The organism is Halomonas sp. IOP_14 (assembly GCF_021021315.1).
GTDB lineage: Bacteria > Pseudomonadota > Gammaproteobacteria > Pseudomonadales > Halomonadaceae > Vreelandella > Vreelandella titanicae.
In genome coordinates this window covers 1-56,878 of sequence record NZ_JAINWD010000042.1, presented here as the reverse complement: position 1 = coordinate 56,878, position 56,878 = coordinate 1, and the positions used below count along the sequence as shown (strand labels likewise).

The 56,878-nt window shown below is 54.0% G+C and carries 54 protein-coding genes (1 of these 54 cut by a window edge); 42 read left to right on the top strand and 12 right to left on the bottom strand.

What is annotated here, in order from left to right; genetic code table 11:
• Together K7H09_RS20510 and hrpB are read left to right on the top strand one after the other, a co-directional pair.
• A protein-coding gene (locus K7H09_RS20510) for a TetR family transcriptional regulator C-terminal domain-containing protein (RefSeq protein ID WP_022523285.1) crosses the window boundary here: on the top strand, positions 1-122 show its final stretch. It extends 568 nt beyond the left edge of the window; only the last 122 of its 690 coding nucleotides appear in the window; its start codon lies off the left edge, out of view; the stop codon is at positions 120-122.
• 7 nt (positions 123-129) lie between these two features.
• On the top strand, positions 130-2,568 hold the full coding sequence (hrpB, locus tag K7H09_RS20505) for an ATP-dependent helicase HrpB (protein ID WP_230805781.1): 2,439 nt from the start codon (positions 130-132) through the stop codon (positions 2,566-2,568).
• A 27-nt stretch (positions 2,569-2,595) separates the two neighbouring features.
• Here hrpB and K7H09_RS20500 read toward each other — a convergent pair whose 3' ends face one another.
• Positions 2,596-2,808 carry a hypothetical protein gene (locus tag K7H09_RS20500; protein WP_022523287.1) on the bottom strand — a complete coding sequence of 71 codons (213 nt, stop codon included), beginning with the start codon at positions 2,806-2,808 and terminating at the stop codon, positions 2,596-2,598.
• Between the two features lie 169 nt (positions 2,809-2,977).
• Between K7H09_RS20500 and K7H09_RS20495 the strand changes: the two genes are divergently transcribed.
• From K7H09_RS20495 to K7H09_RS20475, 5 genes are all read left to right on the top strand, one after another.
• Entirely contained in the window at positions 2,978-3,151 is a 174-nt protein-coding gene (locus K7H09_RS20495; protein WP_081742603.1) for a DUF2970 domain-containing protein, read from the top strand.
• Between the two features lie 127 nt (positions 3,152-3,278).
• On the top strand, positions 3,279-4,391 hold the full coding sequence (coxB, locus tag K7H09_RS20490) for a cytochrome c oxidase subunit II (RefSeq protein ID WP_230805779.1): 1,113 nt from the start codon (positions 3,279-3,281) through the stop codon (positions 4,389-4,391).
• A gap of 45 nt (positions 4,392-4,436) precedes the next feature.
• On the top strand, positions 4,437-6,071 hold the full coding sequence (gene ctaD, locus K7H09_RS20485) for a cytochrome c oxidase subunit I (protein WP_009287788.1): 1,635 nt from the start codon (positions 4,437-4,439) through the stop codon (positions 6,069-6,071).
• Between the two features lie 41 nt (positions 6,072-6,112).
• Positions 6,113-6,772: a cytochrome c oxidase assembly protein gene (locus tag K7H09_RS20480; RefSeq protein ID WP_022523290.1), complete on the top strand. Its 660-nt coding sequence runs from the start codon at positions 6,113-6,115 to the stop codon at positions 6,770-6,772.
• On the top strand, positions 6,769-7,629 hold the full coding sequence (locus tag K7H09_RS20475) for a cytochrome c oxidase subunit 3 (RefSeq protein ID WP_022523291.1): 861 nt from the start codon (positions 6,769-6,771) through the stop codon (positions 7,627-7,629). Before K7H09_RS20480 ends, K7H09_RS20475 begins: the two co-directional genes overlap by 4 nt.
• 5 nt (positions 7,630-7,634) lie before the next feature.
• Here K7H09_RS20475 and K7H09_RS20470 read toward each other — a convergent pair whose 3' ends face one another.
• The gene (locus K7H09_RS20470) at positions 7,635-7,826 is read right to left on the bottom strand and encodes a DUF2909 family protein (protein WP_022523292.1); all 192 of its coding nucleotides are present in this window, start codon (positions 7,824-7,826) and stop codon (positions 7,635-7,637) included.
• On the opposite strand from K7H09_RS20470, the gene K7H09_RS20465 reads away from it, so the two are divergent.
• The 13 genes from K7H09_RS20465 to K7H09_RS20405 all read left to right on the top strand — a co-directional run bounded on the left by K7H09_RS20465 (position 7,825) and on the right by K7H09_RS20405 (position 20,277).
• Positions 7,825-8,544 (top strand): SURF1 family protein, encoded by a 720-nt coding sequence (locus K7H09_RS20465; protein ID WP_041159466.1) that lies wholly within the window; start codon positions 7,825-7,827, stop codon positions 8,542-8,544. The genes K7H09_RS20470 and K7H09_RS20465 overlap by 2 nt on opposite strands.
• 5 nt (positions 8,545-8,549) lie before the next feature.
• Complete coding sequence (locus K7H09_RS20460) at positions 8,550-9,059, top strand: hypothetical protein (RefSeq protein ID WP_230805777.1); 510 nt, start codon at positions 8,550-8,552, stop codon at positions 9,057-9,059.
• 32 nt (positions 9,060-9,091) lie between these two features.
• Entirely contained in the window at positions 9,092-10,144 is a 1,053-nt protein-coding gene (locus K7H09_RS20455; RefSeq protein ID WP_009287793.1) for a COX15/CtaA family protein, read from the top strand.
• Positions 10,145-10,158: 14 nt separating this feature from the next.
• Positions 10,159-11,076, top strand: a complete 918-nt coding sequence (cyoE, locus tag K7H09_RS20450; protein ID WP_022523295.1) for a heme o synthase — start codon at positions 10,159-10,161, stop codon at positions 11,074-11,076.
• A gap of 123 nt (positions 11,077-11,199) precedes the next feature.
• The gene (locus K7H09_RS20445) at positions 11,200-11,667 is read left to right on the top strand and encodes a DUF2489 domain-containing protein (protein WP_230805775.1); all 468 of its coding nucleotides are present in this window, start codon (positions 11,200-11,202) and stop codon (positions 11,665-11,667) included.
• 334 nt (positions 11,668-12,001) lie between these two features.
• Positions 12,002-12,871 carry an OmpA family protein gene (locus K7H09_RS20440; protein WP_022523297.1) on the top strand — a complete coding sequence of 290 codons (870 nt, stop codon included), beginning with the start codon at positions 12,002-12,004 and terminating at the stop codon, positions 12,869-12,871.
• A gap of 221 nt (positions 12,872-13,092) precedes the next feature.
• Complete coding sequence (gene thrS, locus K7H09_RS20435; RefSeq protein ID WP_009287796.1) at positions 13,093-15,015, top strand: threonine--tRNA ligase; 1,923 nt, start codon at positions 13,093-13,095, stop codon at positions 15,013-15,015.
• 60 nt (positions 15,016-15,075) lie between these two features.
• Complete coding sequence (gene infC, locus K7H09_RS20430; protein ID WP_009287797.1) at positions 15,076-15,567, top strand: translation initiation factor IF-3; 492 nt, start codon at positions 15,076-15,078, stop codon at positions 15,565-15,567.
• A gap of 82 nt (positions 15,568-15,649) precedes the next feature.
• On the top strand, positions 15,650-15,844 hold the full coding sequence (gene rpmI / locus K7H09_RS20425) for a 50S ribosomal protein L35 (protein WP_027959586.1): 195 nt from the start codon (positions 15,650-15,652) through the stop codon (positions 15,842-15,844).
• A 64-nt stretch (positions 15,845-15,908) separates the two neighbouring features.
• Positions 15,909-16,262, top strand: a complete 354-nt coding sequence (rplT, locus tag K7H09_RS20420; RefSeq protein WP_007114344.1) for a 50S ribosomal protein L20 — start codon at positions 15,909-15,911, stop codon at positions 16,260-16,262.
• 159 nt (positions 16,263-16,421) lie between these two features.
• Entirely contained in the window at positions 16,422-17,441 is a 1,020-nt protein-coding gene (pheS, locus tag K7H09_RS20415) for a phenylalanine--tRNA ligase subunit alpha (RefSeq protein WP_230805773.1), read from the top strand.
• Between the two features lie 26 nt (positions 17,442-17,467).
• Positions 17,468-19,849 carry a phenylalanine--tRNA ligase subunit beta gene (pheT, locus tag K7H09_RS20410; protein WP_039859814.1) on the top strand — a complete coding sequence of 794 codons (2,382 nt, stop codon included), beginning with the start codon at positions 17,468-17,470 and terminating at the stop codon, positions 19,847-19,849.
• A 128-nt stretch (positions 19,850-19,977) separates the two neighbouring features.
• Positions 19,978-20,277 carry an integration host factor subunit alpha gene (locus tag K7H09_RS20405; protein ID WP_022523301.1) on the top strand — a complete coding sequence of 100 codons (300 nt, stop codon included), beginning with the start codon at positions 19,978-19,980 and terminating at the stop codon, positions 20,275-20,277.
• Between the two features lie 169 nt (positions 20,278-20,446).
• Here K7H09_RS20405 and K7H09_RS20400 read toward each other — a convergent pair whose 3' ends face one another.
• Entirely contained in the window at positions 20,447-20,659 is a 213-nt protein-coding gene (locus K7H09_RS20400; protein ID WP_022523302.1) for a DUF2788 domain-containing protein, read from the bottom strand.
• A 142-nt stretch (positions 20,660-20,801) separates the two neighbouring features.
• Here K7H09_RS20400 and K7H09_RS20395 point away from each other — a divergent pair, with 142 nt between their 5' ends.
• The 8 genes from K7H09_RS20395 (at position 20,802) to K7H09_RS20360 (ending at position 30,417) form a co-directional block, all read left to right on the top strand.
• On the top strand, positions 20,802-21,266 hold the full coding sequence (locus tag K7H09_RS20395) for a flavodoxin (RefSeq protein WP_022523303.1): 465 nt from the start codon (positions 20,802-20,804) through the stop codon (positions 21,264-21,266).
• Positions 21,267-21,269: 3 nt separating this feature from the next.
• Positions 21,270-21,647 carry a hypothetical protein gene (locus K7H09_RS20390; RefSeq protein ID WP_022523304.1) on the top strand — a complete coding sequence of 126 codons (378 nt, stop codon included), beginning with the start codon at positions 21,270-21,272 and terminating at the stop codon, positions 21,645-21,647.
• A 260-nt stretch (positions 21,648-21,907) separates the two neighbouring features.
• Positions 21,908-23,260, top strand: coding sequence for a trigger factor (gene tig / locus K7H09_RS20385; protein ID WP_022523305.1), 1,353 nt, complete (start codon positions 21,908-21,910; stop codon positions 23,258-23,260).
• A 69-nt stretch (positions 23,261-23,329) separates the two neighbouring features.
• Positions 23,330-23,947 (top strand): ATP-dependent Clp endopeptidase proteolytic subunit ClpP, encoded by a 618-nt coding sequence (gene clpP, locus K7H09_RS20380; protein WP_009287800.1) that lies wholly within the window; start codon positions 23,330-23,332, stop codon positions 23,945-23,947.
• A 74-nt stretch (positions 23,948-24,021) separates the two neighbouring features.
• Complete coding sequence (clpX, locus tag K7H09_RS20375; protein ID WP_022523306.1) at positions 24,022-25,302, top strand: ATP-dependent Clp protease ATP-binding subunit ClpX; 1,281 nt, start codon at positions 24,022-24,024, stop codon at positions 25,300-25,302.
• Between the two features lie 289 nt (positions 25,303-25,591).
• Positions 25,592-28,003, top strand: a complete 2,412-nt coding sequence (gene lon, locus K7H09_RS20370; protein WP_027959583.1) for an endopeptidase La — start codon at positions 25,592-25,594, stop codon at positions 28,001-28,003.
• A 194-nt stretch (positions 28,004-28,197) separates the two neighbouring features.
• Positions 28,198-28,470: an HU family DNA-binding protein gene (locus tag K7H09_RS20365; protein WP_007114333.1), complete on the top strand. Its 273-nt coding sequence runs from the start codon at positions 28,198-28,200 to the stop codon at positions 28,468-28,470.
• A 126-nt stretch (positions 28,471-28,596) separates the two neighbouring features.
• Complete coding sequence (locus K7H09_RS20360) at positions 28,597-30,417, top strand: SurA N-terminal domain-containing protein (RefSeq protein ID WP_230805771.1); 1,821 nt, start codon at positions 28,597-28,599, stop codon at positions 30,415-30,417.
• An 82-nt stretch (positions 30,418-30,499) separates the two neighbouring features.
• On the opposite strand, the gene K7H09_RS20355 is transcribed toward K7H09_RS20360, so the two are convergent.
• Together K7H09_RS20355 and K7H09_RS20350 are read right to left on the bottom strand one after the other, a co-directional pair.
• Positions 30,500-31,273, bottom strand: a complete 774-nt coding sequence (locus K7H09_RS20355) for a UDP-2,3-diacylglucosamine diphosphatase (protein WP_230805769.1) — start codon at positions 31,271-31,273, stop codon at positions 30,500-30,502.
• A gap of 13 nt (positions 31,274-31,286) precedes the next feature.
• Positions 31,287-31,787, bottom strand: coding sequence for a peptidylprolyl isomerase (locus K7H09_RS20350; RefSeq protein WP_022523310.1), 501 nt, complete (start codon positions 31,785-31,787; stop codon positions 31,287-31,289).
• Positions 31,788-31,942: 155 nt separating this feature from the next.
• Here K7H09_RS20350 and K7H09_RS20345 point away from each other — a divergent pair, with 155 nt between their 5' ends.
• From K7H09_RS20345 to K7H09_RS20300, 10 genes are all read left to right on the top strand, one after another.
• Positions 31,943-33,622: a glutamine--tRNA ligase/YqeY domain fusion protein gene (locus K7H09_RS20345; protein ID WP_230805767.1), complete on the top strand. Its 1,680-nt coding sequence runs from the start codon at positions 31,943-31,945 to the stop codon at positions 33,620-33,622.
• 19 nt (positions 33,623-33,641) lie between these two features.
• On the top strand, positions 33,642-35,036 hold the full coding sequence (gene cysS, locus K7H09_RS20340) for a cysteine--tRNA ligase (RefSeq protein WP_022523312.1): 1,395 nt from the start codon (positions 33,642-33,644) through the stop codon (positions 35,034-35,036).
• A gap of 115 nt (positions 35,037-35,151) precedes the next feature.
• Complete coding sequence (gene osmF, locus K7H09_RS20335) at positions 35,152-36,078, top strand: glycine betaine ABC transporter substrate-binding protein OsmF (protein ID WP_009287804.1); 927 nt, start codon at positions 35,152-35,154, stop codon at positions 36,076-36,078.
• A gap of 48 nt (positions 36,079-36,126) precedes the next feature.
• Positions 36,127-37,326, top strand: coding sequence for an ABC transporter permease (locus K7H09_RS20330; protein WP_039859820.1), 1,200 nt, complete (start codon positions 36,127-36,129; stop codon positions 37,324-37,326).
• A complete protein-coding gene (locus tag K7H09_RS20325; RefSeq protein ID WP_022523315.1) occupies positions 37,323-38,285 on the top strand; it encodes an ABC transporter ATP-binding protein in 963 nt (320 codons plus the stop codon). Before K7H09_RS20330 ends, K7H09_RS20325 begins: the two co-directional genes overlap by 4 nt.
• A complete protein-coding gene (locus K7H09_RS20320) occupies positions 38,266-39,051 on the top strand; it encodes an ABC transporter permease (RefSeq protein WP_041159461.1) in 786 nt (261 codons plus the stop codon). The genes K7H09_RS20325 and K7H09_RS20320 overlap by 20 nt, the downstream gene beginning before the upstream one ends.
• Before the next feature lie 182 nt (positions 39,052-39,233).
• Entirely contained in the window at positions 39,234-40,436 is a 1,203-nt protein-coding gene (locus K7H09_RS20315) for a thiamine pyrophosphate-dependent dehydrogenase E1 component subunit alpha (RefSeq protein ID WP_027959577.1), read from the top strand.
• A 1-nt stretch (position 40,437) separates the two neighbouring features.
• Complete coding sequence (locus K7H09_RS20310) at positions 40,438-41,415, top strand: alpha-ketoacid dehydrogenase subunit beta (RefSeq protein ID WP_009287805.1); 978 nt, start codon at positions 40,438-40,440, stop codon at positions 41,413-41,415.
• Positions 41,416-41,453: 38 nt separating this feature from the next.
• Positions 41,454-42,722: a 2-oxo acid dehydrogenase subunit E2 gene (locus K7H09_RS20305; protein ID WP_230805765.1), complete on the top strand. Its 1,269-nt coding sequence runs from the start codon at positions 41,454-41,456 to the stop codon at positions 42,720-42,722.
• A gap of 11 nt (positions 42,723-42,733) precedes the next feature.
• Positions 42,734-44,581 carry a protein kinase domain-containing protein gene (locus tag K7H09_RS20300; protein ID WP_230805763.1) on the top strand — a complete coding sequence of 616 codons (1,848 nt, stop codon included), beginning with the start codon at positions 42,734-42,736 and terminating at the stop codon, positions 44,579-44,581.
• Positions 44,582-44,620: 39 nt separating this feature from the next.
• Here the strand turns inward: K7H09_RS20300 and K7H09_RS20295 are convergent, their stop codons facing one another.
• The 7 genes from K7H09_RS20295 to K7H09_RS20265 all read right to left on the bottom strand — a co-directional run bounded on the left by K7H09_RS20295 (position 44,621) and on the right by K7H09_RS20265 (position 51,913).
• Positions 44,621-45,238 (bottom strand): ABC-type transport auxiliary lipoprotein family protein, encoded by a 618-nt coding sequence (locus tag K7H09_RS20295; protein ID WP_230805760.1) that lies wholly within the window; start codon positions 45,236-45,238, stop codon positions 44,621-44,623.
• Positions 45,235-46,176, bottom strand: coding sequence for an MlaD family protein (locus K7H09_RS20290; protein WP_230805758.1), 942 nt, complete (start codon positions 46,174-46,176; stop codon positions 45,235-45,237). The genes K7H09_RS20295 and K7H09_RS20290 overlap by 4 nt, the downstream gene beginning before the upstream one ends.
• Positions 46,177-46,182: 6 nt before the next feature.
• Positions 46,183-47,007 carry an ABC transporter ATP-binding protein gene (locus K7H09_RS20285; protein ID WP_230805791.1) on the bottom strand — a complete coding sequence of 275 codons (825 nt, stop codon included), beginning with the start codon at positions 47,005-47,007 and terminating at the stop codon, positions 46,183-46,185.
• Positions 47,007-48,137: an MlaE family ABC transporter permease gene (locus tag K7H09_RS20280; protein ID WP_230805756.1), complete on the bottom strand. Its 1,131-nt coding sequence runs from the start codon at positions 48,135-48,137 to the stop codon at positions 47,007-47,009. Before K7H09_RS20280 ends, K7H09_RS20285 begins: the two co-directional genes overlap by 1 nt.
• A gap of 93 nt (positions 48,138-48,230) precedes the next feature.
• Complete coding sequence (locus K7H09_RS20275; RefSeq protein WP_230805754.1) at positions 48,231-49,052, bottom strand: IclR family transcriptional regulator; 822 nt, start codon at positions 49,050-49,052, stop codon at positions 48,231-48,233.
• A 102-nt stretch (positions 49,053-49,154) separates the two neighbouring features.
• A complete protein-coding gene (locus K7H09_RS20270; protein ID WP_230805752.1) occupies positions 49,155-50,363 on the bottom strand; it encodes a 3-oxoadipyl-CoA thiolase in 1,209 nt (402 codons plus the stop codon).
• A gap of 26 nt (positions 50,364-50,389) precedes the next feature.
• A complete protein-coding gene (locus K7H09_RS20265; protein ID WP_230805750.1) occupies positions 50,390-51,913 on the bottom strand; it encodes a 3-hydroxyacyl-CoA dehydrogenase in 1,524 nt (507 codons plus the stop codon).
• 218 nt (positions 51,914-52,131) lie between these two features.
• On the opposite strand from K7H09_RS20265, the gene K7H09_RS20260 reads away from it, so the two are divergent.
• Genes K7H09_RS20260 through K7H09_RS20245 form a run of 4 tightly spaced genes read left to right on the top strand, consistent with a single transcriptional unit; the run spans position 52,132 to position 56,715 of the window.
• Positions 52,132-53,283: an acyl-CoA dehydrogenase family protein gene (locus K7H09_RS20260; protein WP_230805748.1), complete on the top strand. Its 1,152-nt coding sequence runs from the start codon at positions 52,132-52,134 to the stop codon at positions 53,281-53,283.
• The gene (locus tag K7H09_RS20255) at positions 53,283-54,884 is read left to right on the top strand and encodes a class I adenylate-forming enzyme family protein (RefSeq protein ID WP_230805746.1); all 1,602 of its coding nucleotides are present in this window, start codon (positions 53,283-53,285) and stop codon (positions 54,882-54,884) included. Before K7H09_RS20260 ends, K7H09_RS20255 begins: the two co-directional genes overlap by 1 nt.
• Positions 54,881-55,330, top strand: coding sequence for a PaaI family thioesterase (locus K7H09_RS20250; protein ID WP_027959569.1), 450 nt, complete (start codon positions 54,881-54,883; stop codon positions 55,328-55,330). The genes K7H09_RS20255 and K7H09_RS20250 overlap by 4 nt, the downstream gene beginning before the upstream one ends.
• On the top strand, positions 55,327-56,715 hold the full coding sequence (locus K7H09_RS20245) for a hypothetical protein (RefSeq protein WP_159176833.1): 1,389 nt from the start codon (positions 55,327-55,329) through the stop codon (positions 56,713-56,715). Before K7H09_RS20250 ends, K7H09_RS20245 begins: the two co-directional genes overlap by 4 nt.
• Positions 56,716-56,878 lie beyond the last annotated feature (163 nt).

Genomic DNA, 56,878 nt, shown 5'->3' with positions numbered 1-56,878 from the left:
ACCTTGAATCCATCTCCAGCTTTCTTGAGCACGTTATTCTAAAAGGCTGCGGCGTCACTTCACCCGCGCCCAATAATTCTGCACCTAAAAGCAGTGCAGATGCTCACAGTGTGGAAAAGTGACCTTCACATGAGCGCTTTGCCTATTGATCAGTATCTTGATCCGCTTAAAACCATCTTGACTACCCATAATCGGCTGATGCTGATTGCCCAGCCGGGGGCGGGTAAAACCACCCGCGTGCCGCTCTGTTTACTTGAAGAAGAGTGGGTCAAAGGGCAAAAACTACTGTTACTTGAGCCTCGTCGTGTAGCTGCGCGTTTGGCAGCCAGCTTTATGGCCCGGCAATTGGGTGAAGACGTTGGCCAAACGGTGGGGTATCGCATGCGCGGTGATAGCTGTGTGAGCGCGCAAACCCGCTTGGAAGTAGTCACCCAGGGCGTACTCACTCGCATGCTGCAAGATGACCCGCTGTTAGAAGGCGTTGCCGGGATCATTTTTGATGAGTTCCATGAACGCAGTTTAGAAGCTGATGTGGGATTGGCGCTAACGCTGGATGTGCAGACCAGTATTCGCGATGATTTGCGCCTACTGGTGATGTCGGCAACCTTGGATGTCGAAGCGCTCAAGCGGGTGTTGGGCGAGCAAGTACCTGTTATTGAGTGCCATGGGCGTCAGTATCCTGTGGCGACGGCTTATCGTCCTTCCCTGAGTGGTGAGGAGAGCATTAGCCACGCACTTCGGGTGGTTGAGGAAGCGCTATCACTGCCTGGTACTCAAGGCATACTGGTAATCTTGCCCGGTGTCGCCGAAATTAATCGCTTGGTTCAGGCGCTGGAAAAAACGCTGCCCCATCTGGCGATTCGGCCGCTGCACGGCAGAATGAGCATTGCTGAACAGCAGGCAGCCTTGGCGGCGAATACATCGAAACAGCGCATCATCGTCTCCACCGCCATCACCGAATCGAGCATTACTGTGGATGGTGTGAATGTGGTGATTGACGGTGGCCTGGAGCGGGCGCCACTTTTTCAGCCGCGTACCGGGCTAACCCGTTTAACGACCCGGCGGATCAATCGCGCCAGTGCCGATCAGCGTCGGGGGCGTGCAGGGCGTCAGCGGGAAGGCCGTTGTTTTCGGCTCTGGGCCCAGGAGCAGCCGTTGGCGCCTTATGGTGAGCCTGAAATTCAGCAAGCGGATCTCTCATCGCTAGTGCTCGAACTGGCGTGCTGGGGCGTCGCATCACCCCAAGCGCTAAGCTGGGTAACATCGCCGCCGGAGGGTGCCTGGCGCAGTGGCCAATCGCTGCTCGAGCAATTAGGCGTGTTAGATCACGAACGCAGGCTTACCCCTCTAGGTAGCCGCTGTGCCAAATGGCCAGTTGAACCGAGAGTTGCCGTGATGCTGGAGCGGGCTTCAGAGTTTAATACTGTACCACTAGCCTGTGGAATAGCGGCACTCCTTGAAGAGCGCGACAGCAACGAGCGATCCCTGCATGATGCGTTAGCACTGCGTCTTCGTCAGCCTAAACGCTTCCCCAGTTGGCATCGCGAAGCGCTTAGGCTGGCTAAGCGAGCAGGAGTGGCACTTAATGACGCCGTGCTAGTACCGCTTGGGCCACTCTTAGCGTTGGCGTACCCTGAGCGCCTTGGCCAGTCAATTGAGCCGGGTAAGTTTCGGCTTGCCAATGGCAAAACCGCTACGCTGCCGTTAAACGATACGTTGGCGCATCAAGACTACGTTGTCGCTGTCGCATTAAACAGTGCGGCTGGCGACCAGGCGCGGATCATCTCAGGCGAACCGTTATCACTTGAGTCGCTGCTTTCGCTATATCCTGGTATTCGCCAATGGCAGCCACGAGTGGCGTGGTCGCAAGAACAGGGCCGTTTAATTGGTGAAGAGGTGCAAGCTCACGGCAGCCTCGTCATTGCCAAACGACCTCTAGCACACTTACCCGAGGAGGCGGTGAAAGAGGCGCTATTGAATGCACTACGCCAGCGGCCCGAGCAGTTATTTGGCGATAATTTACAGCAGTTGCGCGGGCGAATGGCGCTACTTCGCGAGTACCAGGGGGACGAGTGGCCCGACTGGTCCGAGCCAGCGCTATTAGCCTCATTAGAGAACTGGCTAGCCCCTTACCTAATCGGTATTAAACGGTTGAGTCAAATTGAGAAATTGCCGCTAGAGCGCTATTTGCTCAATTCACTGAGCTGGGAAGCACAACGTGAATTCGAGCAGTTAACCCCATTAGCGCTTGAGGTTCCTAGCGGCAAACAGGTTGGCTTAGACTACCTGCCGTGCCTTTCCCAGCGGCCACCTGTGTTAGCGTTGAAACTGCAAGAGGCCTTTGGCTGGCGGGTAACGCCCACCGTTGTCGATGGTGCCGTTGCCGTAATGATTCACCTGCTTTCTCCCGCGCGTCGGCCGTTGCAAGTCACCCAGGACTTGGTTAGCTTTTGGCAGAAGGGTTATCCTGAAGTACGCAAAGAGATGCGCGGTCGCTATCCAAAGCATCCCTGGCCTGAAGACCCACTGACAGCACCCGCCACTGCGCATACCAAGCGAAAGGCGTGACCGGTTTCGCTGCTTCGACTCCGATAATTACTCGCTGCGCTTTTCCGGGATTTCATCGGGAATGCGATAGCGCACGCCATCTACGCGTTCTTCCTCATAGCGTTGATTCTCTTCTTCAGGCACTACGCCGATGACGGTTTCCTTAGACCCATCCGGCCAAGTGTAAGTCGTGCAGCCTGCCAGCAGCAGTGGAATGATCAAAAACAGTGTGATGGGTAAGGCGAGGTGGCGCTTGAGCATAAGGCACTCCATTGGGTGGCGCTGATCCTGAGAATTGGCTGAGTATCTCACATTGAGAAACTATAGGTGGTCATTTACGTGGCTGTAAATGCTTATGTAGGTCTATGATAATAGTGGCTAACCCTTCAGCCTTAGACTGATACGAGAGCCAAAGAAAACCGGAGGTGGTATGTGGTCTGTAGTCAAGTCAGTGTTAGCAGCCCTACTAGGCGTTCAAAGTAATCAAAAGCGGGAAGAGGACTTTAGCAGTGGCAGGCCCGCAGCCTACCTCGTTACGGGGGTGGTGATCACGCTACTGTTCGTTTTGATGCTTGTTTTTTTGGCCATGTTTGCGGCCCGCTGAAAAGCGTTGATAGCGTTAAATAAGCAAAGCGTGACGAATCGCACATATTTTCTATACTGCTAATATCTAATTTCATCCTACCCTAATCTAACGATAAGAAATAACAACAATAAAACTGGAGGTCTCTATGCGTTCACGGTGGTGGCTAATGGCCGTATCCCTTGCTGCAAGTGGATCGCAGGCTCAAACGAACGGTTGGAACATGCCTGTCGGCGTTACCGATGTGAGTAGCGATATTTACGGCCTGCACATGACCATATTCTGGATATGTGTCGTGATTGGATTGGTGGTATTTGGGGCAATGTTCTACTCCCTGTTTCGCTATCGCCATTCCAAAGGTGCAAAGGCCGCCCACTTTCATGAGCACACTAGTGTGGAAGTGTTATGGACAGCTATCCCTATCTTGATCCTGGTCGGTATGGCGGTGCCCGCCACCGCAACTTTAAAAAACATGTATGACTCATCAGACGCCGAGTTGGATGTAATGATTACCGGTCAGCAGTGGCGTTGGCGCTATGAATACCTGGGTGAAGATGTGGCATTCACCTCCAATATGAGTACGCCGAGAACGCAAATCAACGGAGAAGAAACTCGCGGAGAGCACTACCTATTAGAGGTTGATGAGCCGCTGGTGCTGCCGATAAATCGTAAAGTGCGCTTTCTAATGACCTCAGATGACGTTATTCACTCTTGGTGGGTGCCGGATTTAGCGGTTAAGCAGGATACGATTCCCGGCTTTATCAATGAGAATTGGGTGAAGATCAACGAGCCGGGTATTTACCGCGGGCAGTGCGCTGAGCTGTGCGGTATCGACCACGGCTTTATGCCTGTGGTGGTGCACGCTGTGGAGGAGGAGGAGTTTGATGGCTGGCTGGCTGAGCGTAAAGAGGCTGCTGAGCAAGAAGCCATGGGGGTTGACCGTGAATGGGCAATGGATGAGCTAGTTGAGCGTGGCGAATCGGTGTATCAATCGATCTGCTCCTCTTGTCATCAGGCCGAAGGCCAAGGTTCTCCACCCGCCTTTCCCGCGTTGGCAAATAACGAACAGCTGATCAATGATGTGGATTGGCATCTGGATAGGGTCGTCAACGGTGTATCGGGTGCTGCTATGCCTGCTTTCCGTAGCACCTTGAACCCTGTTGAGATAGCGGCTGTGGTCACCTATACGCGTAACGCCTGGGGTAATGATACGGGTGATGTCGTGCAGCCCTCTGCAGTAGCTGAGTTAATTGCCCAGTGATGTTGGTTTGCCACTCAATTAGACAACAATATTTCGGAGAGACACATGGCGCCCAAACTACCTCCTCAGCCACCGCTGCAACATAGCACCACGGCCGTCGCCGATGGGCAGTCCCATGGTCATGCTGCGCCGCCGAAAGGCATTTTTCGCTGGCTACTGACCACCAATCATAAAGAGATTGGCTCCCTTTATTTGATTTTTTCGCTGACGATGTTTTTCATCGGGGGGATATTCGCCCTCGTGGTTAGGGCGGAGCTTTTCCAGCCCGGCCTGCAGCTGGTCGAGCCTGAATTTTTCAATCAGATGACCACCATGCATGGCTTGATCATGGTGTTTGGTGCGGTAATGCCTGCTTTTACCGGCTTAGCCAACTGGATGATACCGCTACAGATTGGCGCGCCAGATATGGCGTTACCTCGGTTGAATAACTTCAGTTTTTGGCTTCTTCCTGTGTCATTCACACTGCTACTTTCAACGCTACTCATGCCCGGCGGCGGCCCTAATTTTGGTTGGACGTTTTATGCACCGCTGTCGACGAATTTTGCTCCACCTTCGACAACTTTCTTTATTCTTGCGCTACATATTGCCGGTATTAGTTCTATTCTCGGTGCCATCAACATCATCGCGACCATTTTAAATATGCGTGCGCCGGGTATGCGTTTAATGGATATGCCGCTATTCGTATGGACATGGCTGATTACCGCTTTCCTATTAATTGCGGTAATGCCGGTGCTAGCGGGTGTCATCACGATGATGTTGATGGATATCAACTTTGGCACCAGCTTCTTTGATGCGGCAGGTGGTGGGGATCCGGTGTTGTTCCAGCATCTATTCTGGTTCTTTGGGCATCCCGAAGTATACATTATGATTCTGCCAGCTTTTGGTATTGTCTCAGCGATTATCCCCACCTTCGCGCGTAAGCCTTTGTTTGGTTACGCTTCCATGGTGTACGCCACTGCGGCCATTGCACTGCTGTCATTTTTAGTCTGGGCCCACCATATGTTTATAGTGGGTCTACCTTTGGTGGCAGAGTTGTTCTTTATGTATTCCACCATGCTGATCGCCGTGCCAACCGGCGTGAAGGTATTTAACTGGGTAACCACACTGTTTCGCGGCTCGATTAGTTTTGAATCGCCGATGCTGTTTGCTCTGGCTTTCGTGGTGCTGTTTACCATTGGTGGTTTTTCAGGGCTTATGCTGGCGATTGCACCGGCGGATTTTCAGTATCACGATACCTACTTCGTCGTTGCCCACTTTCACTATGTGCTAGTCCCGGGGGCAATCTTTGCGATTATGGCGGGGGTCTATTACTGGCTGCCTAAATGGACCGGGCATTACCCCAATGAGAAGCTGGCCCAGTGGCACTTCTGGTTCTCGATTATTGGTGTCAATCTAACCTTCTTCCCCATGCACTTCGCAGGCTTGGCGGGAATGCCGCGGCGGATCCCTGACTACGCCCTTCAGTTTGCGGACTTTAATTTACTCTCAAGCATCGGTGCCTTCTTCTTTGGCGCATCTCAACTGCTCTTTGTATTGGGCGTCATACTGTGCGTGCGCGGTGGCAAAAAAGCGCCAGCAAAAGCCTGGGAGGGGGCCGAGGATTTAGAATGGACGGTGCCTAGTCCAGCACCACTGCATACGTTTGAAACGCCGCCAGTGTTTCATCGTACGTCCCACTAGCAATGACATAAAGCACATGGGTCACTGGCCTAAGAGGTGTTATGGATAGCCAAGAGCAGGCAAAGGTAGGTGTGCGCCGCACGGTTATTAGAACAATCGCCGTATTGATAGGCATGTTTGGCTTTGCCTTTGCACTAGTGCCGCTTTATGACGTTTTTTGTAGCATTACTGGTATTAACGGCAAGGTGGACGCCACTGCGAAGAGCGTCGTGCACGAAGAAGTCGATGAGTCGCGCTATATAAATGTGCAATTTATCACGCGTGGTAGCCCGGGCCTGCCGTGGCAAATGAGCGTTGAAATGCGCCAGATGAGTGTGCACCCCGGGCAAATGGCGGAAGTCGATTTTACCTTCACCAATAATAGCAGTAGCGAAAGCTGGGGGAGAGCAGTGCCCAGTGTGTCTCCCTCTACTGCCACGACGCATCTACGTAAAATCAGCTGTTTCTGCTTTCAGGAGCAGCAGTTGCAGGGTAATGAGCGGTTAACCATACCGTTGGTATTCCAGCTAGCGCGTGATCTGCCCGACGATATTAATACTATTACACTGGTGTATACCCTCTACCCGATAGAGCATGTGATTCAAAATGCTGCATTGGATAATACGCTTAAGAGCAGCGCTAACAACGAGCTTGTAAACGACCCTATAAACAATCTCAGTAACACGCCTAAAAATAATAAAGCGGCGGGAGAAGCGATATGAGCAGTGGTAGCTATTATGTTCCGGCGAGTAGCCGATGGCCTGTTCTCGGCTCGGTTGCCCTAGGCGCCATGATGGTCGGCACGGGCATTAAACTCGTTTATGACACCGGGTTACCGCTGGTGTTAATCGGTGTGGTAGGCATTCTTGCGGTGATGGGGCTCTGGTTCCGTGACGTCATTAGTGAGTCTCGGGGAGGGCTTTATGATGAGCAGATGGATCGCTCATTTCGTTGGGGGATGGGCTGGTTCATTTTTTCGGAAGTAATGTTTTTTGCCGCCTTTTTTGGCGCGCTGTTTTACGTACGCATGTTTGCTATTCCATGGTTAGGGGGAGAGGGGGCAAAAGGTGTTTCCGCATTACTATGGCCTGACTTTGTCGCCACTTGGCCGTTGTTGAATCCACCGGACTCATCCATTGCCGGCCCTGAACAAGTCTTTAGCCCGTGGCAACTGCCTCTCGTCAACACGCTGATTTTGATAACTTCCAGCATCACGCTCACCGTTGCTCACGAAGCTTTAAAAGTGGGTGACCGGAAGACTTGCCGCAACTGGCTAACGGGAACGGTGCTATTGGGTTGCTGCTTTATCATGATCCAGGGTGTCGAATACTACGAGGCCTACGCCCATTATGGCATTACCTTGGAAGCCGGAATTTTCGGGGCAACATTCTTTATTTTGACCGGCTTTCATGGTGTGCACGTGATTATCGGCACGCTGATTTTAGCCACCATGCTGGTACGCATTATCAAGGGCCACTTTGGCGACGAAAACCATTTTGGTTTTGAAGCCTCTTGCTGGTACTGGCACTTTGTTGATGTGGTGTGGGTTGGGCTGTTTATTTTTGTCTACGTCTTATAACCGCATTAGCCTAACTGGCCCGACCAATAGCCGAAAATAATGAGGGCCATGAGCAGACAGGCTAATCCAATTCTCCATTTGAGAGAGAGTAGTAGGCGGCGGGAAGAGACGTTATCTCTAATCAGGAAAATGGCGCCTACGGCCAAGCTGATAACCATCGCAATAAACACGGCGGCAATGAGTAGTTGTAACCACATGATGAATCCCTCTCGGCAATGGCGTTTTTATAGTTGGTATCTGTTTTGGAGTTTGCTGGTGGCGTTAGGTATTAGTTTAGGACTATGGCAGTGGGAACGGGCAGATGACAAGCGGTTGGCCATCGCCGTTCGCGATGCAGCCCCTACCTTAGTGCAGCCTACCGAGCAGCCAGCGCAAGGCGCCCAGGTAACGTTGCGTGGGCAGTATTTGGCGGAGCAAACGCTCTATTTGGATAATCGCGTTGTAGACGGAAGAGTGGGGGTGGCCGTACTAACCCCGCTGCGTGATAGTTTCGGGCAGCTTTGGCTGGTACAGCGTGGCTTTTTAGCCACCGGGCCGCGTCGCGAAACGCCGCAGACAACCACACCCAGCGGTACGGTCGAAGTGATTGGCGAGTGGCAGGAGGTACAGTCTGGCGGGCCGCTATATGGGGAAAATAGAGAAGGGGCAAGGCTGCAGCAGCTTAGCCTTGAACCCTGGCACGCTTCGCTAGGCGCGTTTAGTTACCCAGGCTGGTTGCACGCCAGCGAAGGCGATGGGGTCTTAATCCCATGGTGGGAAGCCAATGTGATGCCGCCCAGTCGGCATATGGGCTATGCCTTTCAATGGTGGGGGCTGGCACTGGCGGCCTTGATGGTGATGTTTATTGGCGGATATAAACTGCGTCGCGATGGCGCTGATAAAAAAGCTTTAGTTAATAAAAATAAACAGAGGTGAAAAGTATGCAGGACGCCAGACATATTCGCCGTCAGCGGCTCAAGTTAATCCTTATTTTTGTCGTTTTTGCGGCGCCCATGGTCGCTGCTTGGGGAATGGTCGAGTTACGCATCGGTATTCCCGATCGCCATACTGCTCACGGAAATGTGGAGCTGGAATTGCCCATGCTTGACGAGTGGCCTTTAACAATAGCTGCGGTCAATAGCCAAGAGGAGTGGGTCTTGGCCTTTGACTGCTCTCAGCAGTGTGAGCAGCGTAAGGATGAGTTTTGGCGTTTACACCGTGCTTTAGGGCGCGAAGCGCAGAGGTTAACTCGCTTACGGATTGGTGGGGATCCCGAATCGCTGCCAGGAGAAATGACCAGCGAATGGCAGCACTTACCTCCGTGGCGTCAAGCCAACTCGGCTTGGCTGCTTGATCCAATGGGGCGACCAGCACTGGCCTTTGAGGCCAACGTAGCCACTGAGGATGTGCTCGAGGATATCCAGCATCTACTTAAAGTGAATCCTCAATAAAGCGCGCTAGCCTCTGCTGTTAAGGAAACGCCATGCACGATTCATTTGAGCGCCGCTTGCGCTGGTTAGTGCGATTAACCCTGGTAGGTACTCTATTTACTGCCGTAGTGATGCTGGTAGGCGCCTGGACGCGTTTAGTCGATGCTGGTTTAGGCTGCCCTGACTGGCCGGGTTGCTACGGCAAGCTATTAGTTCCTGATAATGATCTTGCCACGCTTCATCATCCCGATGTCCCGTTGGAGCCCTTTAAAGCGTGGGTAGAAATGGTACATCGCTATATCGCGACGCTGCTGGGATTGGTGATCGTTAGCGTTGTAGCCTTGGGCTGGCCGTTGCGTCATCGTCGCGATTACCCATGGCACCTAAGCTTGATGCTGCTGGTGGTTATTTTGCTCCAGGGCGCCTTTGGTGCCTTCACCGTTACGCTCAAGTTATGGCCTCAAGTCGTTACCCTTCACCTCCTGGGCGGGTTGAGTGTGCTGCTGCTGCTCTTTTGGCTGCATCTTCGCTTACGCCTCGCTGTGGCGCCAAAGCCAACAAGTGAGCCGCGGCGAGTGAATGCGTGGTGGGGTATTGCGGCATGTTTGCTGGTAGTGCAATTGGCTCTAGGTGGGTGGGTGTCCAGCAATTATGCCGGTATTGCCTGCCAAGGTTTTCCTACTTGTAATGGCCAGTGGATGCCCGCGATGGATATCAGCGAGGGCTTCCATCTTACCCAGACCGTGGGGCCCAATTACCTACATGGGCATTTACATGCCGATGCACGTACCGCGATTCAAGTGGTACATCGCCTGGGGGCATTGTTGCTTGGTGTCGGGCTAATAGTGCTCTGGTGGCGTTATCGACAGTGGCAGAATGTGGTAAGGCCGCTAGCGATTGTCGTCGGTTTGTATGTGCTGCAGGCTGCATTGGGGGTGGCCAATGTGGTGCTTTGGTTGCCGCTTTGGCTGGCGCTACTGCACACAGCGGGCGCCATTGCGTTGGCCGTTGGGCTCGTTTGGGCCTGGTGGCGTTGGCGCTATCATGAGGCTGGCGTTTACTCAACGACGACTCATTCACCTTATAACAACGTTATCGTTCAATAAAAGGGAAGCATGCCATGCGAAATATAACAATGACGCTACCCACGGCAGTGCCTTCTATGGTGTGGGGCTGGAAAGAGCTCCTTGGTCTGTGCAAGATGAAAGTTGTTGCCGTTATGTTGGTGTGTGCTGCCGTAGGAATGGCATTAGCCACCCCGGGCCTACCACCATTGACGAACGTAGTCCTTGGGCTAGCCGGTATCGGCTTGGCCTCTTGCGGTGCGGCGGCTTTTAACCATGTCATCGACCGCCACTTGGACGCGGTAATGACACGAACGTCTCGTCGTCCTTTGGCAAGTAAACGTCTACCCGTGGCAATCGCTCTAGGTTGGGCGTGCTTGCTTTCAGTCGCAGGTGTTGCGCTATTGGTGTGGCAGGTTAACCATTTAACGGCTGCGCTAACCTTTGCCTCCCTAATTGGTTATGCGCTGATTTATACCGCTTTTTTAAAGCGGGCGACACCGCAAAATATCGTCATTGGAGGCGTTGCTGGCGCTGCGCCGCCACTGCTGGGGTGGGTCGCTATTACTGGGCAAATTACCCCCGAGCCTTTGCTTTTAATGCTGATTATTTTTGCCTGGACGCCGCCCCATTTTTGGGCGCTGGCCATTCACAAGCGCGATGATTATGCCCGGGCTGGTATCCCTATGCTGCCCGTTACCCACGGCATTCCTTTTACGCGGCTGCAAATTTGGCTGTATGGGTGGTTAACGGTGTTAGCCACCTTACTGCCGGTGATGATAGGCATGAGCGGCGCGCTCTACCTAGTGGTCGTGCTGTGCCTGAATGCGCGCTTCATGGTGTGGAATTGGCGAGTGTGGCGTGGTCAGGATCCTGCTGCTCCTATCGGCGCATTCTGGTTCTCAATTCGCTATTTATTAGGTGTTTTTGGGGCGCTATTACTTGATCACTACGCTGCGGCGCTTGCTTGGTGATCCAAACAAGAGTTGGACCGCTATGCAGTCAGAAGAGAAGCAAGCCTAGATGCTATTGGCAGAATAGTGGTATAAGGGTGTACAATTTTCGTCAAGCAATTTATCCGCTGAATGAGGAGTTTCATGAGCTCAACGGTAGCGCTGGTATTACTCGCCGTGGCGATTGCAGTCATTGTAGGGTTGTGTTTCTACGCATGGTCGTTACGCAAAGAGGTGAGTCGTCGAGAAGCTTATCGTCGCGATGAAGACGCTCGCGCCCAACAAAATAGCTTAGAAAACCTCGATTATGTAGCAAGCGCACTGGTTCAGGAGCAGGTCGATATTACCGAAGGCGCCTGGCGGTGCAAGGTGTTACTGGAAATCATTGATCCTAGTTTAACGGAACGAACTGAATTTAAGGCATTTGCCGAGCACTACAGCCGCACTCAACACCTGAATACCCATACCGCTCTTCAACAGTTGTCCCCCCGAGAGCGTATGCAGGAAGACAAAGAGCGGCTGATGGTAGAAAATGATATGCGCGATGCCGTATTGGAGGCAGCTCGGGCAGTGCTGAAATGGCGTGCCCAAGGCAGAAAAGCGCTGCATTAATGACAGGTTTTGAGCGGTTTAAACCGCCCAAAAGCATAGCAAGCTAATTTTTAGTGCCCATTGCGGCAATTTTGCTATGCTGAAGGATGTCGGTATTGGCAAGAAGTTGATATCTTGGCATTGTTGCCTTCCTGCGCTTAAGCGTGAATGATAGGCACATCGCTCTATATCGACTGGGTGTTGAGTAATTAGTACGTGATTATTGGTACTGGGAGCTTGATACTATCAACAGCGATATGGAGCAGGCGAAAAATGGATGCTCTCGCAATAAGAAGCATTGGATAGATTTGGTCACTTATGGCCATTTCAGCATTGGATCAAGAAGGAGTCTTGCATGAAAAAATCAACGACTGGCTTGCTCATCGGTTCCGCACTGGTAGTAGGTCTATCTGGCTGTGCCAGCTCGGCCTCACAGTCTTCCGGCCAAGCAAGCGCTAGCAGCGACCGCAGCTGGTACCAGCACCCTGCGGTATGTGGTCTGGCAGGCGGCGTTATCGGTGGCAGCATTGGCTACGCCACCAGTAGTAGTTCTGATGAAGAGAGCGGTGCTGCTACTGGTGCCGCAGCTGGTGCTGCTATCGGCGGTCTGCTATGTGCTGATCGTACGCCTGAGCCGGTTGCACCTCAGTGCCCGAGCTATGGCGAAGTGCCTGCTGGTGTCGCAGTTGACGCCGAGGGATGCCCGTTAGATTCTGACGGTGATGGCGTGCCGGACTACCGCGATCAGTGCCCAGGCACTCCCGCTGGCGTTGAAGTTAATGCCAACGGTTGCCCGCTTGACTCCGATAACGACGGTGTGCCCGATTACCGTGATCAGTGCCCGAACACTCCTGCTGGTGTAGAAGTGAACGCCCTGGGTTGCCCGGATAGCGTAGTTCTGGAAGATGTTAACTTCGAGTTTGATTCTGCTCAGTTAACCTCTAACGCTCAGAGCGTGCTTAACGGTGTTGCAGAGCGCTTGGTCAGCAACCCTGATGTTCGCGTAAGCATCGAAGGCCACACTGATTCACGCGGTTCTGACGAGTACAACAAAAACTTGTCACAAGAGCGTGCTCAATCTGTTGCTAACTACTTGGCGAGCCGTGGCGTAGAAGCTAACCGCATGCGTGCGGTAGGTTACGGTGAAGAGCGTCCGGTCGCCTCTAACGAGACTGAAGAAGGTCGCTTCCAGAACCGTCGCGTTGAACTGGATGAGTGGAACTAAGTTCACTTATCATCTGAGGTTTGCGGTTTGGTTATAAAGTGCTAGCGGCAATCCACAGGTAAAGAAACGGGAGGCTTATGCCTCCCGTTTTTATTTTAAGCGGTCGGCAAGTCTGCTAGTCTTGCTGCTGTTTTATGTTGGTACATTTACACCTCTCCCAAGACCATTGATAGCGATATGTGATCCTTGGTATGGATCACCACTGCGCTCAAGGAATCTGAATGCCTATTGTTACTCTGCCTGACGGCAGTCAAAAGACGTTTGAAGCACCGCTAACCATTATGCAGCTCGCAGAATCCATTGGCCCTGGTTTGGCTAAGGCCTGTATCGCTGGAAAGATCGATGGTGTGCTGGTAGATGCCGCTGACCTGATCGAGCAAGACGCAACGGTGGCGATAATTACTGCCCGTGACGCTGAAGGGCTGGAAATTATTCGCCACTCCTGCGCTCACCTCATTGGTCATGCGGTTAAGCAGATGTACCCCGAGGCCAAAATGGCCATCGGGCCAGTTATTGAAGATGGTTTCTACTACGATATTGAGTTTGGTCAATCTGTCACACCGGAAGACCTGGAAGCCATCGAAGCGCGTATGCAGTCACTGATAGAGCGTGAGTACGATGTGGTACGCGAGTATGTTGATCGTGACCAGGCAATGCTGACTTTTTTACACCGCGATGAACCTTATAAGCAGGAAATTGTTCGCGATATTCCCGATGACGCGACCATCCGGCTTTATCATCACGAAGAATACACCGATATGTGCCGCGGGCCTCATGTGCCAAATACCCGCCACTTAAAAGCCTTTAAGTTGACCAAGTTGGCCGGTGCTTATTGGCGCGGTGACGCTGCAAATACTATGTTGACGCGTATCTACGGCACCGCGTGGGGTGATAAAAAACAGCTGAAGGCTTACGTCAAACGTCTCGAAGAGGCGGAGAAACGCGATCACCGTAAGTTGGCGCGTCGGTTGGATCTCTTCCACATGCAGGAAGAGGCGCCGGGGATGATATTCTGGCATCCAAACGGCTGGGCGCTATGGCAGCAGATCGAACAATATATGCGGGGCGTCTATAAAGAGGGTGGTTATCAAGAAATACGCTGTCCTCAGATTATGGACGTATCGCTTTGGAAAAAATCAGGGCACTGGGATAACTACGCGGACGGCATGTTCTTTACTGAATCCGAAAAGCGTGAGTATGCTCTTAAGCCGATGAACTGCCCTGGACATGTTCAGGTGTTTAATTCTGGTTTGCGTAGCTATCGCGAATTGCCCGTTCGTTTTGGTGAGTTTGGTGGATGCCACCGTAACGAGCCTTCAGGTGCTTTACACGGCATTATGCGTGTGCGGGCATTTACGCAAGATGATGGCCATGTTTTCTGTACTGAAGCTCAAGTTGAGCCTGAAGTGACTGATTTCCATCGCCAAGCGCTAAAGGTGTATAGTGATTTTGGCTTTGAAGATATAGCTATTAAAATTGCTCTTCGCCCGGAAAAGCGCATTGGAAGTGATGAGGTTTGGGATCGGGCAGAAGATGCGCTGCGTAGCGCATTGAAAACTTGTGGCGTCGAGTGGCAGGAACTTCCTGGCGAAGGCGCGTTCTACGGCCCCAAGATTGAATATCATATGAAAGACTGTCTGGGGCGTGAATGGCAGGTCGGCACTATGCAGGTCGATTTTATGATGCCAGAGCGGCTTGGGGCTCAGTATGTGACTGAAGAAGGTCAGCGTAAGTCGCCGGTAATGCTGCATCGTGCTATTGTAGGCTCCATGGAGCGCTTCATTGGCATCTTGATTGAACATTATGCGGGCGCTATGCCATTATGGCTTGCGCCTCAGCAGGCGGTTGTCATGACTATCACCGATTCGCAGCGTGAATATGCGCTCGAATTGGAGAAACGTCTGCAAAAAAGTGGCTTGCGTGTTAAAGCGGACTTGAGGAACGAGAAGATCGGCTTTAAAATCCGTGAGCATACATTACAGAAAGTTCCCTATCTCCTTGTGGTGGGAGATAAGGAAGTCGAAGCTGACTCAGTGGCCGTGCGAACACGCAGCGGCGAAAACCTCGGTACAATGACGGTCGATGAATTTATTGAACGCCATACTGCCGAGAGAGCAGCCCTGGCGACATCGTCAATGGCCTAAGGAGACGGAACGATCAAGAGAAGCAACCAGCGCGGGCGTCCAGCAGACAAACGCCCACCAATGAACGAGCGAATTGTCGAAGAAGAAGTACGCCTTATTGGTAGCGACGGTGAGCAGTTGGGCGTTGTGCCCACCACCGAAGCGCTAGAGCGTGCTGAATCTGAAAGCTTAGATCTCGTGCAAATTTCGAATGCCGATCCCATCGTCTGTAAGATTATGGATTACGGCAAATTCGTTTTTGAGACCAAGAAGCAGAAAGCGGCTCAAAAGAAGAAGCAGAAGCAAATCCAGGTTAAGGAAGTCAAATTCCGTCCTGGCACCGATGAAGGCGATTATCAGGTCAAGCTTAAAAACCTGACGCGCTTTTTGGAAGGTGGTGACAAGGGCAAAGTCACACTGCGCTTCCGTGGTCGTGAAATGGCGCACCAGGATATCGGCCGTAAGCTGATGGAAAGGATCGCGGCAGACCTGGAAGAGATCGGAGTGGTAGAGGCCTTTCCTAAAATGGAAGGCCGCCAGATGATCATGATTATTGCCCCGAAAAAGAAGTGATCCAACGGCGATGTCAACGGGCCACCGTTAAACCGGTGGTCGGCCCTGGGTTTTCTAAAAAATATCGAGCGGAGTTTTCCTCATGCCGAAAATCAAAAGCAACAGCGGCGCTGCCAAGCGCTTCAAGAAGACTGCTAATGGCTTTAAGCACAAGCAGTCTCACCGTAGCCACATCTTGACCAAGAAATCGACCAAGCGTAAGCGTCAATTGCGTGGAATGAAGCAGATCCACGCGTCTGATAAAGCGCTCATCCAGCGTATGCTGCCGAATCTATAAGTCGGGTTTTCGTTTTTCTGAGTGCACAATTTTTTTGCCTCAGCCTTAAAGTCAGGAGTGTGTTATGACTCGAGTTAAACGTGGCGTAGTAGCGCGTCGTCGCCATAAAAAAGTATTGAAGCTTGCCAAAGGTTACTACGGTGCCCGTTCACGCGTTTTCCGTGTTGCCAAGCAAGCTGTAATCAAAGCTGGCCAGTACGCTTACCGTGACCGTCGCAATCGTAAGCGCCAGTTCCGCGCGCTATGGATCCAGCGTATTAACGCTGGTGCGCGTGTTAACGGTATGTCTTACAGCCGCTTTGTTGGCGGTCTTAAGAAAGCCGGTATCGAAATCGACCGTAAAGTATTGGCCGATTTGGCAGTACACGAGAAGGCTGCATTTGCTGCCATCGTGGAAAAAGCCAAGGCTGCCCAATAAGGTAATATGCACAGGGCTTGTGCCCGTGTTACGTGCCTGAGGTCATTTCAGAGTGACCCATCCAGGGGAAGAGCAGCCGCTCTTCCCCTGTTTTTTTGTCACCTTCAACGTGCCACGCCATCTTCACGGATGGACACCGCTTAATTCGGAGTGAAACGGATGGATCACCTTCCTACTCTGGTATCTGAGGCTCGCGACGCCATTCAGGCTGCGCAGAGTGTCGCCGCACTAGACGAGTTACGAGTACGCTACTTAGGTAAGAAAGGTGAGGTAACTGCCTTGCTGAAGGGCCTGGGGAAGCTGTCAGCCGAAGACCGCCCGGCAGCAGGCGAGCGTATTAATCAAGCCAAGCAAACGCTGGCCGACGAAATTGATGCTAAGCGCGAACAGCTTGAAAGTGAGGCGCTGAATGCCCGTTTGGCCGCTGAAAGTATCGATGTCACATTGCCAGGGCGTGGTCAGGCCAGCGGTGGGTTGCATCCCGTCACGCGTACGCTTGAGCGCATAGAGGGGCTGTTCACACGTATTGGTTATGACGTGGCGGTAGGGCCTGAAATTGAAGACGATTATCACAACTTCGAAGCCCTCAACATTCCCGCGCACCATCCCGCTCGCGGTATGGCTGATACCTTCTATTTTGACGCCACGCGCTTGCTGCGTACTCACACCTCGCCGGTGCAAGTGCGTACTATGAAAAGTAGTGAGCCACCTATCCGTATCGTTTGCCCGGGGCGGGTCTATCGCAGCGATTCAGATTTGACTCACACCCCCATGTTCCACCAAGTGGAGGGCTTGCTGGTCGATGAGGGGGTTAGCTTTGCCGACCTTAAAGGAACGATCGAAGACTTTCTGCAGGCATTTTTTGAGCGCGACGACCTTTCGGTGCGTTTCCGTCCATCCTACTTTCCATTCACTGAGCCCTCCGCCGAAGTGGATATTCAGTGTGTGATGTGTAGTGGATCAGGTTGTCGTGTCTGTTCCCACAGCGGCTGGCTGGAAGTGATGGGATGCGGCATGGTGCATCCTGAAGTCTTTCGTCACTCGGGTATTGATACCGAGCGCTATACCGGTTTTGCCTTCGGAATGGGGGCTGAGCGTTTGGCAATGCTGCGCTACGGCGTGAATGATTTACGCCTGTTCTTTGAAAACGATCTGCGTTTTTTACGTCAATTCGCTTAAGACCGCCGCCGAATACAGGATCAACGATGAAATTTTCAGAACAGTGGCTGCGTGAGTGGGTTTCGCCGCAGCTTGAAACGCAGGCAATGGCCGACCAAATCACCATGGCGGGCTTGGAAGTCGACGCTATTGAGCCGGTAGCCGCCGCATTCAGCGGTGTAGTGGTGGCTGAGGTGCTGAGTAAAGAGAAGCACCCTGACGCGGATAAGCTCAATGTGTGCACCGTTGATGACGGTAGTGGCGAGCCTGTGCAGGTTGTCTGCGGTGCACCCAATGTTGATGTTGGTCAGAAGATCCCCTTTGCCCAGGTGGGTGGCGTGCTGCCAGGTGATTTTAAAATCAAAAAAGCCAAGCTACGCGGCGTTGAATCGCGCGGGATGATTTGTTCTGCATCGGAGCTGGGGCTTGAAGAAGAGACCTCGCCCGGCATCCTGGTGCTGTCGTCATCTGCGCCGGTGGGGGGCGATTTCAGAGAGTTCATGCATCTTAATGACATGACGATTGAGGTCGATCTGACGCCCAACCGGGGAGACTGCCTGAGTATTAAGGGGATGGCGCGAGAGGTCGGCGTGCTTAACCGTTTGCCGGTTAACGGGCCCGTAATCGCACCGGTGGCCGCGGAGGTTGAGGATAGCTTCGCGGTGAGCGTAGAGGCACCAGAGCAGTGCCCGCGCTATATTGGTCGCGTAATCAAGGGCGTTAATGTTAAGGCTGAAACACCGCTGTGGATGGTAGAACGTCTTCGCCGCAGTGGCGTGCGCTCGATTGACCCAGTGGTGGATATTACCAACTACGTCATGCTGGAATTGGGCCAGCCGATGCACGCCTTTGACCGCCACAACCTGCAAGAGGGCATAGTGGTTCGCATGGCCAAGCCGGGCGAACGGCTAACACTGCTTGATGGTAGTGATATGGCGCTGCGCCCCGAAACGTTGATCATTGCCGACAGCTCAGGCCCGCTAGCCATGGCAGGTGTGATGGGTGGGGAAAACTCCGGCGTTAATGAAAATACCCAGACTATTTTCCTTGAATCAGCGTTCTTCACTCCGCTTGCCATTGCGGGGCAGGCGCGCTCCTACGGGCTACACACAGATGCATCGCACCGTTTTGAGCGCGGCGTCGATCCGCAATTGACACCAGTTGCCGTTGAGCGCGCCACACAGCTTTTGATTGATATCTGCGGCGGCCAAGCAGGGCCTCTTGTTGAAGCGCAAAGTGCTGAGCGTATGCCTGCTGAGCGCGCTATTTTCTTGCGCAGTGAACGGTTAGAAAAAGCGCTTTCCAAGGCTCTCGATAGTGATGATGTAACTGATATCTTGCAACGCCTAGGGCTTGAAGTCAGCGTGCAGGATGCCGGCTGGGCAGTCACTGCGCCGAGTTGGCGTTTTGATCTGGCCATCGAAGAGGATCTCATCGAAGAAGTAGCGCGTATCCATGGCTACAATAATTTGCCGGTGCGCCGGCCGGCGGCACGCTTGGCGCTCCGTTCAGCAGACGAGGCAACGCTTACCCAGGCACGGCTGCGCCGCCAGATGGTTGCCCGCGGCTTCCAAGAGGCGATTACCTACAGCTTTGTGGCTCCTGAGCTGCAAGCGACCATGCTGCCCGATGCTGTAAGCCCCGCGCTAGCTAACCCTATCTCGGCTGATTTGTCGGTGATGCGTGCTAGTTTGTTTCCCGGCTTGGTGCGCGCCATGGAGTATAATCTTAACCGTCAGCAAACCCGCGTGCGGCTGTTTGAAACCGGGCTGGTTTTCAACGGCGAACTGGATGAGTTGTCACAAGTCCCGATGCTTGGTGCCCTGGTCTGTGGTGCGCGGGAAGCAGAGGGCTGGAGTGATGCGAAAGGGCGGGTGGATTTCTACGATCTAAAGGGCGATTTGGAGAGTGTCCTGGCCTTGGGCGGTGACGCTGACGCATGGCGCTTTGAGCCTGCAGAGCACCCGGCCCTTCATCCGGGGCAGTGTGCGCAGCTGCTGCATCGTGGAGAGCCTGCGGGTTGGATCGGTACCCTGCACCCTCAGGTGCGCGCAACGCTTGGCTTGAAGATGGATGCGGTGCTCTTCGAAGTGCGTCTGGATGCGCTTAGCCAAGGCCGTATTCCTGCCTTTGAACCGTTATCACGCTTTCCTGAGGTGCGCCGTGATTTGGCGTTTATACTCAAAGAGGCGACTCCTGTGCAGGCGCTGTTGGATTGCGCCAAGCAGCAAGCAGGTGAGTATCTGCAAGATATCAAGCTATTTGACGTCTATTCAGGTAAAGGTGTGGCCGAAGAGCACAAGAGTATTGCTTTGGGCTTGACCTGGCAGCATCCATCGCGCACGCTAAACGACGAGGAAATCAATCAGTTGGTTGATTCAATTGTGACACAAGTGCGTGTCAAGTTAGATGCTGAGCTGCGCGGCTAATTAAGTAGCTATGTGAGTGCCTGGGCTACGCCACGATGCTTATCACGTTCTTGGCAATGCGTTTGCTACTGTACGTTTGGTACAGAGCGTTTGTTGCTGTGTTTGCTTCAAGGATAAGGAGAAGCCTTATGGGTGCGTTGACCAAAGCAGAGCTAGCCGAACATTTGCATGCAGAGCTAGCCCTGTCCAAACGAGAAGCGAAGGCTATGGTCGAAGCTTTTTTTGAAGAGATTAGAGCCTGCCTTCGTGAGAACGAACAGGTAAAACTATCGGGTTTTGGTAACTTTGATCTGCGAGATAAGCGCGAGCGACCAGGGCGTAACCCCAAAACCGGTGAAGAAATTCCCATTTCTGCTCGAAGAGTCGTGACGTTTCGCCCAGGGCAAAAGCTTAAGCAGCAGGTTGAACACTATGAAGGCGGTGAATAGTCTTTTGGTTTGAGAAATGCTGTTACTCACAGGTAAGTAGCTGCTCTCGTGTCATGCAAGACTCCCCCTCATAAAAAAGGAGTGCCTTCGGGCGCTCCTTTTCTCTTTTATGATGGGCGTTGTTGTGATGAGTATAGTGATAAGCGCGCCTGTGGAGTGATGGCTTTTGTTACCCCTGCATGCCGCCACCTTCGATTAGCCAGGTAATCACCACCTTAATGACGTAACCCAGCATGCCTGCGCCGAGCACCACAAACAGCATGATGGTACCAAATTTGCCTGCGTTCGATTTTTTGGCCAAATCCCAGATAATAAAACACATAAATATGATCAGGCCGCTAATCATTAGCGGGGTGATCCAAGCCTCGAAGGTTTGCTGCATAGCCACTCCTGTGCGCTGCGTGTGGGTCACCCGTTTGGGCGATGTGTCTCATTCTAACCAGCCATGTTAATATTTGAGCAAATTCATCAGGTATTTGTCGACTTGACGGTTGGCACTGTGACACTTTGACAGGGGAGTGACGATGCCGAAGCTAAATATTTTGGTGGGTACCATGTATGGCGGTGCCCTTGATGTGGCAGAGCAGGTGAAACCCCTATTTGAACAGGCCGGTTACGCTGTGGAGATTATTGAACAGCCATCTGTTGATGATATTGTCAGCGGTGACGCCGATTTGGCGCTTTTTTGTGTATCGACCACTGGTAGTGGTGATTTTCCCGGCAGTTTTGTGCCCTTTGTCCGGCAGTTGCGTGACCAAAGTCCCGCGCTTACCACACTTCGCTACGGACTCATTGCACTCGGTGATAGCTCGTATGGTGATACATTTTGTGGCGCGGGCCGCGCGCTTGATGAGCTGCTGGCGGATCATGGCGCGACGCGTTTAGGGGAGCGCCTAGAGATCGATGCCATGGAGACCTTTATGGCCGACGATGCTGCTGTGCCCTGGGTGGAAGAGTGGATCGTTGCCCAGCAATTAGAGGTGGCTTGAGCGATGCAGCGAGCCCCCACCTCGCCTGAGCGCATCAGCGTTGCGCTGGGCTTATGTGTCGTTATGCTGGCAACTTTGCCGCGCTACATGGCGGGAGGGCATGAAACCCGCCAGACGCTGATTATCTTCGCCTTAGCGCTGGTGGCTTTTGCGGCTATTGTTCAGTGGCGCTTACTGGCCGTGGAGGCGCGTCGTCGTCTGCCACAACTATGTAAACGGTTAGTCGTTATGCTGCTGCTGGGAATGGTGGTGATGGGTGGCTGGCATGCGCTGTTTACGGACTGGATCAGTTGGCAGGTGTTCATTTCTCATGGTGCTACGCTTGGGGTGCTTCTTCATGCGCTGAGCTTATGGTGGTCGGGTGAGCGTCATGCAGGTTAGCTTTTTTTGCGGTAGTGATTGAAAAAGTCGCTGCAAGACGCACAAAGCAGTAGAATGGTAAAAATTACGCAACGTGGGGCGAATAATGAAGCTAAACACGCCTTAAAGTGGTTAATTGCTCGCTTATTCCCTTGTTTTTAAAATCACTGCCCCCATGTTGCGAGCATGGCGCTTGCCACTATGCGTTGGGGTTCTTAAAATTGCCCCCTTGAACTTATTATATGCAATCAACACAACGCCCAGCCGTTAGAGGACAATTCATGCAAGTTTCTGTCGAGACGACCTCCCAGATCGAACGCCGCATTACCATTCAAGTGCCGGCGGCCGAAATTGACGGGGCCGTTAGCGCTCGCTTGAAAGACACTGCGAAGAACGTTCGCTTGAATGGTTTTCGCCAGGGCCGGGTGCCAATGGCAGTAGTCCAGCAGCGCTACGGCCAAGACGTACGTAACGAGGTTGTCAGCGAAGTAATGCGTGAGCGTTATGTGCGCGCTATTACCGAAGAAGGGTTGAACCCTGCTGGCTTCCCGCAAATTGAGCCATCGGTCAATGAGTCTGGTAAAGACCTAGAGTTCGTTGCGGTTATGGAGATCTACCCGCAGGTTGAGCTTAACTCTATCGAAGGTACAGAGATTGAGCGTCCGGTGGTTTCGGTGAGTGATGCGGATGTCGATGAGATGATCGATACGCTGCGTAAGCAAAATGCAGCCTGGGAAGAAGTGGACGCTGCTGCAGCTGACGGCGATCAGGTCACTATTGACTTCCAGGGTTATATTGGTGATGAGCCGTTTGAAGGCGGTAGCGCCGAAGGCCACACGCTGGTCATTGGTTCCAATAGCTTTATTCCTGGTTTTGAAGAGCAGTTAATTGGCGCCAAAGCGGGCGAAGAGAAGACCCTTAACGTCACCTTCCCTGAGGATTACCAGGCCGAGCATTTAGCCGGTAAAGAAGCCACCTTCAAGGTAACCGTACATAAGGTCAGCAGCCAGAAGTTGCCCGAAGTAGACGCTGAGTTTATCGAGCGTTTTGGCGTTGAAGGCGGCGATCAGGAAAAATTCCGCGCTGAAATCAAGAAGAACATGACCCGTGAAGCGTCGCAAGCCGTTGATAACCGGGTTAAGCAGCAAGTGCTCGATGCGCTGAAAAAGGTTAACGAAATTCCTGTGCCTAGCGCGCTCGTTCAGCAAGAGACTGACGGCATGAAGCGCCAAGCGGCGCAGCAGTTTGGTCTAGGCGAAGATTTTGATGTCAGCCAGTTGCCCAACGAACTCTTTGAAGAGCAGGCCAAAGGCCGCGTTCAGGTCGGCTTGTTGCTGGCTGAAGTAATCAAAGCTAACGAACTCGATGCTGACGATGATGCTATCAAAGCAAAAGTGACCGAGCTTGCTGAGCAGTACCAAGATCCTGATGAGGTGGTTAGCTACTACATGGGTAACGAGCAGATGAAAACCCAAGTAAAATCTGCCATTCTCGAAGAGAAAGCGGTAGCTAAGCTGCTCGAACAAACGAACATTAAAGACGTTGAAATGTCTTATCAGCAAGCCCTTGCCGCTGCGCAACAGCAGGCAGAGCAAGATGAGGGTGCTGAAGAGGGCGAGCAAGCGAGCGCCTAACACCCTGGAACGCGGCGCACCTAATATGTCGGTGCGCCTTTCCCTTCCCGGACGCAAGGAATCACCTGAATGAGTGAGTTTGATATTCAAAACGCCGGCGGTTTAGTGCCCATGGTGGTTGAGCAGAGCGCCAAAGGGGAAAGAGCCTACGACATTTACTCACGCCTGTTAAAAGAGCGTGTGATCTTTTTGGTAGGCCCTGTAGAAGACTACATGGCTAATTTGGTTGTTGCCCAACTGCTGTTCCTGGAATCGGAAAACCCCGATAAAGATATTCACCTGTATATTAACTCGCCAGGTGGATCGGTCACTGCGGGTATGTCGATTTATGACACTATGCAGTTTGTGAAACCAGATGTCTCTACGGTGTGTATTGGTCAGGCGGCCAGCATGGGTGCGCTGTTATTGACAGCGGGTGCTGCTGGCAAGCGTTATTGCCTTCCCAACTCACGCGTCATGATTCACCAGCCGCTGGGTGGTTACCAAGGCCAAGCGTCTGACATTGAAATTCATACCCGTGAGATTCTGGGTATTCGCGAGAAACTGAACCAAATTCTTGCCCACCACACGGGGCAGGAAATTGAAGCTGTCTCACGTGATACTGATCGGGATAATTTCATGAGCGCCAATCAAGCCAAAGAGTATGGCCTGATTGATGCAGTGCTGGATAAGCGGCCTACATCCTGATAGCGTGATAGGATTCTGCTTTTCTAACGAGCTTTTCCGGCGGCGAAAGCCGCCGCAGTGATAGAGGTATGCGAATGGCCGACGGCAAAGGCAAAGACGAAGGTGGCAAACTGCTCTACTGCTCGTTTTGCGGCAAAAACCAAAACGAAGTACGTAAGCTGATTGCGGGCCCATCCGTCTATATCTGCGATGAGTGTGTCGACTTGTGTAATGACATCATTCGCGAGGAAGTTCTCGAAGCCGATGCCGAGAGCGATGAGGAGCGTTTACCTACGCCACGCGAAATACGTCATACGCTTGATGACTACGTTATCGGACAGGATCGCGCCAAGATGGTGCTTTCCGTAGCGGTATATAACCACTACAAGCGTTTGAAAACAGATGTACGCGACGGCGATGTAGAGCTAGGTAAATCAAACATTCTGCTGATTGGCCCCACCGGTAGCGGTAAAACGCTGCTTGCGGAAACCATGGCACGGTTACTGAATGTACCTTTTACCATTGCGGATGCAACCACGCTGACGGAAGCCGGCTATGTCGGTGAAGATGTCGAAAACATCATCCAGAAGCTGTTGCAGAAGTGCGACTACGACGTCGAGAAAGCCGAGCGTGGCATTGTTTACATCGATGAAATCGACAAGATTTCACGCAAGTCGGATAACCCTTCTATTACCCGTGATGTCTCGGGTGAAGGCGTTCAGCAAGCACTGCTGAAGCTTATTGAAGGTACGACGGCTTCCGTGCCGCCTCAAGGCGGACGCAAACACCCCCAGCAGGAGTTTGTCCAAGTCAATACGGGCAACATTCTGTTTATCGTAGGCGGTGCTTTTGCAGGGCTGGATAAAGTTATCCGTGACCGTGCTGAGAAAGGCGGCATCGGCTTCAATGCGGCGGTGAAAAGCAAAGAGTCTTCCCGTGGGGTGGGTGAACTGCTGGCCGACGTAGAGCCTGATGATCTGGTTAAATTTGGCTTGATTCCAGAGTTTGTGGGTCGTTTGCCCATCATCGCAACACTGATGGAGCTCACTGAAGACGCCCTGGTGCAGATTCTTACAGAACCGAAGAATTCGCTAGTTAAGCAGTACGCCAAGCTGTTTGAAATGGAAGATGTAACGCTAGAGTTCAGAGATGAAGCGTTACGTGCAGTGGCTGAAAAAGCCATGGAGCGTAAGACAGGTGCTCGCGGACTGCGCTCTATTCTAGAGTCGGTACTGTTGGATACCATGTACGAAATTCCTTCGCTTGAAGGTGTTAGCAAGGTCGTCATCGACGGATCTGTGATAGCCGGAGAAAGCGAACCTCTGTTGATCTACTCTCAGCAGGAAGATGCACGTGTCGACGGCACTGATGGTTAGTGGCTAGTCGAGTATCGCGGCCCAGCTTCAACCGCTTGCGCTAAATCAAGGGGTCGCCAAGGCGACCCCTTGTTGTTGTAGATGTTCTAGGGCTCTGCTGTAGAGAGCCCTTATAAAGCGTGTTGTGAAGCCTGGTTATCTAGCGAGAGAGTTATAAAGCCTAATTCGTGAAGTGTTACTGCCTAGCCTATTCAATGCTAACGTCTAAACGCCAGCATTTTGAAAAGTGTGCAGTACTTTTCTAAGTACTCTTTTAAGTACTCATCCGATTTGTCGAGGAACGTCTGCGATGCAGCAGAACGCCGAACAGACACAATGTCTACCCCTTTTGCCATTGCGCGATGTGGTTGTTTATCCGCAAATGGTCATCCCCCTTTTTGTAGGTCGTGAAAAGTCTATCCAGGCGCTCGAAGCGGCGATGGAGGCTGATAAACGTGTGCTACTGGTGGCTCAGCGTGAAGCGTCTCAAGATGAGCCTGACAATGCGGATCTTTACGCTATGGGCACCGTGGCCGATATCATGCAACTGCTTAAGTTGCCTGATGGCACGGTCAAGGTACTCATTGAGGGGAATTTCCGAGCGGATGTTCTCAATGTCGAAGAGAATGCCGCAGGCTACACCCAGGCGTATTTAACGCCCCGAGAGAGTGAACCGCTGACCAGTCGTGAGCAGGAAGCACTGGTACGCGTGTTGCTCAATCAGTTCGAGCAGTACGTCAAACTCTCCAAAAAAGTCCCCAACGAAGTGCTTAATTCGCTGTCGGGGATTGAAGATCCAAGCCGCTTGGTGGACACCATTTGTGCCCACCTGTCGCTTAAAATTGGCGACAAGCAAGAGCTGCTTGAGATGGATCGGGTGCGCGATCGTATTGAGCACCTGATGGCGCTGATCGAATCTGAAATCGACCTACTGCAAGTAGAGAAGCGCATCCGCTCGCGGGTCAAAGAGCAGATGGAGAAGACTCAGCGCGAGTACTACCTCAATGAGCAGATGAAAGCTATCCAGAAAGAGATGGGTGAGCTGGATAATGTGCCCAACGAGGCTGAGAAGTATGAGCTGGCGATTAAAGAGTCCGGTATGCCGAAAGAGGCGTCCGAGAAAGCGACTCAAGAGCTCAATAAGCTTAAAATGATGGCCTCAAACTCCGCTGAAGCGACCGTAGTGCGCTCCTACCTGGATTGGTTAGTCGCTGTTCCATGGAAAAAGCGTACCCGGGTAAAGCATGATCTCGTCAAAGCGCAGCAGGTGCTCGATGAAGATCATTACGGCCTGGAGGAGGTTAAGGCGCGCATCCTGGAATATCTTGCCGTACAGAAGCGCGTGCGCAAGATGAAAGGCCCAGTGCTATGTCTCGTTGGGCCGCCCGGGGTGGGCAAGACCTCGCTTGGCCAGTCCATTGCCCGTGCCACCAATCGCAAATATGTGCGTTTGGCCCTGGGTGGGGTACGCGATGAGTCGGAAATTCGCGGCCATCGGCGCACCTATATTGGTTCATTGCCAGGCAAGTTGATGCAGCGGATGAGCAGAGCAGGGGTTAAAAACCCGTTATTTCTTTTGGATGAGGTCGACAAACTGGGCATGGATCATCGCGGTGACCCTGCCTCTGCGCTGCTCGAAGTGCTTGATCCTGAGCAGAACAACAGCTTTAGCGATCACTATCTGGAGCTTGACTACGATCTCTCCGAGACGCTGTTCATCTGTACCGCTAACTCGATGAATATCCCTAGCGCCTTGCTTGACCGTATGGAGATTATTCGTCTGCCGGGTTACACCGAGGATGAGAAGCTGGCGATCGCTAAGCGCTACTTATTGCCTAAGCAACTAGCCGCGAACGGTTTAAAAGGCGATGAGTTAACGCTCGAAGACAGCGCGCTTTTAGAGCTTATTCGCTACTATACCCGCGAAGCGGGTGTGCGTGAGCTGGAGCGGCAGATTGCCAAAGTGTCGCGGAAGGTACTGCGTGAGCGGCTTGAGAAAGAGCGTGACCCGCAAGCCGCCCAAACAGGGCAGAGCTTAACGGCTGAGCAAATTGAGCACTACGCGGGCGTACGTCGCTATAGTTACGGTTTGGCAGAGCAAGACGACCAGATCGGCCGAGTGACAGGCCTTGCCTGGACATCGGTGGGCGGCGAGTTACTCAACATCGAGTCTGTCGTGACGCCGGGTAAAGGGCGAATTAACAAGACCGGTTCACTTGGCGATGTAATGAAAGAGTCGGTGAGTGCCGCTCATACGGTAGTGCGCGCTAGGGCAGAAGCGTATGGCATTGACCCCGAACGGTTCGAAAAAGAGGACCTGCATATCCACGTTCCTGAAGGGGCAACACCTAAAGATGGGCCCAGTGCAGGTATTGCCATGGTGACGGCGATTGTTTCCGCATACACCCAGCGTGCGGTACGCTGCGACGTGGCAATGACCGGTGAAGTCAATCTGCGCGGTGAGGTATTACCGATAGGCGGATTGAAGGAGAAATTGCTGGCAGCCCGCCGCGGTGGTATAAAGACAGTGCTAATTCCTGAGGAAAACCGCCGTGATCTCAAGGAAGTACCTGACAATATCAAAGGTGCATTGGATATTCGTCCGGTACGTTGGATAGATGATGTCTTAGCCGTAGCGCTAGCTGATAAGGTAGAAGACGGTGCGCCATTGAAAAGTACCGAAGCATCGTTTAGTAATACCGTTGTTGCTAGTACCCATTAAGCTGTTAAAGTCCTCGCTGGTCTTTAATTTTACTTAATATGTGCCCGCTGCTTTGGGTAGCGGGTATCTCGCGGCATGGTTGCTTGACAGATGTTTCAAGGCATTGCTATAAAACGCAGCTATGCTTTGATCGTCGTATCCATCGGTGACCATGCCGTTCAGAGCCATTTTTTGAAACAGTCAAGGGGTGAAGAGTGAATAAGTCCGAGCTGATTGAAGCCATTGCCGCGTCTGCAGATATTCCGAAAGCAGCGGCAACCCGCGCATTGGATGCCATGGTGGAGTCTGTCACCGATAGCCTTAAGAAAGGCGAAAGCGTATCTCTGGTAGGTTTTGGTACCTTCGCGATCAAAGAGCGTGCTGCTCGTACTGGCCGTAACCCACAAACGGGTCAGCCAATCCAGATCAGTGCCGCCAAAGTACCCAGCTTCAAAGCAGGTAAAGCGCTGAAAGACGCCGTCAACTAATTTGACCGCGTTTGCTGTAACCTAATGGGCGCATCGCATTGGCGATGCGCCCATGTTATTTTCTGGCCCACTTTTTATTTGGGTTGAGCGGGCCGATCTGTTTGGCTGTGACTATCTGAGGCTAGCATGCTGCAAAGTATTCGAGATGGCTCCAGGAGCTGGGGTGCCAAAATTATTATCGGTGTCATGGTCGCGGCCATGGCACTTTTCGGGATTGAGTCACTGTTTGGGCTTTTTGGCAGCGATCCGGACGAAGTGGCGAGCGTCAACGGACAGCCGATTATGCGTCAGCAAGTTGAGCTAGAGGTTCAGCGCGCGCTGCGTTCAGGACAAGTGCCGCCTGAGCAAGAGCGTGCCTTGCGCAACGATATACTTGACCAGCTTATCACGCAGCAACTGCTGTCCCAGTATGCAGAAGAGGGTGGTTTTGCCGTTTCTGAACAGCAGTTGGATCAGTTAATTGTCAGCCTGCCGGAATTTCATGATCAGGATGGCCGTTTCTCTGCAGAGGTGTTCCGAAATCGTCTCGCCGGTGCTGGCTATACGCCGATCTCCTTTCGTGAAGAGTTGCGCGTCGATATCCAGCGCCAGCATTTACAGCAAGGTTTAGCCTTCAGTGATTTTAGCCTGCCGAACGAGCAAGAGCGCCTGGCCGAATTACAGCGCCAGCAGCGTAGTTTCCGCTATATAGTTTTGGATGGTGACGATGTGGACGCTGATATCAGCGTTAGCGATGACGATCTCCAAGCATATTACGATGCCCACCAGGAGCGCTATGAACGCCCGGAACAGGTGCGTCTTGAGTATGTGCTGATTGACCGCCAGGCCATGGCAGAGGGTCGTGACGTGGATGAAGAGGCCCTGCGTGACGCCTGGCGCGAGAAAAATCGCAATGCTGACCGCCGTGTGTCGCATATCATGATCACCTTTGGTAATGAGCGCACCCGCGATGAAGCGCAGCAATTAGCCGAGACCGCTCGGGAAGCACTGGACAGCGGTGATTCGTTTACAGATACCGCCTTGCGCTATTCTGACGACACGGCCAGTGCAGAAGAGGGCGGTGATCTTGGTGTGATCAGCCGTGGCTTCTTTGGTGACGCCTTTGATGAAGCGGCCTTTGGTCTCGAAGAGGGTGATGTATCCCAGCCTGTTGAGTTGGATAACGCTTTCCACATTATCCAGGTGACGGATATTCAGGGCCCTACTTTTGAAGAGCAGCGCGATGAGCTAGCGCGGGAAGTGGCACTACGTGACATTGATGATGAGTTTAACCAGCGGGTTCAACAACTGATCGACGAGAGCTTCGCTGCCGACGACTTGCAGAGCGTTGCCGATGAGCTCGGTCTAACGCTGCAGGAGAGCGATTGGCTTGCTCGTGATGATGAGGCTGACGGAGTGCTGTCTGAGCCTGGGGTAATGTCGGCGGCCTTTAGCAACGACGTATTTGAAGAGGGCTACAACAGCGAAGTGATTGAGCTGGATCAGGATCGTCGCCTGGTACTGCGGGTTGCTGAGCAGCGTGATGCGACTCTGCTGCCGCTTGATGAAGTGCGCGAGGACGTTGAAATGTCAGTGGCCGCAGAACAGCAGCAAGAGGCGCTGCGTGAAGAGGCACAGGCACTGGTTGCAAGTTTGCGAGACGGTCAGTCGGCAGATGTTGATTGGCTAGAAGCCAACAGCGTAAGCCGCCAAGCCGATAGCACTGTGCCTCAGCTGATTGTTCAGGAAGCCTTCCGCATGGCGCGCCCTGAAGAGGGTGAGAGCGTCTATCGCACGGTTGAACTGCCGCAAGGAGTGGCTGTGGTAGCGCTTGATAGCGTCAGTGTAGGTGAGGTCGATGAGCAGATGGAGACATTTGTTGCGCAAATGGCCGAGCAGTTGCGTGCCCAATCGGTATTGCAGGGATTGATTGATGACCTGCGCAGCGATGCCGATATAGAGCGCTAGAGTCGCTTAAGCCCAAGTTACAAACAGCAAGAGCAAAAAAAGCCGATCACATGATCGGCTTTTTTATACCCGTAAATTGCGGTCAGGAATCAGGTAATTCCGTTAAAGAGAACTGACGCAGTCGGGGCGCAGTATGGTCGGCGCGCTCAATGATAATATCCCAGCCGTGTTGGGTATCCCAGTCGCCTAGTACATAGCGCTTGGCAGGCACGTCTTCAACCGTCAAGTCATGTACTCTGGGGCGGTGGGTGTGACCGTGGATCATGGTAGTCAAGCCGTGGTGCTCCATCAGCGCAATGACTTCTTGTGGCGTCACATCCATAATCGCTTCAGCTTTATTAGCATTGGCTTCGCCAGATTGAGTACGCAAGCTTTGCGCAAGTGCTACACGTTGTTCCAAAGGTAGTGCAAGCATCTGCGCCTGCCACTCTGGATTGCGCGACTGCTTGCGGAAAGCCATATACGCTTCATCCTGAGTACACAAACTATCGCCGTGTAGCAGTAAAACGGGAATGCCTTGGATTTCCACTTCCTCAATATCCGGTAGCAGAAATGCCTGGCACGCATTTATAAAGCGTTCGCCCAGCAGAAAGTCTCGGTTGCCGTGCATTAGGTACACCGCAGTACCGTCACTGCTAAGTCTGCGCAAATGGCGAATTACTTCATGTGCAACAACGCTAAGCGGATGTGTATTGGCGTCCAGTAGATCATCGCCAATCCAGGCATCGAAAAGATCCCCAAGAATATAAAGCGCGTCGGCTCCTGGAGCAGTGTGCTCTAAGTAGCGGTAAAACCCCTGATTGATCTCGGGGGTATCGCTACTTAGATGAAGGTCGGCAACAAGCAGTGTGCGCATAAGGCTCCCGGCGTTATTCCGCGTCTTTGACGTACGCGCGCTCGATAATGACATCTTCGGAGGGGACGTCGGCGTGCATGCCGCGGCGAGACGTAGCTACGTTTTTAATCTCATTGACCACATCCATCCCGTCAACGACTTCGCCAAATACCGCATAGCCCCAGCCTTGAAGGCTTTTACCGCTGTGATCAAGAAAACTATTATCGCCCACATTGATAAAAAACTGCGCAGTGGCAGAGTGGGGATCCTGGGTGCGTGCCATGGCCAGGGTGCCAACGGTATTTTTCAAGCCGTTGTCGGCTTCGTTGTCGATAGGGTCGCGGGTCGGCTTTTGGTTGAACTCCTTATCGAAACCACCCCCTTGCACCATGAAGCCGTCAATGACGCGATGGAACAGGGTGCCATCATAAAACCCGTCGCGCACATACTGTTCAAAATTCGCCGCACTAATTGGCGCTTTTTCGTGGTTAAGAGCGATGGTGATGTCACCGTGGTTCGTTTGTAATACGATCATAGATAAATTCCTGTTCAATAAAGGCGTTCGCCTTGGCGCTGTGCATCGGCGTCACGTTATAATAGCGGTTTTGCCCTGCACCGCGAAGGTCCATAGGAGTATCCTATGTCCTCACGGCGCAGCACGCCATCCACCACGAGGTTATCAACACCATCATGACCAACGAGACCACCCCAGCGCCGAACTTCATTCGCAACCAAGTACGCGACGAAATCGAGGGCGGCCAGGTCACTAAAATCGTGACGCGCTTCCCCCCGGAGCCCAATGGCTTCCTGCATATCGGCCATGCGAAGTCGATCTGTCTAAATTTCGGGTTGGCGGAGCAACTGGGTGGCGAGTGTCATCTACGTTTTGACGACACCAACCCTGCCAAAGAAGAGCAGGCTTACATCGATGCGATCAAAGAGGACGTCAGCTGGCTAGGCTTTGAATGGGCAGGCCCGGTGCGTTTTGCGTCTGACTACTTCGATCAGCTCTATGCCTGGGCGCAGCACTTAATGCGAGAAGGCAAAGCCTACGTTGACGACCTGTCGCCGGATGAAATCCGCGAGTATCGCGGCACCCTGACAGCGCCGGGTAAGCCTAGCCCTTACCGCGAACGCAGCGCCGAAGAGAATCTGGATCTACTCGCGCGGATGCGTGAAGGTGAGTTTGGCGAAAGTGAAAAGGTCGTGCGCGCCAAGATTGACATGGCCTCACCCAATATCAATCTACGCGACCCGATTATTTACCGTATTCGTCATGCCAGCCATCACCAGACTGGCGACAAGTGGAAAATCTATCCCTCTTACGACTTCACCCATGGTCAGTCGGATGCTATTGAAGGTATTACCCACTCGATCTGCACCCTGGAATTCGAAGATCACCGCCCGCTGTACGAGTGGTTTTTAAATAATCTGCCGGTTCCCGCGAAACCGCGCCAGATCGAGTTTGCACGGCTGAATCTCGACTACACCCTGACCTCCAAGCGCAAACTGAAACTGCTGGTTGACGAAAAAATTGTCGATGGCTGGGACGATCCACGTATGCCGACGATCTCCGGCATGCGTCGCCGTGGCTATACGCCAGCGTCAATTCGTAAATTCTGCGAGATGATTGGCGTTACTCGTGCCGACGGTGGCTTGGTGGATATCGCCATGTTGACCCACGCCATTCGCTCGGATCTTGAAGACAATGCCCCGCGCGCCATGTGTGTGTTAAAGCCGCTGAAAGTCGTGCTCACCAACGTGCCGGAAGGTCACCAGGAGGTGTACGAAGTCCCTGGTCACCCCGCCCGTGAAGATATGACGGTGCGTCAGGTGCCGTTCAGCCGCGAGCTGTATATCGACCAAGACGACTTTATGGAAGACGCGCCTAAAAAGTTCTTCCGCTTGGCACCAGGTAAAGAAGTACGCCTGCGCAATAGCTACGTGATTCGTTGTGACGAAGTGATCAAAGACGCCGCCGGTGAGATCAGCGAACTGCACTGTTCGGTGGATTTCGATACGCTGGGTAAAAATCCCGAAGGACGTAAGGTCAAAGGTGTTATTCACTGGGTTAGCGCTGCACACGGCGTGCCGATGGAAGTGCGTCTTTACGACAATCTGTTCACCGTTGAACAGCCGGATCGCGATAAAGATGTCGATTTTCTAGAGCATCTTAATCCGGAGTCGCTGGTCGTTTGCCAAGCCATCGGAGAGCCAAGCTTAGCCTTCGCAACGCCCGAGTCACGCTTCCAGTTCGAGCGCGTCGGCTACTTCTGCGCTGACCGTCACGACTCTACGCCAGAGCATTTGGTGTTTAACCGTACCGTGGGGTTGAAAGATAGCTGGGCTAAAATCAAGCAGAAGGGCTAAAACAAACATGGATAGCCATATGCATATTTACAATACGCTGACGCGCCGCAAAGAACCTTTCACCCCACTGGAAGCGGGCAAAGTGAGCATGTATGTCTGCGGCATGACGGTGTATGACTACTGCCACCTAGGGCACGCTCGCGTAATGGTCGCCTTTGATGTCATCACCCGCTATCTTCGAGAACGCGGCTATGACGTTAACTACGTGCGCAACATTACCGATATCGACGACAAGATACTCAAGCGCGCCGACGAAAATGGCGAAAGTATCACTGCGCTGACAGAGCGCATGATTGATGCCATGCACGAAGATGAGGCGCGCCTATTTGTATTGCCGCCCAGCCATGAGCCGCGCGCCACCGGCCATATCGACGATATCGTGGCAATGATTGAAACGCTGATTGAAAAAGGCTTTGCCTACGCGGCCGATAACGGTGATGTCTACTATCGGGTGCGCAAATTCGCTGATTACGGCAAGCTCAATAACCGCCAGTTAGACGATATGCGTGCAGGCAGCCGGGTTGATGTGGATGTTCATAAAGAAGACCCGCTCGATTTCGTGCTCTGGAAGGCAGCCAAACCGGGGGAGGCGCACTGGGCGTCGCCCTGGGGTAACGGCCGGCCTGGCTGGCACATCGAGTGCTCGGCGATGTCGACCTGCTGCCTGGGTGACACTTTCGACATTCATGGCGGCGGGCCGGATTTAACCTTTCCGCACCATGAAAATGAGATCGCTCAATCCGAGGCGGCCACTGGCAAAACCTACGTCAATACCTGGATGCACGCAGGCGCTGTGCGGGTGAATCAGGAAAAGATGTCCAAATCCCTGGGCAACTTCTTCACCATTCGCGACGTGCTGGCCGAGCACGACCCAGAAGTGGTGCGTTTTCTGCTGGTGGCGAGTCACTACCGTAGCCCGATCAACTACTCGGTTGATTCACTGACCGAGGCGCGTAAATCGCTAACGCGCTTGTACACCGCGCTGGAAGGTCTTGAGCTAGGCGCGGCAAATAGTGATGACGCTTCAGCTTACCGTGAGCGCTTTACTCAGGTAATGGACGATGACTTCAATACCCCCGAAGCTTTGGCGGTGATGTTTGAGCTGGCTCGCGAGGTCAATCGCGCCAAGCAAGAACAGCCTAATGAAGCTGCCAAGCTGGCGGGCGAGTTAAAGCAGCTTGGGTCAGTTTTGGGGCTTCTTCAGCAAGAGCCACAAACGTTCTTAAAAGGCACGCAGCAGCAGGGTATGCCGCTCAGCGAGAGCGAGATCGAAGCGAAAATTGCTCAGCGCATTGAGGCTAAGGCGAATAAAGACTTCGCCCAAGCGGATGCGATCCGCGATGAGCTTGCCGCTTTAGGGATTATTCTCAAGGACTCCCGAGAAGGCACGTCTTGGGTATTAGAAGCACCTTAACCCAAAAACCTTCATCTCTCGTTGGTGGCTTATGCGCTAACTTAAACGCTGATGGCTCTTATAATGACTATAAGAGCCTCGGTCGTTTAAAGCCCACTTCAAAAGGAATTCAAAGATGCGCTTTTCAGCCAATTCTTTCATTGCTAAGCCCTTAATCGCTGCTTGTGCCGTATCCCTCGCGGCATTCTCCCAAGTCAGCGCTAACGAGCCTGTGGTGGTGTCATCCAAAATCGATACAGAAGGCTCTGTTCTGGGCGAGCTGATTATTCAGACCCTGGAGCGCAATGACATTGCGACCGAAAACCGCTTACAGCTGGGCGGCACTAGCGTTGTCCGCACTGCGCTTGAAGCGGGCGAGATTGACCTTTATCCAGAATACACGGGTAATGGCGCGTTCTTTTTCGATATGACCGACAGTTCAGTATGGAATAATGCAGATCAGGCTTATGAAACAGTGCGCGAGCGTGATGCGCAGCAAGGCTTGATATGGCTGCAGCCTGCCAGCGCTAATAACACTTGGGCAATGAGCGTCCGCGAGGATGTTGCCGAGGAAAATGAGCTGGTGAGTCTAGAAGATCTAGCCGCCTATTTGGCCGACGGCGGCGAGTTCAAATTTGCTGCAAGCGCTGAGTTTGTCGAGTCTTCACAAGCACTGCCCGCATTTCAGGAAGCCTACGGTTTTGAGTTGAGTGATGATCAACTGTTGGTGCTCTCTGGTGGTAATACCGCTGCTACCATGCGTGCGGCCGCCCAACAGACCAGCGGTGTTAATGGCGCGATGACCTATGGTACGGACGGTGGCTTAAGTGCGCTGGGGCTGGTCGTGCTGGAAGATACCAAGGGCGTGCAACCGGTGTATCAGCCTGCCCCCGTGGTTCGTGAAAGCGTACTTGAAGCCTATCCAGAAATAGAAGCGCTGCTCAATGAGGTTTTCACTAGCCTTGATCTGGTCACTCTGCAAACGCTCAATGCCGATGTCGCCGTTAACGGGTTGTCTCCATCCCAAGTGGCCAGCGACTACCTCGATTCGCTTAATAATTAATGCCTGGTAATCTTATAATTTAATGCTAACGCTCGGGATAACTAATTAATGTCGTTGATGGATGCACTGCCCACCCCGCGGCTTCGTTGGGAAGGGTGGCACCCTAACGTTGTGCTCGTTAGCCTGAGCCTTATTATGCTGGCTGCATTCTGGTTACTTGATGTGGTCAGCATGGCCCCCAACCGGATTGTGTTAGGGACGGGGCATGGCGCACTGGAGGCTTTTGGCTGGCCAGGTGCGCTATTGGCAACGCTATTGCTCTCCTTTATCGGTATTCTCGCGTGCCAGCCAACCCATCGTCACTACCGAGCGCTGTTAGCGGCGGTGATAGTGATCATGGCGCTAATGCCAGTGGGGTTGATGGCGAGCAGCTATTTACTGATTGACCCTGAGATGCCTCAAGCGCGTTTAGGCATGGGAGCGGCGTATTGGGTTGTTCTGTTTGTACTGCTGCTGTGTTTAGTAGAACTACGCTTGCGCTTAAACCTCACGCGGGTATGGCCCACGCTATTGCTATGTGGTGTCGCGCTGATGTGGTGGCTCTGTGCAGCTTTTGGGCTGGAAACGCTTGCCCTCGTTCAAGAATTTAAAGCCCGTGATCAACAGTTTCTAAGCGCCGTCGCGCAGCACATTAAGCTGGTCAGTATCGCCGTCAGTGTCAGCATTGTGCTTGGGCTGGCACTTGCCATGCTGATGCGCCGCTATGCCCGGCTGCAGAAGGGCGCGTTTGCTGTGCTCAATTTTCTTCAAACCATTCCCAGTTTGGCGCTATTCGGTCTACTGCTGGCGCCGCTAGCCTGGCTTGCCACCAACGTGCCTTTTTTAGCCCAGCTTGGCGTTAGCGGTATTGGCACTACGCCCGCCTTAATTGCACTGATTGGCTACAGCCTGCTGCCCATTGTGCGCAACACCTATACCGCGCTTGAACAAGTCAGTCCCGATACATTAGAAGCCGCCAAAGGCATGGGCATGCGTGCCGGGCAGCGTTTTTGGCAGGTGCGGTTACCGCTGGCGCTGCCGGTGCTGTTGGAAGGGGTGAGAATTACCACTGTTCAGGCCATTGGGCTTACCGCCGTTGCCGCTCTGATTGGTGCGGGCGGGTTAGGTACTTTTATTTTTCAAGGCTTAGGTCAGGCCGCCATGGATATGGTGCTGCTTGGCGCACTGCCTATTTTAATGCTGGCTCTGGTGGTGGATGCGGGCTTAGGTGCCTTGGCAGAAGCGCTGCGCCCCGGAGGAACAAGATGATCGAACTATCCCACGTATCCAAGCGGTTTGGGGATGAAACCGCGGTGGACGATATTTCTCTACGGGTGGCGAAGGGTAAATTCTGTGCGTTAGTGGGTACCTCGGGCTGTGGTAAATCGACCACCTTGCGCATGATCAATCGCTTAATTGAGCACAGCGAAGGCGACATCATCCTCGATGGGCAGGCGATAGACGCGTATGACCCTGTAAAACTACGTCGCCGGATTGGCTATGTGATACAGCACACCGGGCTGTTTCCCCACTGGAACGTTGCGCGCAACATCGGTCTGGTGCCACGGTTATTGAAGTGGTCAGCAACGGACGTCCAGTCACGGGTGGCCGAGCTAATGCATTTGCTCGGTTTGCCAGTGGATGAGTTTGGGCATAAATACCCGCATCAGCTTTCAGGGGGGCAGGCGCAGCGAGTGGGTGTTGCGCGTGCCCTGGCGGCAGACCCGGATATTTTGTTGATGGATGAACCCTTCGGCGCGCTTGATCCTATTACCCGTGAAAAGCTACAGGATGAGCTGGCCAAGCTACAAGCACGGCTGCATAAAACCGTAGTGTTTGTGACCCATGATATGGATGAAGCGCTTAAGCTGGCGGATCACTTAGTGGTGATGCGCGAAGGTCGAATCGTGCAACAAGGCTCACCGCTGGCGCTATTACAAAGCCCTGCCGACCCTTTTGTCGAGTCGCTTTTAGGTGGGCTGGAAAGAGGCCTTAAACAAGCCGCGTTAACCCGTGTGAAAGATCATATGACCTCTATGGGGCCTACCTTGCCCGCGCAGTCGCGCATCCCTGGGACTTTCTCGCTACGTCAGGCGCTTTCCATGATGCTGCGCGATCATAGCGACCGGTTGACCGTTGTTGACCAACATGATGTGCCGGTCGGTGAGCTATCGTTGCGGAGAATTATCAAGGAGGCTCAACTGGACAATGGAAACCCGCGTGAGTAACTCGCTAAGCGTCGCCCAGCCCCACAAAAAAGCCCCACAATGGCTATGGCCACTGCTTTGGGGGGCGCTGCTAATGATGAGCGTCTTTGCCATGTCGGCTGCCGAGCCCCTATTTCGCTGGATTGAGCCCGATGCCCGGCAAGTCATCTACGATCGCGCCGGTTTTGTCACTTTGCTAGGCCGCCACCTCTTTGTCGTCGGCATTGCAGCGGTGGTGACCATTATCGTGGGAGTCGCGGCGGGTATCGCCGTTACCCGCAGGTGGGGGAGTGATTTTCTACCACTGGTGGCCCAGTTGGCATCACTAGGGCAAACGTTTCCTCCAGTGGCGGTTCTGGCGCTGGCGGTACCCGTTCTGGGGTTTGGCACCTTGCCCATTATTGTCGCTTTAATGCTCTACGGGCTATTGCCTATCGTGCGCAATACTCTTGCTGGTTTGCAGGGCGTCGAAGGCGATATTAAAACGGCTGCTCACGCTATGGGCATGAAGCCAACGCAAATCCTGTGTCAAGTTGAGCTCCCTCTGGCAGCACCGGTCATTCTGGCGGGCATCCGAACCTCGGTGACCATCAATATTGCCACTGCCGCGTTAGGGGCTACCGTGGGAGCAAGTAACCTTGGTGACCCGATTATCTCCGGCATCGTGAACGGCAATATGGCCTATGTGGTTCAAGGGGCGCTGACCATTGCATTGTTGGCCCTGACGATTGATAGCTTGTTCGAAGTGTTGCAGCGTCAACTACGTGCGCGTATCTCTGATGACTGATTTTTCTGCGTTTTAACCTCTCTGCATCTTAAGTAGCATCCCTAAAGTCCTTGCGCTGCGTTATTGTCCTAAATGTTGTGGTAGATAGATGTTGCGTTGACCTATGACAGATAAATCCACTGGCATAAACGGTCAATACCAACAACACTGCCCTCAAAAGGGGCAAAACAAGGACAATAATGATGACACAGTACGTACACCAGCCGGACTTCATGACCGGCGACGAATTTTCAATTCCTACTTTCAGCCTGCTTAACCCAGAAGGTGAGCTGCATAGCGACGCTGATGAGCCCGCGCTTGAGCGTGATCACGCCCGGCGTATCTATCAGGCGATGCTGGCCACGCGTATTCTCGATGAACGTATGATGGCTGCTCAGCGCCAGGGGCGGTTGAGCTTTTATATGCAGTGTACCGGTGAAGAGGCCGCCGTAGTGGGCGCCACTGCTGCGCTAAATGACGCCGATATGATTATGGCGCAGTACCGCGAGCAGGGCGCTTTAATGTATCGCGGCTTCTCGATCGACGAATTCATGAATCAGCTGTTCGGCAACGAGCTGGACTACGGCAAAGGCCGCCAAATGCCGATTCACTATGGGTCGCGCAAGCTGCACTACATGACCATCTCGTCCCCCTTAGCGACTCAGATTCCTCAGGCCACGGGCTACGCCTACGGCCAAAAATTGGCTGGTAACGGTCACTGCACGTTAACGTTTTTTGGTGAAGGCGCTGCCTCCGAGGGAGACTTCCACGCCGCGCTGAATATGGCCTCAGTGCATCAGGTGCCGGTGATATTCTTCTGCCGTAACAATGGCTATGCCATTTCCACGCCTGCCGTCGAGCAGTTTGCCGCCGACGGTATCGCCCCCCGAGCCTTTGGCTACCACATGCACGTGATCCGGGTAGATGGTAACGATGTGCTGGCGGTCTACGAAGCGACGCGGCAGGCACGCAAGATCGCGGTTGAGAAAAATCAGCCGGTATTGATCGAGGCCATGAGCTATCGCCTTGCCGCGCACTCCTCTTCCGACGACCCCTCTGGCTATCGCTCGAAAGATGAGGAGGAGGTGTGGCGCGCCAAAGACCCACTGCTGCGGCTGCAAAAATGGCTCTTGAAGAAACAGTGGTGGAGCGAAGAGGAGGAGGCTACCCAGCAGGAAACCCTGCGCCGTGAAGTACTGGAAACCATGAAGCGGGCTGAGAAGCGCTCATCGCCGCCGCTAGAGAGCCTGATCAGCGATGTGTATGCCGATATAACCCCATCGCTGCAGCGCCAATTCGATCAGTTAAAACGCCATATCCGTCGCTACCCAGAGGCTTATCCCCGCGGGGCGCAGTCGTTGGATTTAGACGTGGGCACCGAGACTGATACTCAGGGAGAGGCGTAACATGGCTACCATGAACATGCTCCAGGCAATTAATAATGCACTGGATATCGCCATGGCAGAGGATGAAAAAGTCATCTGCTTTGGTGAAGATGTGGGTATTTTTGGCGGCGTATTTCGGGCCACCAGTCACCTGCAGGAGAAGTACGGCAAAGCGCGCTGTTTCAATACGCCACTTGTCGAACAGGGCATTATCGGCTTTGCCAATGGCTTGGCGGCCCAGGGCTCGGTGCCTGTGGCAGAAATACAGTTTGCCGACTATATCTTTCCGGCGTTTGACCAGATCGTTAACGAAACCGCCAAGTTCCGGTACCGCTCAGGCGATCTGTTTAACGTTGGTGGTTTGACGATTCGCACTCCTTACGGTGGCGGTATCGCTGGTGGCCTTTATCACTCTCAATCACCGGAAGCTTATTTCACCCATACACCTGGATTAAAGGTGGTGGTGCCGCGCAACCCATACCAGGCTAAAGGGCTACTGCTTGCCGCTATTCGCGACCCGGATCCGGTGCTTTTTCTGGAGCCTAAGCGTCTTTATCGTGCTTCAGTCGGTGAAGTGCCCGAAGAGGATTACCAGCTTCCCATTGGCGAAGCCGAAATCACCAAGGAGGGCACGGATATTACCGTGGTAGGCTGGGGCGCGCAGATGGAGGTGATCGGCAAAGCGGTCGAGCTAGCCGAAGAGCAGGGCATCGCCTGTGAAGTGATCGACCTGCGCTCACTGCTGCCCTGGGATGCGGATACGGTGGCTGAATCGGTGTTAAAAACCGGCCGACTGGTGGTGAGCCATGAAGCCCCGTTAACCGGTGGCTTTGCCGGTGAAATCGCTGCCACTATTCAAGAGCGTTGTTTTCTCTACCTGGAATCGCCCATTGCCCGGGTGACGGGGCTGGATACGCCTTTTCCACTGGTGCTGGAAAAAGAGTATCTGCCTGATCACCTGAAGATTTTTGAAGCGATTCGCGAAAGCGTCAACTTTTAGTGGCTATTAATGCCTAAGTACGCATGGGGAGAAAAACAATGAGCGATTTTTTATTGCCTGATATTGGCGAAGGCATCGTCGAGTGTGAAGTCGTCGAATGGCGCGTCGCTGAAGGCGATCAAATTGAAGAAGATCAGCCTATCGTTGAAGTCATGACCGACAAGGCGCTGGTGGAGATTACCGCCCCCGAAGCCGGTGTGGTGACCAAACTGTATGTGGCCCAGGGCCAAATTGCCAAAGTGCATGCGCCGCTGTATGCCTATCAAGTGGATGGGGCTAGTAACAATAATAGTGAGGCCGAACCAGACGGTGCGCAATCGGCCGCCAGTGAAAAGCCAATGGCACAGACGACAGAATCGTCCAACCCTACAGGTATTCCGGCTGCTGGCCGCTTATATGACAAGGTGCCAGCCAGCCCCGCCGTTAGACGCCTAGTGCGTGAACACTCTCTACAGCTCACGGAGATCGCTGGCAGCGGCAAAGACGGTCGGGTGCTAAAAGAGGACGTGTTGGCGCATCTTGACCAAGCATCGCAAACAGCAGCCTCATCTAGCCAAACCGTTGTGAACAACCAAACTGTAAAAAAACAAGCCGAAACCCAGGCGCCCAGAGTGGAGCCCCTCCGCGGCGTGCAGGCAGTCATGGCCAAGCGCATGGTCGAGGCAGCCAGCACCATTCCCCATTTTCACTACGGCGAAGAGATCGACGTTACTGCACTGCTGGCGCTGCGGGAGCGCTTAAAGCCGCTGGCCGAAGCCCAGGGCGAACGGCTGACGCTAATGCCGTTTTTTATGAAAGCCATGGCGCTAGCCGTCGCTGAAGAGCCCATCGTTAATGCCCAGTTAAATGCGGCTGGGGATGAACTGTACTATTACCCTCAGTGCAACATCGGTATGGCGGTGGATAGCAAAGCGGGCCTGATGGTGCCCAATGTTAAAAACGTTGAGCGCTTAACCCTGTTGGAAATTGCCCGGGAAGTCGGCCGGTTAACCACCTCAGCGCGGGAGGGACGGGTAGATCAGGCGGATTTAAAAGGCGGTACCATTAGTATTTCCAATATTGGGGCGTTGGGAGGCACCTACGCAGCGCCGATCATTAACGCGCCAGAGGCCGCTATTGTGGCGATTGGTAAAACCCAGTGGCTACCACGCTTTGATGAGCAGGGTGCGGTGCAGCGCCAGGCGATCATGACTATCACCTGGGCGGGCGATCACCGCTTTATTGACGGTGGTACCATTGCGCGTTTCTGTAATGTCTGGAAAGGCTTTCTCGAAGCCCCTGAAACCATGCTGCTTCACTTGGGCTAGCAAGGCGACTTATGTCCCAGGCACCGCTTCAGCAGTTTTATATACCTGAAGAGCAGTCGGTCTATCTGCTGAGCCATCACGATGCCCGTAAGCTTAAAGACTGGGTAGCGCTATGCCAGGCGCAGCTCTCCCAGTTGGGCTATCAGGGCATCGAGCTCATTGGCAAGGGTGCCTACGGTTTTGTATTTGCCGGCAGCACCGTCCACCAAGGCGCTAAAGCGCATTATGTCTTTAAATTCTCCCGCATTACCCTACCTGTGCACTTGCAGGAGCGCCTCGAAGAAGAGGCGTTTATGCTGGAACAGGTGTCCCATCCACGCATTCCAGGTCTTATTGCTTACCAGCGCTCCCGGGGGCAGTCCATTCTGGTAATGGAGCGTGCCCCCGGCTGGAATTTAGAGCAGGTATCGCTTAAGCAGGGGCGCCTCTCTCCACGCTTGATTGTGCGCATTGCGGCGCAGTTGGCCGACATTCTGCTTGCCCTGCGGCGGGAGTCAGGGTCCCAGGCACGTCCGGTGGTGCATGGCGATATTAAGCCTTCTAACTTGGTGTATGACGCCGAGCAGGAGTCTATTGCGTTAATCGACTGGGGCTCATCGGTATTTGCCCAACTAGACGCGCAACTGCAGTTTGTGGGCGCCAACGTGATGGAGCTGATGTCGGACAATTTGCAGCAAACCAATGCCCGCCTGGGCGATGTTTACTTTATCGGCGAAGAGCAGTTGAACGGCGCACTGTCATCGCCGCGATTCGACGAGCAGGGCGCGGCGGGTACCCTGTATGCGCTGGCGTCGGCGCAGTCGTGTCGATTTGGCCATCGGGCGATTCCCGCCAGTTCGCTGGGGTTGCCGATGGAGTTTGCCCGCACCCTGGATGGCATGCTCGACCCCGACCCTCAGGTACGGCGCAAAGCGGGCGACTACTTTTTAAAAAACATGCCGCGAATGGCCAGGGTAGTAATGATCGATCTGCCCACATCGCTCAGTGTCCCGCTGGTACCGGTATGGGCGCGTCCTGCGCATCAGGAGATCGATACCGTGGTATATAGCTCGCGCAAAGCCTTTCTACGCGAAGCGAATGCGGAGGAAACCCTGAATGATGTCAATGATGTGCAATTAGACCGCTACTACAAGCAGTTTATGCAGGGTATGGGGGAAACCGAAAAGGCCTTTTTGGCGTCGGTGAGCCGCCTGGGCAAATATCCGGTAGTGGGGGGCTTGGCGGTACGCTGGGAGCGGGAAGGTGTGTATATCGACTCGTCGTTAAATTTACACGACCCGACGCTGAAGCCCGCCTTTATTGAAGCGGTCAATAATATGGTGCACTTGGCGCGGGCGATTCATCGTCAGGGCGTGTTTAAAAGCTGTTTGTTTAATGCCCGCCAAACACTGCACTTAGAGCGTACTTCCGTGGTTGAAGCCTTCTTTAGCGAACCCAGCATGGCGATAGGCTATGAGTTGAGCGCAGTACCGGAGCTTGAAGATCGCACCCGTCAGCACAGCTACTTCGAAGATGGCCCCGACCCAGAAGAACTATTGGTGCTGCCCGAGGTGATTATGCATGTGCTGCAGCAGCTCAATGACATTCACCATACCGGCATGATCATTTTTGAAGCGCTGCCACAACACCTCAAAATACATAGCTACTATCGTCTGCTGGATCCGGCTCGAGAGGGCGAGTTCCGCACGCTGCTGGCGCGCATTCTTGCCTCGGTAGACCAAATCGAGGGCCTAGGTGTCTCGGGCTACATGAAAATGCCCTACAAGGATACCCGCTACTTTGCGCACCTGGAAAGCCAGCCAGAGCGCTACTACCCCCGCGACCCGCGGGAGTATGTCCGAAGGGCAACAACGTCCTAATTACATGGCTTAGTTAGGTCTGGTTTAGTCAGTTCTAGCTTAGTCAATGGTGGCTTCCTGCTGATTGGCCAGCCAGTTGACCAACTGCTCAGTAAGTTCGTCGCTAGCAGCACCAAATGCATCAACCACATCAGGAATATCGGTGCTTATAGATTGCGCGCTGGTGGTAAAGCTCTGAGTAGCGATTGAAGCGCGGTTTTGAGTGCTGACGAGCTGAACATCGAGCTGAACCTTCACCGTGGGCGGACGGGTAGCGTAGTCGCTCTGAAAGTGACGTAGTTCACTCAGTAGCAATAGCTCGGAAGGCAGGCTATCGCTACCCACGCTGGCGAATAGGCGGCTCTGCTGTAACCCAGTGATCAAGCGCGATTGGAGTAAAACAGGGGCATTCTCTTGCCAGCGGGCACCTTCGTAGACATTAACAATATTGCCCTCCGGGTAGACTAAAATGCGGTTGCTACTCAGTAAATGCCCCGCCTGTGGGGCCGCCACCGCCAGGCGTTGGCGGGTGGTCATAGAATCTGATGTGACGGGCTGTATATCGCTACTGGGCAGACGATACAGGGTCGCTGGCTCACTTTCGGGCAATATTGAGCAGCCACTGCTGAGTAGCAGCGCAGCGCTAACTAAAGCGATGGCGGTGGAGCGTAATGTCATGGGCGGAACTCCTCTACCTGATCACGGCCTAGGAAAAAGTCCGTTGGGCTCTCCTCTAGCTGGCGGGTAATACGATCTAGCGTATCGAGCGTGGAGCGCAGCGAAGAGAGCGCCGGGGCAATATCTTGCGCACCCTGTAAGCTACCTTCGATGGCCCCAGCGTTAGTCTCCACTAACTGCTCGATGCGCTGTGCCGCACGTGCCACATCGCGGCTTGCATCGGCAGCGCTCTCCATCACCAGACGTCCATCCTGACGCAGCAACTGGGTTGCTTCCTGGCTAAGTGCATCAATGCTGCTGAGTGTGGTCGTAGCCTGACGGGTCGCCTCGCCGAAAAGCGCCATATTCTGGTCTAGGGCGTTCTGCTGGGCGGCAATCATTTCGGTAATCTGAGCAATGTTGGTTAAAATACTGCCTGCCTGGTCACGGTTATTATCGTCAAACAGTTCGTTGACGTTTTGCAGGATTGAATTGATGTTTTCGATCATATCTTCGCCCTCATCAAACAGCGTGGCGATGGGCGAAGGGTCTGCGCGTATAAACGGCGCTTCGATATCGGTTTGGTCAATCAGCATTGGGGCTTCAGGGGTGCCGCCGTGAAGTTGCACGGACATGCTGCCGGTGATACTGGCAAAGGCAAGTTTTGCCCGGGTGTCTGTCTTAATCGGTGCGTCATCGTAGACGCGGATATGGGCAATCACTTGCCGAGGGTCATCAGGATTAAGGTTAAGCTCGGTGACGTCCCCCACCTCAATACCGTTATATTGCACTCGGCTGCCGACCGATAAGCCGCTCACGCTGCGCTCAAATAGAATACGATAAGGCTGGTAGCTACGTTCGCCCGCTGCATAGCTCATCCAAAGTGCAAACAGCAGCGCGCCAGCGGCAGTGGCCAGCGTGAAGAGACCGATTAAAACGTGATGCGCCCGTGTTTCCATGTGCAGTCACTCCTGGACGTTAGCGTTATTTGAAGAGCCGGTATGAGCACGCTGAGCGGCTCGACCTCGCGGGCCGTGAAAGTAGTCTTGAACCCATTCATCGTCGGTATCCGCCACTTTATCGATGGTATCCACCACCAGCACACGTTTCTGTGAGAGTACCGCGACCCGATCGCAGGTAGCGTAAAGCGTATCCAAGTCATGGGTGACCAGGAAAACGCTGAAACCCAGCGCATCGCGAAGGGTGACCAGCAACTGATCGAAGGCCGCCGCGCCAATAGGGTCAAGCCCCGCCGTGGGCTCATCAAGAAACAGAATGTCAGGATCAAGCGCTAAGGCACGGGCAAGGGCGGCGCGCTTGACCATGCCGCCAGACAGCGACTCAGGAAACTGCAGCGCGGCCTGTGGCGGCAGCCCGACCAACGCTAGCTTTACCCTGGCAAGATGCTCGGCGTCTTCACGGGGTAGCCTGGCGTGTTCAATTAGCGGTAGGGCGATATTTTCTTGCAGGTTCAACGAGCTGAACAGCGCACCGCGTTGAAACAGTACACCAAAGCGCCGCTCTATTTGACTGCGCTGTGCCTCGTTAAGCTCGTTAAGGGTTGTGCCTAGGACTTCAACCGTGCCGTCATTGGGGCGCTTCAAACCAACGATGCTGCGTAACAGCACTGATTTACCGGTACCAGAACCGCCTACAACGCCGAGGATTTCTCCACGTTCAAGGGTTAGGTCTAAGTTTTCGTGAACCACATGAGCGCCAAAGTGGTTCACCAAGCCTCGAACCTTAATGACCGGTAGGTCGTTTTGCTCTGTCGGTTTATCTGAATTGATCACCAGCCCATCTCCATAAAGAATAGCGCGGCGACGGCATCAATCAGAATCACCATAAAAATCGACTGAACGACGCTTGACGTAGTGTGTTCTCCCACCGACTGCGCACTGCCGCTGACCTTAAAGCCTTCAAGGCAGCCGATAACGGCGATCACAAAGGCAAACACCGGTGCTTTGCTAAGCCCTACCAAAAAGTGTGTCACCGATACGTCTTTTTGCAGCGTGGCCATGAACTGGGTAAGTGAAATATCCAGTGACAAAGAGGTGACCATGGCACCACCCGCTAAGCCGCTGAGCATGCCCACAAACGCTAGCATGGGCAGGCTAATTAACATCGCCATTACCCTTGGCAGCACCAAAAGTTCGATAGGATCTAGCCCTTGGGCCTGCAGGGCATCAATCTCTTCATTGGATTTCATGGCGCCGATCTGGGCAGTAAAGGCGCTGGCGGTTCGTCCCGCTAATAAAATTGCAGCAAGCAGAACGCCGAACTCTCGCAAGAATGAGAACGCAACAAGATCGATGGTATAAATCGTGGCGCCAAAATCCTGCAAAACGGTAGCGCCAAGGAAAGCCACAACGGCACCCACCATAAAGGTGAGTAGCGCGACGATGGGTACGGCATTAAGACCGCTCTGCTGAATATGGGCAACGGTGGCCGTTAGGCGCCAGTGGCGTGGCCGCAATGCCAGATGGAATAGGGTAGCCACGACGAGACCAATAAAGGCCAGCAGCTGGCGCTGCTGAGACCAAAGCCCCGCCATGTGTTGGCCCACGCTGGCAAGCGCTTGGCTAATACGCGAATAGGAGGGGGGATCAACGTCAAGCGGCGCTTCCATGGCTTCGGCAATACGCACCAGCAGCGCCTGCTGCTCTTTCGGCAGTTCTGCTGCCCAATCCGCTACCGCCTGTGCTTTCTCAACGCCAATCAGCTCTATAATGAGTATGGCACCGGCGGTATCAAGGCGAGTTATTGCGTCTAACGAAACCGTCGCACCCGTTGGCTTGCCAAGTTCGGTTCGAGTTTCACTGTGATTAAGCGCCGCTTTGATATAGCGGTAATTGGCAAGTGTCCACTCGCCTTTAAGGGTGACTGTTTGATCATGACGCGCTATCCACTCGCTTGGCATCCCCACCCCTCGGCGCTCTTGGTATCGCTGCGCTTGTTTAGAAGTCTATGATGCATTCAAACGGGCGTTAGTTAAAGTCTCCCTAGCTTGAATTTACCTTGCCGAGCGGTTTCTTGGCGCTAGTTCCTGCTTAATCTGATTAGCGACTTCTTTGAGACGTGGGCCTAAGTTATTAACCAAGCGGTCGTGATCCAAGCGCAGGCTGGAGCCGCCGCAGTTAATCGCCATGACCTCGGCGCCATCTTCTAAAATTAGCGGCATCGCCACCGCGCTAATATCGCGCTGCCAATCCTGCTCAGAGAGACAAAAACCGTACTGTGCATAGTCTTTGAAACTCTGTTGTATACCCGCTTCATAACGCGGCCAGTCGCTACCATACTTGCTGGCCAACTCTTGGAGCACCTGCTGGCGCCGTTCGTCAGACAAACCACATAGCCAGGCACGACCAATGGCGGAAGTGGCAATGGGCAGGCGGGAGCCCGTGTCCAGGCGAATGATTAGCGGGCCATGGCCGTGGCAGGTTTCCAAATAAACCATGTCACTGCGGTCGGCCCCGCCCAGGCTAACGTTACAGTCGGTGGCATCAGCAAATTTCTGCAGATGCGGGCGAGCAATTTCGCGAATGCCCATATTGGCGAGAAAGCGATATCCCAAGGCTAAGACACCTGGCCCAAGGCGGTACTTTTCCAGGTGGGTATTGTGTTGGAGATAGCCCAACTGCGTCAGGGTATAGGTTAAACGTGATACCGTCGGGCGAGGGATACTTGTACGGTTGGAGAGCTCAGCATTGCCTAAATACTCTTCACCTGCGCCAAAGGCGCGCAGTAACTCTAAACCGCGCGCGAGGGCAGTCACAAAGTTACGATCTTTTCCTGGCAACTGCGGGTCGTCAGCATCAGTGTCGGTGGGGTGCATTCAATATCCGAACAATAGGTGGCTTATGGCGCCCAGTATCGCATATCTACTTAGACGCAGCGTTCATGCCTCTCAACGAAATAGCGGCTGTTTGACACTAAATCAGCTGTCCAGACGCTCGATAATCGTGGCAATGCCCTGACCGACGCCGATGCACATGGTAACCAACGCATAGCGCCCACCGGTCGCTTCAAGCTGTCGGAGAGCCGTAAGCGCCAAGCGTGCTCCTGATGCCCCCAGAGGATGACCAATGGCGATAGCGCCGCCGTTGGCGTTCAAGCGTGGATCATCAACGGAGAGACCCAACTGCTGCACGCAGCCAAGCACCTGAACGGCAAACGCTTCGTTGATTTCAATCACATCCATCTGCTCAAGGGTAAGCCCTGCACGCGCCAACGCCTTTTGTGAAGCGGGTACTGGCCCTAACCCCATAACCCGCGGAGCCACACCGGCAACGGCGCTGGCGACAATGCGCGCGCGCGGCGCTAGGCCCACACGTTCACCGGCGGCCTTGGTGCCGACAATCATGGCAGCGGCGCCGTCATTCAGGCCCGAGGCATTTCCGGCGGTGACCACGCCACCCTCGAATAGCGAGCCCAGTTGGGCCAGTTTGTCTTCGGTGCTTTGTGGGCGGGGGTGTTCGTCTTTATCTACCAACAGTGGAGGCTGTTTACGTCCTTGGGGCACCTCTACGCCAAACATTTCGCTGTCGTAAAAGCCTGAGGCCAGCGCTTGAGCGTAGCGGGCTTGAGAGCGGGCGGCAAAGGCGTCGCTTTCATCGCGGCCAATATTCAGGTCGTGGGCAATGTTATCAGCAGTTTCCGGCATGCTGTGGCTGCCATACTCCTTAGCAATCCAGGGGTTGGGAAAGCGTGAGCCAATCACCGTGTCGTACATCGGCTGGTTGCGGGCATAGGGGGAGTCCGCTTTACCTAAGACATAAGGTGCACGGGACATGGACTCAACGCCGCCCGCTAAAAACAGCTCGCCTTCACCTAGCCGTGCCGCCCGGGCGGCATCCATCATTGCAGCCAAGCCACTGCCGCAAAGCCGGTTAACGGTTTGCCCTGCCACTTCGATGGGCAGGCCTGCCAGCAATGCGCCGTGACGGGCCACGTTGCGGGAGTCTTCCCCCGCCTGGTTGGTGCAGCCTGCCAGCACCTCTTCATAGCTTGCTGGCGCGAATGGGTTGCGGGCTACCAGTGTTTTAAGCGTCAGCCCCAACAGCTCATCTGGGCGAATAGCCGCTAAGCTGCCACCGTGGCGACCAAAAGGGGTACGTAAACCGTCGTAAATATAGGCGTCTTGCATGGTGATGCTCCTTGTTATTGGTAGGGTTAAGCGGCGGTTAACGACATTTGCAGCGCGGCGCGGCGGCGCAGCCAGGGGCTAGGCCGATAGCGTGGGTCGCCGGTGGCCTCAAGCAGGTTGGTCAATATCGTCATGATGCGCGTGGCGCCGTAATGGTCGCCCATGCGTAGCGGGCCGAAGGGGTAGCCCAAACCCAGCTCAACCGCTCGGTCGATAGTCGTGGGTTCTGCCACGCCTTGCTGGGCAATGTCGGCACCGACGTTGACGATGCAGGCAATAATGCGCTGAAGAACGAAGCCGTTGCTGTCCTGCAGAGTACTTACCGGCGTGCCGTCATGATTGAGCAGGCTTTGCGCTGCTTGAATGAAAGCGGAGTGGGTGATTGGCGTGACCATGAGGCTGCGGCGTTTATCGAGCCCTGCGAGCATATCCACCGCTACACACTGCTCAGCGTCTAGCCCCTGGCGCAGGGCGCAGCTAGTGGCATCTTCTCCAAAGGGAGTCAGCAGGCATAGCGCTTGGGCAGTGGGTAGTGGGTCAGTTTCTAATGGCCAGCCCACCGCATGCACCAGCGCGGTGAGTGCCTTGGCACTCTCGGGGTCTTCCTGGCTAATCCATACCGGGCAAGGTGAGGAAGGCTTGATGACCGGCTCATCCGGCATCTGCTGTTTGCCTTCCACATAGCGGTAAAAGCCTTCGCCGGTTTTACGCCCCAGCAAGCCCGCGGCCAAGCGCTGTCGGGTTAACGGTGAAGGGCGAAAACGCGCTTCTTCATAATACTGGTGATACACCGACTCCATCACGGCGTGGGAAACGTCCAGCCCGGTAAGATCAAGCAGGGTAAAGGGCCCCATTCGGAATCCGCCCTGATCAACCATAATACGGTCAATAGTGGCCGGGTCAGCGACGCTTTCGCCTAACAGTCGCAGCGCTTCAGTACCGAAGGCACGCCCGGCATGGTTAACCAGAAACCCAGGTGTATCGGTGGCCTGGGCCGTAAAGTGGCCCATGGCTTGACCTAGAGCATTGACCCGCTGAGTCACCTCATGGGTGGTACGCAGGCCAGGGATGACCTCGGCAATCTTCATCAGCGGCACGGGATTAAAGAAGTGAAAGCCAATAACCCGCTCAGGGTGCTGGCAGGCGGCGGCAATGGCCGTGACGGAGAGTGAAGAGGTATTGGTCGCCAACACAGCCTGCTGGCTGAGGATTGCTTCTAAATCGCTAAACAGCCCCTGCTTGGCCTCCAGCTTCTCGACAATGGCTTCCACCACAATATCGCAGGGCGCGAGCGCGGCAAGCTCGCTGGCTTCAATCAACCGTTCACTATAGTGCTGCGCCTGTTCTGCGTTAATGCGCTGCTTTTCGACACTTCTCTGCCATAAGCCATTAATAAAGGCTTTAGCTTCTTGTACGGCACCCTCTTTAACGTCAAAAAGCATGACGTCTAGACCGGCCTGGGCAGCCAACTGTGCGATGCCACGCCCCATGGCGCCGGTGCCGACGATGCCAAGCGTGGTAAAGGGGGAAGGTGTTGATTCGCTAGCCATACGCTAAGTCCTCTCTGCAAATGGGTGTATATTTAGTATTGTGATTCTGCATTGCAAAATGGTATTTCAATTATTGACTGCCATCCTAGGCTATGCAAAAGTGCCTGACAAGAATAGTGGACAATAGTTTTGCTATGCAAAATGCACGCACTGTCCACGCCCAGCGCTACTTCGAATGATAACTCTAACTATAAAACCCGTTACCACCAGGAGCCGTCATGATTCGCGATCCCGAATTGATTAACCAGCTTGTCGATACCATCGCCCGCTTTGTCCGTGAGCGCTTAATTCCTAATGAGGCACGCCTAGCCGAAGAGGATGCGGTGCCCCCGGAAATTCTTGCGGAAATGAAAGAGATGGGGCTTTTCGGGCTATCGATTCCAGAAGAGTACGGCGGCCTAGGCCTGACGATGGAGGAAGAAGCGCTGGTGGCGATGGAGATTGGTAAAACCTCGCCTGCCTTTCGCTCGGTGTTTGGCACTAATAATGGCATTGGCGCCCAGGGTATTTTGATTGATGGTACTGATGAGCAGAAAGCCAAGTATGTGCCACGCTTGGCCACGGGCGAGATTCTTAGCTCGTTCTGTCTCACCGAGCCCGATTCTGGCTCCGACGCCGCCAGCCTGCGCACGACGGCGGTGCGGGATGGCGATGACTATATCTTGAACGGCACCAAGCGCTATATCACCAACGGCCCAGAAGCCGATCTGTTTACCGTGATGGCGCGTACTGACCTCAATAATAAAGGTGCGGGCGGGATCTCAGCCTTTATCGTCGAAGGTAATACGCCAGGATTAGTACGCGGGCCTGCGGATAACAAGATGGGCCAGAAGGGCGCCCATACCTGCGATATTATTTTCGACAACTGCCGGGTACCCGCTGAAAATATTATTGGCGGAAAAGAGGGGCAAGGCTTTAAAACGGCGATGAAGGTGCTAGACCGCGGGCGACTGCATATCTCGGCGGTCTGCGTAGGCGTAGCCGAGCGCTTAGTGGAAGAGTCGTTGCGCTACACCATGGAGCGTAAGCAGTTTGGTGCGGCGCTTGCCGAGCACCAACTGATCCAAGCCATGCTGGCGGATAGCAAAACCGAAGCCTATGCAGGCAAAACCATGGTGATGGATGCTGCACGGCGTAAAGACGATGGTGAAAATGTTTCGACACTGGCCTCCTGCTGCAAACTGTTCTGCGCCGAAATGGTTGGCCGGGTAGCAGACCGCGCGGTGCAGGTTCACGGTGGGGCGGGCTACATGTCGGAATACGCGGTTGAGCGTTTCTACCGCGATGTGCGGCTATTTCGTATCTACGAAGGGACTACCCAGATTCAACAAATCGTCATTGCTCGCAACATGGTGCGGGAGGCGTCCTAATGGCTTTATCGGTTTCCTACCAAGCGCCGGACGAGGCTATTTTTGGGCGCCTTGCCAGCGAGCTGGTGGCCGAGCTTCCCGAGCGCCTCAGTACCCGCGTGCTTGAAAATGCCAAACTGCTTGGCGAGCACCCCGCTATCGTGGATGGCAATGTGCGCTGGAGTTATGCGGAGCTTGGCCAAGAGATACACGCTGCCTGTGACTGGTTAAGCGATCTAGGTATTCGTCCCGGCGACCGTATTATGACGGTGAGTGAAAACTGCCGTGCTCTGGTCGTGCTGCTGTTGGCTGCCAGTGAATTGGATGTCTGGGTAGCGATTGTGAACTCGCGCCTGTCAGCACAGGAAGTTGACCTGATTCAGGGCAACTGCCTGCCCCGGCGAGTCTTCTATACCTGTGAAGCATCCCCAGAGGCGTGCCAGCACGCCGAGCGCCACGCGGCTGACCGCTACCAGCACCCTCAGTTGGGTGGGCTGGCCATTTCGCCCCTATATGACAGCGAACCCGCGCCGGTCTGCGCGAGCGGGGCCGAGCAGGTGGCGGCGATGATCTACACCTCAGGCACCACTGGTACGCCCAAGGGGGTAATGCTGACCCACCGTGGCATTCTCTATATCGCCTCGATTTCAGGTGGCATGCGTCATTTAAGCGAAGGACAGCGGGTCTACGGCGTGCTGCCCATGTCTCATGTGTTTGGCCTCTCTTCGGTATGCATGGGGTCGCTCTATAACGGCGCCTGCCTGTATACCGTGCCGCGCTTCGATGCCGCCCATATGTTGGCGACGCTAAAGCAGGAGCACATTACCGTTCTCCAGGGCGTGCCGGCGATGTATGCCCGGGCGTTAGAGTTTTTAAAACGTGAACAGCGCCCGTTAGAAGCGCCTGATCTAATTTATATGTCAGCAGGAGGTTCGCCGTTAGATAGCGACACCAAAGTGCGGGTAGAGGCCGCCTTTGGGCTGACGCTGCATAACGGCTACGGTTTAACCGAGGCGAGCCCTACCATCAGCCAGACCCGCATCGATGACCGCCATGCAACTAGCACCGTTGGCCGGGTATTGCCTTTGCTTGAGTACCGCCTGGAACCGCTTAGCGACAGCGGAACTACCGAGCAGCCTGGAGATGAAGTAGGTGAGCTATGGGTGCGCGGGCCTAACATTATGAAAGGCTACTTTCGTCAGCCGGAAGCCACTCGGGCCACTCTAACTGACGATGGTTGGCTCAATACCGGCGATATCGCCAAGCTCGATCGCCAGGATCAACTCTATATTGTAGGGCGTAGCAAAGAGCTGATTATCCGCTCCGGCTTCAATATCTACCCGCCGGATGTGGAAGCGGTGATTAACGAACACCCTGCGGTAACGCTTACCGCCGTAGTGGGGCGTCAAATCGCCGGAAACGAAGAAGTCGTGGCGTTTGTGCAGTGCGAGCCGGGTGTTGACGTTGATATGGCGGAGCTCAAGGCGTTTATTGCCGAGCGGTTGGCGCCTTACAAACGGCCTACTCAAATTGTATTGATGGATACGCTACCTTCCACCGCCAGCGGCAAAATTCTTAAAGGACGATTGCGCGATTTAGCCCAGCAGGAGAGCGGCTCATGAGTCATTCACCTCAGCAAGCGTTAATGGGCTACCACGAACTGCTGGGCATGCACGTCGTTGAGTGGGAAGAGGGTCGAGTAGTCGTTGAACTGACCATTGAGCCAAAACATCTTAACCGCAGCGGCAATGTACATGGCGGTGTATTAGCTTCCATGTTGGATAGCGCTTTAAGCCTTGCCGGTCTGCACTGCGATGTACCGGGCAATATTCGCCGAGGAATGACACTCTCATTAACCACGACCTTTGTGGGCCCTGCCCGGCAAGGTGTGTTGAAGGCAATCGGCACGGTTCGCGGCGGCGGACAGAAAACCTATATGAGCAGCGGTGAGATAGTCGATGAGCAGGGCAGCTTAGTGGCCATGGGAGAAGGCTCCTTTCGGCGTCGCAGTGGCAGTGAATCCACAGAGGGATTTCCAGAAAACAAACCCCGGGAGCCAACTGAGTGAGCCCAGCCCGCCTGCGGGTTTCTCTGTTACTGCTGGTCACCTTGGCAACGCTGTTTCATCTGGTGGTTGGCAGCCTGTTTTGGCAAGCCGTCGGCATTGCCGCGCTGGCGCTCTATCTATTAACGCTTGTTGGCAAGCTAACGCGGATGGCCAAAGGGTTACTGCTAGCCGCGGGGATAGTGTCGCTGCTAGCGCTCTGGCACTCGTCGAACCCAGGCCAACTGCTGTTTGAAGCCAGTGGGCGTTTTGCGTTTTTTGCTACCTTTGTGGTGGCGTTGAGCATGCTACGTTTGCCTGCCTACCGTTCACGCCTGGTGCGCCGCTGTGGGCAAAGCATGCTGCTTCAACCGCCTAGCCGCCGCTACCCAATTTTATCGCTCGGTTCAGCACTGTTTGGCATTATTCTCAATATCGGCGTGCTTAACTTGTTTGCTGCCATGATTGAGAAGAGTAACACCCTAGGCGCGGCCCAGGGGCGTGCCTGGGTGCGAGAGGCTCGTCAGCGGCGCATGATGTTGGCGCTGCTGCGCGGGTTTTCACTGGCGCCGCTTATTTCGCCCATGGGTATCGGCGTTGCCGTCGTACTGTCGAGCCTTCCCCAGGTCACTTGGCTTGAGCTTGCGCCGTATATTTTGGGTGCCGCTGTGCTAATTTTTCTGGCCGGATGGGCGGTAGATTTTCTCACCGGCCCGCATCCACCTGCCAATAAAGCCCCGGTAGCTGCTCCTTCGTTACGCCCGCTGGCTCAGTTCAGCGTGTTGCTGCTGGGAATTGTGGCGCTGGTGTTTAGCCTTGCCTGGCTATTAACACTGCGCTTACCCATTGCCGCGCTGTTAGGTGCGCCCACGGGGGCGCTGATTTGGCTTGCCTGGCAGCGGCGTAGGCTTGGCTTCGGCGGGCTGCCTGCAGCGGTTAGCGCGGTGCATCGTCAGTTGCCGTGGCTGCTTTCGCCCAGTGCCAATGAGATCGTGGTGCTAGGGGCGGCGGGCTATTTGGGGCATTTATGCGTTGGGCTGGTGGACACTCAGCAGTTGGCGCCGCTACTAACGGTGTTGAACCCGTGGGGCGCCTTCAATGCCGTGCTGGCGATGCTGATGGTAGTGGGGCTAGCCCAGGTAGGCGTTAATCCTATCGTGACGGTAACGCTGCTGGTGGGGCTGCTACCGCAGTTAGCTATCGAGGGACTAACACCCGCACTGATAGGTGCATCGCTGATGGTAGGCTGGGCGCTGGCGCTAATGTCGTCGCCGATGACCGCATCAATGCTGATTTTGTCCCGATTTACCGGTGTACCCGCCACGCGTATCGGCTACCGCTGGAACGGCAGATTTCTGGTCGCCTCGATTCCGCTATTGGCAGCGTGGTTTGTATGGGCACCCTTTTAAAGGGGGGGTAAGAATGAGGAAGCGCTTGACCTTTGTGCAGTGTTTTTTTATTGTTCTTTTTATAAAGTGAAACATAATTCTGCTATGCGAAATCATCTAGGTTGAATATTTTTAATCGCCAGGAGCACGCCTTATGAAAGTACTCGTCGCGGTGAAACGCGTC

What these genes read in the sequence shown, in the direction of transcription:
- hrpB (WP_230805781.1), top strand. Translation starts at nt 130, where the DNA reads ATGAGCGCTTTGCCTATTGATCAGTATCTTGATCCGCTTAAAACCATC.
- K7H09_RS20500 (WP_022523287.1), bottom strand. Translation starts at nt 2,808, where the DNA reads ATGCTCAAGCGCCACCTCGCCTTACCCATCACACTGTTTTTGATCATT.
- K7H09_RS20495 (WP_081742603.1), top strand. Translation starts at nt 2,978, where the DNA reads ATGTGGTCTGTAGTCAAGTCAGTGTTAGCAGCCCTACTAGGCGTTCAA.
- coxB (WP_230805779.1), top strand. Translation starts at nt 3,279, where the DNA reads ATGCGTTCACGGTGGTGGCTAATGGCCGTATCCCTTGCTGCAAGTGGA.
- ctaD (WP_009287788.1), top strand. Translation starts at nt 4,437, where the DNA reads ATGGCGCCCAAACTACCTCCTCAGCCACCGCTGCAACATAGCACCACG.
- K7H09_RS20480 (WP_022523290.1), top strand. Translation starts at nt 6,113, where the DNA reads ATGGATAGCCAAGAGCAGGCAAAGGTAGGTGTGCGCCGCACGGTTATT.
- K7H09_RS20475 (WP_022523291.1), top strand. Translation starts at nt 6,769, where the DNA reads ATGAGCAGTGGTAGCTATTATGTTCCGGCGAGTAGCCGATGGCCTGTT.
- K7H09_RS20465 (WP_041159466.1), top strand. Translation starts at nt 7,825, where the DNA reads ATGATGAATCCCTCTCGGCAATGGCGTTTTTATAGTTGGTATCTGTTT.
- K7H09_RS20470 (WP_022523292.1), bottom strand. Translation starts at nt 7,826, where the DNA reads ATGTGGTTACAACTACTCATTGCCGCCGTGTTTATTGCGATGGTTATC.
- K7H09_RS20460 (WP_230805777.1), top strand. Translation starts at nt 8,550, where the DNA reads ATGCAGGACGCCAGACATATTCGCCGTCAGCGGCTCAAGTTAATCCTT.
- K7H09_RS20455 (WP_009287793.1), top strand. Translation starts at nt 9,092, where the DNA reads ATGCACGATTCATTTGAGCGCCGCTTGCGCTGGTTAGTGCGATTAACC.
- cyoE (WP_022523295.1), top strand. Translation starts at nt 10,159, where the DNA reads ATGCGAAATATAACAATGACGCTACCCACGGCAGTGCCTTCTATGGTG.
- K7H09_RS20445 (WP_230805775.1), top strand. Translation starts at nt 11,200, where the DNA reads ATGAGCTCAACGGTAGCGCTGGTATTACTCGCCGTGGCGATTGCAGTC.
- K7H09_RS20440 (WP_022523297.1), top strand. Translation starts at nt 12,002, where the DNA reads ATGAAAAAATCAACGACTGGCTTGCTCATCGGTTCCGCACTGGTAGTA.
- thrS (WP_009287796.1), top strand. Translation starts at nt 13,093, where the DNA reads ATGCCTATTGTTACTCTGCCTGACGGCAGTCAAAAGACGTTTGAAGCA.
- infC (WP_009287797.1), top strand. Translation starts at nt 15,076, where the DNA reads ATGAACGAGCGAATTGTCGAAGAAGAAGTACGCCTTATTGGTAGCGAC.
- rpmI (WP_027959586.1), top strand. Translation starts at nt 15,650, where the DNA reads ATGCCGAAAATCAAAAGCAACAGCGGCGCTGCCAAGCGCTTCAAGAAG.
- rplT (WP_007114344.1), top strand. Translation starts at nt 15,909, where the DNA reads ATGACTCGAGTTAAACGTGGCGTAGTAGCGCGTCGTCGCCATAAAAAA.
- pheS (WP_230805773.1), top strand. Translation starts at nt 16,422, where the DNA reads ATGGATCACCTTCCTACTCTGGTATCTGAGGCTCGCGACGCCATTCAG.
- pheT (WP_039859814.1), top strand. Translation starts at nt 17,468, where the DNA reads ATGAAATTTTCAGAACAGTGGCTGCGTGAGTGGGTTTCGCCGCAGCTT.
- K7H09_RS20405 (WP_022523301.1), top strand. Translation starts at nt 19,978, where the DNA reads ATGGGTGCGTTGACCAAAGCAGAGCTAGCCGAACATTTGCATGCAGAG.
- K7H09_RS20400 (WP_022523302.1), bottom strand. Translation starts at nt 20,659, where the DNA reads ATGCAGCAAACCTTCGAGGCTTGGATCACCCCGCTAATGATTAGCGGC.
- K7H09_RS20395 (WP_022523303.1), top strand. Translation starts at nt 20,802, where the DNA reads ATGCCGAAGCTAAATATTTTGGTGGGTACCATGTATGGCGGTGCCCTT.
- K7H09_RS20390 (WP_022523304.1), top strand. Translation starts at nt 21,270, where the DNA reads ATGCAGCGAGCCCCCACCTCGCCTGAGCGCATCAGCGTTGCGCTGGGC.
- tig (WP_022523305.1), top strand. Translation starts at nt 21,908, where the DNA reads ATGCAAGTTTCTGTCGAGACGACCTCCCAGATCGAACGCCGCATTACC.
- clpP (WP_009287800.1), top strand. Translation starts at nt 23,330, where the DNA reads ATGAGTGAGTTTGATATTCAAAACGCCGGCGGTTTAGTGCCCATGGTG.
- clpX (WP_022523306.1), top strand. Translation starts at nt 24,022, where the DNA reads ATGGCCGACGGCAAAGGCAAAGACGAAGGTGGCAAACTGCTCTACTGC.
- lon (WP_027959583.1), top strand. Translation starts at nt 25,592, where the DNA reads ATGCAGCAGAACGCCGAACAGACACAATGTCTACCCCTTTTGCCATTG.
- K7H09_RS20360 (WP_230805771.1), top strand. Translation starts at nt 28,597, where the DNA reads ATGCTGCAAAGTATTCGAGATGGCTCCAGGAGCTGGGGTGCCAAAATT.
- K7H09_RS20355 (WP_230805769.1), bottom strand. Translation starts at nt 31,273, where the DNA reads ATGCGCACACTGCTTGTTGCCGACCTTCATCTAAGTAGCGATACCCCC.
- K7H09_RS20350 (WP_022523310.1), bottom strand. Translation starts at nt 31,787, where the DNA reads ATGATCGTATTACAAACGAACCACGGTGACATCACCATCGCTCTTAAC.
- K7H09_RS20345 (WP_230805767.1), top strand. Translation starts at nt 31,943, where the DNA reads ATGACCAACGAGACCACCCCAGCGCCGAACTTCATTCGCAACCAAGTA.
- cysS (WP_022523312.1), top strand. Translation starts at nt 33,642, where the DNA reads ATGCATATTTACAATACGCTGACGCGCCGCAAAGAACCTTTCACCCCA.
- osmF (WP_009287804.1), top strand. Translation starts at nt 35,152, where the DNA reads ATGCGCTTTTCAGCCAATTCTTTCATTGCTAAGCCCTTAATCGCTGCT.
- K7H09_RS20330 (WP_039859820.1), top strand. Translation starts at nt 36,127, where the DNA reads ATGTCGTTGATGGATGCACTGCCCACCCCGCGGCTTCGTTGGGAAGGG.
- K7H09_RS20325 (WP_022523315.1), top strand. Translation starts at nt 37,323, where the DNA reads ATGATCGAACTATCCCACGTATCCAAGCGGTTTGGGGATGAAACCGCG.
- K7H09_RS20320 (WP_041159461.1), top strand. Translation starts at nt 38,266, where the DNA reads ATGGAAACCCGCGTGAGTAACTCGCTAAGCGTCGCCCAGCCCCACAAA.
- K7H09_RS20315 (WP_027959577.1), top strand. Translation starts at nt 39,234, where the DNA reads ATGACACAGTACGTACACCAGCCGGACTTCATGACCGGCGACGAATTT.
- K7H09_RS20310 (WP_009287805.1), top strand. Translation starts at nt 40,438, where the DNA reads ATGGCTACCATGAACATGCTCCAGGCAATTAATAATGCACTGGATATC.
- K7H09_RS20305 (WP_230805765.1), top strand. Translation starts at nt 41,454, where the DNA reads ATGAGCGATTTTTTATTGCCTGATATTGGCGAAGGCATCGTCGAGTGT.
- K7H09_RS20300 (WP_230805763.1), top strand. Translation starts at nt 42,734, where the DNA reads ATGTCCCAGGCACCGCTTCAGCAGTTTTATATACCTGAAGAGCAGTCG.
- K7H09_RS20295 (WP_230805760.1), bottom strand. Translation starts at nt 45,238, where the DNA reads ATGACATTACGCTCCACCGCCATCGCTTTAGTTAGCGCTGCGCTGCTA.
- K7H09_RS20290 (WP_230805758.1), bottom strand. Translation starts at nt 46,176, where the DNA reads ATGGAAACACGGGCGCATCACGTTTTAATCGGTCTCTTCACGCTGGCC.
- K7H09_RS20280 (WP_230805756.1), bottom strand. Translation starts at nt 48,137, where the DNA reads ATGCCAAGCGAGTGGATAGCGCGTCATGATCAAACAGTCACCCTTAAA.
- K7H09_RS20275 (WP_230805754.1), bottom strand. Translation starts at nt 49,052, where the DNA reads ATGCACCCCACCGACACTGATGCTGACGACCCGCAGTTGCCAGGAAAA.
- K7H09_RS20270 (WP_230805752.1), bottom strand. Translation starts at nt 50,363, where the DNA reads ATGCAAGACGCCTATATTTACGACGGTTTACGTACCCCTTTTGGTCGC.
- K7H09_RS20265 (WP_230805750.1), bottom strand. Translation starts at nt 51,913, where the DNA reads ATGGCTAGCGAATCAACACCTTCCCCCTTTACCACGCTTGGCATCGTC.
- K7H09_RS20260 (WP_230805748.1), top strand. Translation starts at nt 52,132, where the DNA reads ATGATTCGCGATCCCGAATTGATTAACCAGCTTGTCGATACCATCGCC.
- K7H09_RS20255 (WP_230805746.1), top strand. Translation starts at nt 53,283, where the DNA reads ATGGCTTTATCGGTTTCCTACCAAGCGCCGGACGAGGCTATTTTTGGG.
- K7H09_RS20250 (WP_027959569.1), top strand. Translation starts at nt 54,881, where the DNA reads ATGAGTCATTCACCTCAGCAAGCGTTAATGGGCTACCACGAACTGCTG.